This is a genomic window from Rhizobium sp. P1_B8 (genome assembly GCF_056406515.1).
Genome location: NZ_JBFTZZ010000008.1, coordinates 115,344 through 172,875 on the forward strand (window position 1 = coordinate 115,344; position 57,532 = coordinate 172,875).

General features: G+C 61.4%; 50 protein-coding genes (1 of these 50 running past the window's edge). 26 read left to right on the top strand and 24 right to left on the bottom strand.

All coding sequences use genetic code 11. From position 1 onward, the window contains the following. Positions 1–61 precede the first annotated feature (61 nt). Genes AC1D2N_RS12755 through AC1D2N_RS12770 form a run of 4 tightly spaced genes read left to right on the top strand, consistent with a single transcriptional unit; the run spans position 62 to position 4,477 of the window. Complete coding sequence (locus tag AC1D2N_RS12755) at positions 62–976, top strand: ABC transporter permease (RefSeq protein WP_018245649.1); 915 nt, start codon at positions 62–64, stop codon at positions 974–976. A gap of 3 nt (positions 977–979) precedes the next feature. Beyond that, a complete protein-coding gene (locus tag AC1D2N_RS12760) occupies positions 980–1,906 on the top strand; it encodes an ABC transporter permease (protein ID WP_018245650.1) in 927 nt (308 codons plus the stop codon). Further along, on the top strand, positions 1,899–3,533 hold the full coding sequence (locus AC1D2N_RS12765; protein WP_018245651.1) for an ABC transporter ATP-binding protein: 1,635 nt from the start codon (positions 1,899–1,901) through the stop codon (positions 3,531–3,533). The genes AC1D2N_RS12760 and AC1D2N_RS12765 overlap by 8 nt, the downstream gene beginning before the upstream one ends. Next, on the top strand, positions 3,530–4,477 hold the full coding sequence (locus AC1D2N_RS12770; RefSeq protein ID WP_018245652.1) for a 2-hydroxyacid dehydrogenase: 948 nt from the start codon (positions 3,530–3,532) through the stop codon (positions 4,475–4,477). Before AC1D2N_RS12765 ends, AC1D2N_RS12770 begins: the two co-directional genes overlap by 4 nt. A gap of 27 nt (positions 4,478–4,504) precedes the next feature. Here the strand turns inward: AC1D2N_RS12770 and AC1D2N_RS12775 are convergent, their stop codons facing one another. Then, positions 4,505–5,224 carry a GntR family transcriptional regulator gene (locus tag AC1D2N_RS12775; RefSeq protein WP_018245653.1) on the bottom strand — a complete coding sequence of 240 codons (720 nt, stop codon included), beginning with the start codon at positions 5,222–5,224 and terminating at the stop codon, positions 4,505–4,507. Positions 5,225–5,367: 143 nt separating this feature from the next. Between AC1D2N_RS12775 and araD the strand changes: the two genes are divergently transcribed. From araD to AC1D2N_RS12840, 13 genes are all read left to right on the top strand, one after another. Further along, complete coding sequence (gene araD, locus AC1D2N_RS12780; protein ID WP_018245654.1) at positions 5,368–7,104, top strand: L-arabinonate dehydratase; 1,737 nt, start codon at positions 5,368–5,370, stop codon at positions 7,102–7,104. A 9-nt stretch (positions 7,105–7,113) separates the two neighbouring features. After that, positions 7,114–8,304 carry an L-talarate/galactarate dehydratase gene (locus AC1D2N_RS12785; RefSeq protein WP_018245655.1) on the top strand — a complete coding sequence of 397 codons (1,191 nt, stop codon included), beginning with the start codon at positions 7,114–7,116 and terminating at the stop codon, positions 8,302–8,304. A 22-nt stretch (positions 8,305–8,326) separates the two neighbouring features. After that, the gene (locus AC1D2N_RS12790; RefSeq protein WP_018245656.1) at positions 8,327–9,037 is read left to right on the top strand and encodes a ribonuclease activity regulator RraA; all 711 of its coding nucleotides are present in this window, start codon (positions 8,327–8,329) and stop codon (positions 9,035–9,037) included. Between the two features lie 179 nt (positions 9,038–9,216). Further along, positions 9,217–10,734 carry an aldehyde dehydrogenase (NADP(+)) gene (locus tag AC1D2N_RS12795; protein WP_018245657.1) on the top strand — a complete coding sequence of 506 codons (1,518 nt, stop codon included), beginning with the start codon at positions 9,217–9,219 and terminating at the stop codon, positions 10,732–10,734. A 17-nt stretch (positions 10,735–10,751) separates the two neighbouring features. Beyond that, positions 10,752–11,657, top strand: a complete 906-nt coding sequence (locus tag AC1D2N_RS12800) for a 5-dehydro-4-deoxyglucarate dehydratase (protein ID WP_018245658.1) — start codon at positions 10,752–10,754, stop codon at positions 11,655–11,657. Positions 11,658–11,843: 186 nt separating this feature from the next. After that, positions 11,844–13,364: an ABC transporter substrate-binding protein gene (locus AC1D2N_RS12805; protein ID WP_018245659.1), complete on the top strand. Its 1,521-nt coding sequence runs from the start codon at positions 11,844–11,846 to the stop codon at positions 13,362–13,364. A gap of 77 nt (positions 13,365–13,441) precedes the next feature. Continuing rightward, on the top strand, positions 13,442–14,503 hold the full coding sequence (locus AC1D2N_RS12810) for an Ldh family oxidoreductase (RefSeq protein WP_018245660.1): 1,062 nt from the start codon (positions 13,442–13,444) through the stop codon (positions 14,501–14,503). An 82-nt stretch (positions 14,504–14,585) separates the two neighbouring features. Continuing rightward, positions 14,586–15,314 (top strand): FadR/GntR family transcriptional regulator, encoded by a 729-nt coding sequence (locus tag AC1D2N_RS12815; RefSeq protein ID WP_018245661.1) that lies wholly within the window; start codon positions 14,586–14,588, stop codon positions 15,312–15,314. A gap of 21 nt (positions 15,315–15,335) precedes the next feature. Next, positions 15,336–16,322: a D-erythronate dehydrogenase gene (denD, locus tag AC1D2N_RS12820; protein WP_018245662.1), complete on the top strand. Its 987-nt coding sequence runs from the start codon at positions 15,336–15,338 to the stop codon at positions 16,320–16,322. Positions 16,323–16,489: 167 nt separating this feature from the next. Further along, positions 16,490–17,557, top strand: coding sequence for an ABC transporter ATP-binding protein (locus AC1D2N_RS12825; protein ID WP_018245663.1), 1,068 nt, complete (start codon positions 16,490–16,492; stop codon positions 17,555–17,557). 148 nt (positions 17,558–17,705) lie between these two features. Continuing rightward, positions 17,706–19,010, top strand: a complete 1,305-nt coding sequence (locus tag AC1D2N_RS12830; protein ID WP_018245664.1) for an ABC transporter substrate-binding protein — start codon at positions 17,706–17,708, stop codon at positions 19,008–19,010. Between the two features lie 84 nt (positions 19,011–19,094). Beyond that, positions 19,095–20,027, top strand: coding sequence for a carbohydrate ABC transporter permease (locus AC1D2N_RS12835; protein WP_003550789.1), 933 nt, complete (start codon positions 19,095–19,097; stop codon positions 20,025–20,027). A 40-nt stretch (positions 20,028–20,067) separates the two neighbouring features. Beyond that, positions 20,068–20,967, top strand: coding sequence for a carbohydrate ABC transporter permease (locus tag AC1D2N_RS12840; RefSeq protein WP_477981382.1), 900 nt, complete (start codon positions 20,068–20,070; stop codon positions 20,965–20,967). Between the two features lie 72 nt (positions 20,968–21,039). Here the strand turns inward: AC1D2N_RS12840 and AC1D2N_RS12845 are convergent, their stop codons facing one another. The 12 genes from AC1D2N_RS12845 to AC1D2N_RS12900 all read right to left on the bottom strand — a co-directional run bounded on the left by AC1D2N_RS12845 (position 21,040) and on the right by AC1D2N_RS12900 (position 31,384). Continuing rightward, a complete protein-coding gene (locus AC1D2N_RS12845) occupies positions 21,040–21,435 on the bottom strand; it encodes a hypothetical protein (protein ID WP_032981510.1) in 396 nt (131 codons plus the stop codon). Between the two features lie 225 nt (positions 21,436–21,660). Then, on the bottom strand, positions 21,661–21,894 hold the full coding sequence (locus AC1D2N_RS12850; protein WP_018245667.1) for a BrnA antitoxin family protein: 234 nt from the start codon (positions 21,892–21,894) through the stop codon (positions 21,661–21,663). Positions 21,895–22,135: 241 nt separating this feature from the next. After that, on the bottom strand, positions 22,136–23,194 hold the full coding sequence (gene ligD, locus AC1D2N_RS12855; protein ID WP_477981392.1) for a non-homologous end-joining DNA ligase: 1,059 nt from the start codon (positions 23,192–23,194) through the stop codon (positions 22,136–22,138). A 279-nt stretch (positions 23,195–23,473) separates the two neighbouring features. After that, a complete protein-coding gene (gene derI, locus AC1D2N_RS12860; RefSeq protein ID WP_003562478.1) occupies positions 23,474–23,929 on the bottom strand; it encodes a D-erythrulose-4-phosphate isomerase in 456 nt (151 codons plus the stop codon). A gap of 11 nt (positions 23,930–23,940) precedes the next feature. Then, positions 23,941–24,711 carry a triose-phosphate isomerase gene (locus tag AC1D2N_RS12865; protein ID WP_018245669.1) on the bottom strand — a complete coding sequence of 257 codons (771 nt, stop codon included), beginning with the start codon at positions 24,709–24,711 and terminating at the stop codon, positions 23,941–23,943. After that, positions 24,708–25,484: a DeoR/GlpR family DNA-binding transcription regulator gene (locus AC1D2N_RS12870; protein ID WP_018245670.1), complete on the bottom strand. Its 777-nt coding sequence runs from the start codon at positions 25,482–25,484 to the stop codon at positions 24,708–24,710. The genes AC1D2N_RS12865 and AC1D2N_RS12870 overlap by 4 nt, the downstream gene beginning before the upstream one ends. A 99-nt stretch (positions 25,485–25,583) precedes the next feature. After that, on the bottom strand, positions 25,584–26,519 hold the full coding sequence (locus tag AC1D2N_RS12875) for a sugar-binding transcriptional regulator (protein WP_018245671.1): 936 nt from the start codon (positions 26,517–26,519) through the stop codon (positions 25,584–25,586). A 70-nt stretch (positions 26,520–26,589) separates the two neighbouring features. Next, positions 26,590–27,522: a TIM barrel protein gene (locus tag AC1D2N_RS12880; protein WP_018245672.1), complete on the bottom strand. Its 933-nt coding sequence runs from the start codon at positions 27,520–27,522 to the stop codon at positions 26,590–26,592. Positions 27,523–27,533: 11 nt separating this feature from the next. Continuing rightward, a complete protein-coding gene (locus AC1D2N_RS12885) occupies positions 27,534–29,045 on the bottom strand; it encodes a glycerol-3-phosphate dehydrogenase (protein WP_026188698.1) in 1,512 nt (503 codons plus the stop codon). A gap of 32 nt (positions 29,046–29,077) precedes the next feature. Beyond that, a complete protein-coding gene (locus AC1D2N_RS12890) occupies positions 29,078–30,652 on the bottom strand; it encodes an FGGY-family carbohydrate kinase (protein WP_018444791.1) in 1,575 nt (524 codons plus the stop codon). Then, complete coding sequence (locus tag AC1D2N_RS12895) at positions 30,649–30,996, bottom strand: hypothetical protein (RefSeq protein ID WP_162769107.1); 348 nt, start codon at positions 30,994–30,996, stop codon at positions 30,649–30,651. The genes AC1D2N_RS12890 and AC1D2N_RS12895 overlap by 4 nt, the downstream gene beginning before the upstream one ends. A gap of 184 nt (positions 30,997–31,180) precedes the next feature. Continuing rightward, on the bottom strand, positions 31,181–31,384 hold the full coding sequence (locus AC1D2N_RS12900) for a hypothetical protein (protein ID WP_245268274.1): 204 nt from the start codon (positions 31,382–31,384) through the stop codon (positions 31,181–31,183). A 49-nt stretch (positions 31,385–31,433) separates the two neighbouring features. Between AC1D2N_RS12900 and AC1D2N_RS12905 the strand changes: the two genes are divergently transcribed. The 7 genes from AC1D2N_RS12905 (at position 31,434) to AC1D2N_RS12935 (ending at position 40,111) form a co-directional block, all read left to right on the top strand. After that, positions 31,434–32,090, top strand: a complete 657-nt coding sequence (locus tag AC1D2N_RS12905; protein ID WP_026188699.1) for a DUF2291 domain-containing protein — start codon at positions 31,434–31,436, stop codon at positions 32,088–32,090. Beyond that, positions 32,087–33,631, top strand: a complete 1,545-nt coding sequence (locus AC1D2N_RS12910) for a sugar ABC transporter ATP-binding protein (protein WP_018245677.1) — start codon at positions 32,087–32,089, stop codon at positions 33,629–33,631. Before AC1D2N_RS12905 ends, AC1D2N_RS12910 begins: the two co-directional genes overlap by 4 nt. Before the next feature lie 22 nt (positions 33,632–33,653). Next, on the top strand, positions 33,654–34,706 hold the full coding sequence (locus AC1D2N_RS12915; protein ID WP_018245678.1) for an ABC transporter permease: 1,053 nt from the start codon (positions 33,654–33,656) through the stop codon (positions 34,704–34,706). 111 nt (positions 34,707–34,817) lie between these two features. Further along, a complete protein-coding gene (locus tag AC1D2N_RS12920) occupies positions 34,818–35,765 on the top strand; it encodes a D-ribose ABC transporter substrate-binding protein (protein ID WP_003550839.1) in 948 nt (315 codons plus the stop codon). A 150-nt stretch (positions 35,766–35,915) separates the two neighbouring features. Next, on the top strand, positions 35,916–36,758 hold the full coding sequence (locus AC1D2N_RS12925; RefSeq protein ID WP_018245679.1) for a DeoR/GlpR family DNA-binding transcription regulator: 843 nt from the start codon (positions 35,916–35,918) through the stop codon (positions 36,756–36,758). Between the two features lie 37 nt (positions 36,759–36,795). Further along, positions 36,796–38,325, top strand: coding sequence for an FGGY-family carbohydrate kinase (locus tag AC1D2N_RS12930; protein ID WP_018245680.1), 1,530 nt, complete (start codon positions 36,796–36,798; stop codon positions 38,323–38,325). A gap of 43 nt (positions 38,326–38,368) precedes the next feature. Continuing rightward, complete coding sequence (locus tag AC1D2N_RS12935; RefSeq protein WP_026188700.1) at positions 38,369–40,111, top strand: glycerol-3-phosphate dehydrogenase/oxidase; 1,743 nt, start codon at positions 38,369–38,371, stop codon at positions 40,109–40,111. A gap of 7 nt (positions 40,112–40,118) precedes the next feature. Here AC1D2N_RS12935 and fba read toward each other — a convergent pair whose 3' ends face one another. The 6 genes from fba to AC1D2N_RS12965 form a co-directional block, all read right to left on the bottom strand. Beyond that, positions 40,119–41,183 (bottom strand): class II fructose-bisphosphate aldolase, encoded by a 1,065-nt coding sequence (fba, locus tag AC1D2N_RS12940; protein WP_018245682.1) that lies wholly within the window; start codon positions 41,181–41,183, stop codon positions 40,119–40,121. A gap of 348 nt (positions 41,184–41,531) precedes the next feature. Further along, a complete protein-coding gene (locus tag AC1D2N_RS12945) occupies positions 41,532–42,380 on the bottom strand; it encodes a sugar phosphate isomerase/epimerase family protein (RefSeq protein WP_026188701.1) in 849 nt (282 codons plus the stop codon). Positions 42,381–42,391: 11 nt separating this feature from the next. Beyond that, positions 42,392–43,378, bottom strand: a complete 987-nt coding sequence (locus AC1D2N_RS12950; RefSeq protein ID WP_018245684.1) for an ABC transporter permease — start codon at positions 43,376–43,378, stop codon at positions 42,392–42,394. Continuing rightward, complete coding sequence (locus tag AC1D2N_RS12955; protein ID WP_018245685.1) at positions 43,378–44,406, bottom strand: ABC transporter permease; 1,029 nt, start codon at positions 44,404–44,406, stop codon at positions 43,378–43,380. Before AC1D2N_RS12955 ends, AC1D2N_RS12950 begins: the two co-directional genes overlap by 1 nt. After that, positions 44,399–45,913, bottom strand: coding sequence for a sugar ABC transporter ATP-binding protein (locus AC1D2N_RS12960; RefSeq protein WP_018245686.1), 1,515 nt, complete (start codon positions 45,911–45,913; stop codon positions 44,399–44,401). The genes AC1D2N_RS12955 and AC1D2N_RS12960 overlap by 8 nt, the downstream gene beginning before the upstream one ends. 125 nt (positions 45,914–46,038) lie before the next feature. Continuing rightward, entirely contained in the window at positions 46,039–47,022 is a 984-nt protein-coding gene (locus tag AC1D2N_RS12965; RefSeq protein ID WP_018245687.1) for an autoinducer 2 ABC transporter substrate-binding protein, read from the bottom strand. A 245-nt stretch (positions 47,023–47,267) separates the two neighbouring features. On the opposite strand from AC1D2N_RS12965, the gene AC1D2N_RS12970 reads away from it, so the two are divergent. Then, a complete protein-coding gene (locus tag AC1D2N_RS12970; protein WP_018245688.1) occupies positions 47,268–48,326 on the top strand; it encodes a LacI family DNA-binding transcriptional regulator in 1,059 nt (352 codons plus the stop codon). 63 nt (positions 48,327–48,389) lie between these two features. Here the strand turns inward: AC1D2N_RS12970 and AC1D2N_RS12975 are convergent, their stop codons facing one another. Continuing rightward, a complete protein-coding gene (locus tag AC1D2N_RS12975; protein ID WP_018245689.1) occupies positions 48,390–49,931 on the bottom strand; it encodes a cation:proton antiporter in 1,542 nt (513 codons plus the stop codon). Positions 49,932–50,031: 100 nt separating this feature from the next. On the opposite strand from AC1D2N_RS12975, the gene AC1D2N_RS12980 reads away from it, so the two are divergent. After that, positions 50,032–51,261 (top strand): flavin monoamine oxidase family protein, encoded by a 1,230-nt coding sequence (locus tag AC1D2N_RS12980; protein WP_018245690.1) that lies wholly within the window; start codon positions 50,032–50,034, stop codon positions 51,259–51,261. A 146-nt stretch (positions 51,262–51,407) separates the two neighbouring features. Here the strand turns inward: AC1D2N_RS12980 and AC1D2N_RS12985 are convergent, their stop codons facing one another. From AC1D2N_RS12985 to AC1D2N_RS13000, 4 genes are all read right to left on the bottom strand, one after another. Then, positions 51,408–54,158 (bottom strand): LuxR C-terminal-related transcriptional regulator, encoded by a 2,751-nt coding sequence (locus AC1D2N_RS12985; protein WP_032981317.1) that lies wholly within the window; start codon positions 54,156–54,158, stop codon positions 51,408–51,410. A gap of 72 nt (positions 54,159–54,230) precedes the next feature. Next, a complete protein-coding gene (locus tag AC1D2N_RS12990; protein ID WP_018245692.1) occupies positions 54,231–55,319 on the bottom strand; it encodes a DUF917 domain-containing protein in 1,089 nt (362 codons plus the stop codon). A 4-nt stretch (positions 55,320–55,323) separates the two neighbouring features. Then, a complete protein-coding gene (locus tag AC1D2N_RS12995) occupies positions 55,324–56,412 on the bottom strand; it encodes a DUF917 domain-containing protein (RefSeq protein ID WP_018245693.1) in 1,089 nt (362 codons plus the stop codon). A gap of 7 nt (positions 56,413–56,419) precedes the next feature. After that, positions 56,420–57,532 carry the 3' portion of a hydantoinase/oxoprolinase N-terminal domain-containing protein gene (locus tag AC1D2N_RS13000; protein WP_026188702.1) on the bottom strand. 429 nt of this gene lie beyond the right edge of the window, so 1,113 of the gene's 1,542 nt are visible here — the last part of the coding sequence; its start codon lies off the right edge, out of view; it ends in the stop codon at positions 56,420–56,422.

Here is a 57,532-nt window from a genome sequence, read left to right on the forward strand (position 1 = left end):
GCTTCGGCACAGACGAAGACGAGACATCACGGCCCCTATGGGTTCACTCGGGAGGAGTGGTATGAAGAGTTTCATCGGCAAACGCGCGATCGCCAGTGGCGTATCGCTCGTGGTGCTTATCGTCATCGTGTTCTTCCTCTCCCGGCTGACGGGCGATCCCACCGACCTCTATCTGCCGATCGACGCGACCACGGAAATGCGCCAGCAATTCCGTGAGATGAACGGTTTCAACGATCCGTTGATCATGCAGTTCGGTCGTTATGTCTCGGATCTTGCACAAGGTAATTTCGGTCAGTCGCTGCGACAGGCCCGTCCTGCCATGGATGTCGTGCTGGAGGCCTTCGTCTGGACCTTCTGGCTGGCTGTCATCACCATGGTGCTGGTCACGATCGCCGCGATCGTCATTGGGTCACTTGCGGCGTTTCGCGTCGGCGGCATCTTCGACCGTCTTGCCACCTTCTTCTCGTTGATCGGCGCTGCGGCGCCGGATTTCTGGCTGGCCATCGTGGCGATCGTCATTTTCGCCGTCAAACTGCATGTCCTGCCGACATCAGGAACGGGAACTATCTGGCACTGGATCCTGCCGGTCAGCGTCCTGTTCATCCGGCCCTTCGGCCTGATCCTGCAGGTGGTCCGCGGCTCGATGATCAGTGTTCTGTCTTCCGCCTATGTGAAGACGGCCCGCGCCAAGGGGGTCCGCTCGAACTCAATCATCTTCATTCACGGACTGCGCAACGCCATGCTGCCGGTGATCACAGTCATCGGCGACCAGGCGGCCGCCATCTTGAACGGTGCGGTTGTCGTCGAGACGGTGTTTGGCTTTCCCGGCATCGGCAAACTGATGATCGATTCCATCCTGCTTCGCGATTTCGCCGTCGTGCTGGCCGTCATCATGGTCTCGGCGCTGGCGATCTTCATCATGAACCTGTTGATCGATATCGCCTATGCGCTGCTCGATCCGCGTATCCGGTATTGAGCGATGACAATGACCGACACACAAATCCTCGCCGAGAAAAAAACAAGCGGCCCGATCGGGCGTTGGCTGACGATGCTGTGGGCGGACAAGCTCGCTTTCTTCGCGGCCCTGTTCCTTTTGATCGTTCTGCTCTGTGCGCTGTTTGGCCCGTTGCTGCTGGAGGCCATCGCCACCAAGCAGAACCTGCGGGGCCGAAATGCGCCGCCGTTCGATATCACCCGCGGATTGCTTTATGTCCTCGGCGCCGATGCGCTGGGCAGGCCGCTTCTTGCCCGTGTCATCGTGGCGGCGCAAAACACCATCCTGGTTGCCGCCGCAGCCGTGCTTGCCTCATCTGTCGTCGGTACGGCGCTCGGTCTGGTCGCAGGTTACAGCCGCTCTTCCGCGGCTCAATGGATCATGCGCCTCGGCGACGTCATCATGTCCTTTCCGTCACTGCTTCTGGCGGTGATCGTGCTCTACATGCTCGAGCCCTCGGTCACCAATATCGTCCTCGTCCTGGCGATCACCCGCATTCCCATCTATCTGCGCACCACGCGTGCCGAGGTGCTGGAAGTGCGCGAGCGGATGTTCGTGCAGGCGGCGAAGGTCATGGGAGCATCGTATTGGCGCATTGTCTTCCATCACATCCTGCCAGTGATCTTCCCCACGCTGGTGACTATCGCGACGCTGGATTTCGCCTTCGTCATGCTGGCGGAATCCTCCCTGTCATTCCTGGGGATCGGCATTCAGGCGCCGGAGATCACCTGGGGTCTCATGGTTGCGCAAGGACGACCCTATCTCACCAATGCCTGGTGGCTTTCCTTCTGGCCGGGTCTTGCAATCATCCTGACGACGCTGTCGCTGAACCTTCTGTCGAATTGGCTGCGCATCGCACTCGATCCGACGCAACGCTGGCGCCTTGAAATGAGGGGCAGGAAAAATGGCTGAACATCTTTTGGAAGTGCGTGACCTCTCGGTCGAGTTCCACACCGTCAGCGGGACCGTCAAGGCGGTGCAGGATGTCAGCTGGCATCTCGATCGCGGTGAGACGCTGGCGATCCTCGGGGAAAGCGGTTCGGGCAAGTCCGTGTCGGCCTCGGCGATCATGAACCTGATCGACATGCCACCCGGCAAGATCACCAGCGGCACGATCCTCCTCAACGGGCGCGACATGCTGGAAATGACGCCTGAGGAGCGGCGCTCGATCAACGGCGCCAAGATCGCCATGATCTTTCAGGACCCGCTCGCCCATCTCAACCCGGTCTATCCGGTCGGCTGGCAAATCACCGAGATGATGACGACGCATGGTCAGTCGGCGGAGCGTGCCGGTGCAAGGGCGCTCGAATTGATCGGGCGCGTCGGCATAACCGACCCGCAAGCGGCGATGCGAAAATATCCGTTCCAGTTCTCCGGCGGACAGCGGCAGCGCCTGATGATCGCCATGGCAATCGCCTGCAAGCCCGATATCCTGATCGCGGATGAACCCACCACCGCGCTTGATGTTACGGTGCAGGCGCAGGTGCTCGAACTTCTGCAGGAATTGCAGCAGGAAACCGGCATGGGCCTGTTGCTGATCACCCACGATTTGGGCGTCGTTGCCGAGATCGCCGACCGGGTCGTGGTGATGAATTCCGGCTGCGTCGTCGAAACCGGCAATGCGGCCGAAGTCTATCGCAATCCTCAGAACGCTTATACGAAGAAACTGATAGCCGCAGCACCCGGGAAAGGTGCGATGGCGCAAGAGCGTGACCGGCAGGGCGAACCGCTGCTGCGCGCCATCGGCTTGAAAAAGAGTTTTGGCGCATTCCAGGCGCTGAAGGGCGTGGACTTCGTCATCATGCCCGGCGAGACGGTTGCCGTTGTCGGTGAGAGCGGATCCGGTAAGTCAACTCTTGCCCGGGCGATCGTTCGCCTCGATGATCCGCAGGAGGGCCAGGTCGTCTACCGCGGCAACGATCTGCTTGCGATGACCCCTCGAGAAATATTCGGGCTGCGTCGCGATTTGCAGATGGTCTTCCAGGACCCGACCCAGTCACTGAACCCGCGGATGAGCGTGTTCCGGTTGATTTCGGAGGCCTGGGTCATTCACCCGGATATCCTGCCGAAAGCAAGATGGAAGGAGAAAGTGGCCGAGTTGCTGGTCAAGGTTGGCCTGAAACCGGATATGGCCGATCGGTATCCACACCAGTTTTCCGGCGGCCAGCGCCAGCGCATCGCGATTGCCCGGGCGCTGGCGATGGAGCCGAAACTGATCATCTGCGACGAGGCGGTTTCGGCGCTCGACGTGTCGATCCAGGCGCAGGTGATTGCCTTGCTTGAGGGCCTGCGTCGCGAATTCGGCCTGTCCTACCTCTTCATCGCACACGACCTGCCGGTGGTTCGTGATTTCGCCGATCGTGTCATCGTCATGAAGGCCGGCGAGATTGTCGAGGAGGGTCCGGTGGAACAGATCTTCAACGCGCCCTCCCACCCCTACACGCAGGCGCTTCTTGCCGCGAGCCTCGATCCCGATCCGGAGGTTCAGGCCAGCCGACGCGCCGCCCGCCACATACAGGAAGGACTCGTTTCCGCATGAAGCCCGATGTCATCGTCGCCTATCCGCTCCGGCCCCATCAGATGGCGATGCTGGAAGAGACCTACACGCTGCACCGGCTGGATCTTGTCAAAGGCGAAGAGCGGGATGCTCTCCTGCGGAAAGCCGGCCCGATCTCTTCCGCGCTGGTCTGCAACGGCCATGTGACAATCGACGAAGCCCTGCTTTCGAAATTGCCGGCATTAAGGCTCGCCGCCTGTTCCTCGGCTGGCTACGACCAGATGGATGTCGAGGCGATGACACGGCGCGGCATCAAGCTCACCAACACATCCGAGGTGCTGTGCGACGACGTTGCCGACATGGCACTGCTTCTGATGCTGGCGGCACGCCGGCGCCTGCCGGAAGGCGATCGCTATGTGCGCTCCGGCGACTGGGCGCATAAGGGCATGATGCCGCTGACGACATCGACCTCGGGCAAGAAGGCCGGGATCGTCGGCCTCGGCCGCATAGGGATGGCGATTGCCAAGCGATGCGAAGCTGTCGGGCTGATGGTCGGCTATTATGGGAGGACGAAGAAGGCCGGCAACGATTTTGCCTATTTCGACGCGCCGGTAAAACTGGCCGACTGGGCCGATATCCTGATCGTCGCAACCCCCGGCGGCCCCTCGACCGAAGGACTGATATCGGCGGACGTGCTCAATGCGCTCGGACCGACTGGCAGCTTCATCAACATTGCCCGGGGCACCGTGGTCGACGAGCCAGCCTTGATCAAGGCCTTGCAGGAAAAGCGGATCGCGTCGGCCGGCATCGATGTCTACCTCAACGAACCCAATCCCGATCCGCGCTTTGCAGCGCTCGACAACGTTGTGCTCTATCCCCACCATGCCAGCGGTACCGAGGAAACGCGCGACAGGATGGCGCAATTGACGGTCGACAACCTTGCCGCCTTTTTCGCAGGCAGGCCGCTGCTGACGCCGGTCAATTGACGCCGGCAAAACCCGCGGCGCGGCAGATCACACGAAATAGTCCGGGAACTCCTTCCGCATGTCTTCCACTTTTGCGACGGTGCGGCTGAGATGCTCGCGGATCGCATCGACCGCGCCCTGTTCGTCGCGAGCGGCGATCGCATCGATGATGGCGTGGTGCCCATCGAGAATGCTCGCGATCTTGCCCTTTTCGGGCAGATGCAGACGACGAATGCGCTCGAGATGGCCGGACCGCTCACGTATCAATTGGTGGAGGCTGCTGCGCTTGGCGCCTGCGAACAACGTCTGGTGAAAGAGTTCGTCGAGCTCCTGGAAGATCGCGATCTGATCGGCGTCGTCAGCGACTGCCGACTGCATCTTGATGATCGACCGGGCGCGCGTGATGACGCTCGGATCTGGATCCGGATCGGTTGCGAGGCGGCGGCAAACCTCCGTTTCCAGCGCCACGCGAAGGAAATGTGCCTCGTAAATTTGCAGGACGTCGATCCTGGTCACCACAGTGCGGGATTGCGGGTAAATACGAACCAGACCCTCCTGTTTGAGAAGCTGCAATGCGTCCCTGATGGGAGTCTGGCTGACTTCATAAGTCTCCGTAAGCTCGGTGCGCGACAACGTGGTGTCTGGCGGTAGCTGAATGGTGATGATGCGCTTTCGCAGATCATCATAGACCCGCTGGACCGTGCTGCCGGCCACGACCGGAAAACCGGGTGCAGTCAGGCCGAATGTGGAGGCGAACTGGGAATTCATGGTGAGGCATCCTTTTCAGTCCATTCATAGCTTTGCACGACCTAATGCACAAGAACGCAAACTTTCCATTGATATATATGTCAAACTAAAATATCAGTTGGTGAAAGCGCTGAGGTAAACAAGCGAAAAGGTGGGAGAGAGCCGTGACCGCAAGGAAAACCTACGAGCAATTGCGGTCGGCCCGATGGATGCTGCCGGATGATCAGCGCTCGTTCGGCCACCGGTCCCGGACCATGCAGATGGGTTACGCACCGGAGGACTGGCAGGGAAAACCGATCATTGCCGTGATCAACACCTGGTCCGATGCCCAGCCGTGCCACATGCATTTCCGTGAACGCGCCGAATGGGTGAAGCGCGGAATTCTTCAGTCGGGTGGGTTCCCCATGGAACTGCCTGCTCTTTCCCTTTCCGAAAACTTCGTCAAGCCGACGACGATGCTCTACCGCAATATGCTGGCGATGGAGACCGAGGAGCTGCTGCGCAGCCATCCTGTCGATGGCGCCGTTCTGATGGGTGGCTGCGACAAGACGACACCCGGCCTTGTCATGGGCGCAGTCAGCATGGGCATTCCCTTCATTTATCTGCCCGCCGGCCCAATGCTTCGCGGCAACTATGCCGGCAAGACGCTGGGCTCCGGCACCGACGGCTTCAAATACTGGGATGAGCGGCGCGCCGGCACAATCACCCAGGAGGAGTGGCAGGGCATCGAAGGCGGAATCGCCCGCAGCTATGGCCATTGCATGACCATGGGCACGGCGTCGACGATGACGGCGATCGCAGAGGCTATGGGGTTGACGCTGCCGGGCGCATCCTCGATCCCGGCAGCCGACGCCAACCACCAGCGCATGTCGGCGGCCTGTGGCCGCCGCATCGTCGATATGGTGTGGGAGGATCTGACGCCGGATCAGATCATCACTCCGGCGGCCGTCGACAATGCCGTCACGGTTGCTATGGCGACCGGCTGCTCCACCAATGCCATCATTCACCTGATCGCCATGGCGCGGCGCGCCGGCGTCCCGTTGGAGCTCGACGATCTCGATCGCATCGGTCGCACGACGCCGGTTCTCGCCAACATCCGGCCTTCTGGTTCGACCTACCTGATGGAGGATTTCTTTTATGCGGGTGGCCTGCGCGCCTTGATGAAGCAGCTTGGCGACAGGCTGGATCCAACCGCGATTACCGTGACGGGAAAACCCTTGGTGGATGGTCTCGACCAGGTGAAGATCTACAATGACGACGTTATCCGGCCATTGTCGAACCCGGTCTATCACGAAGGTTCGCTGGCCGTGCTCAAGGGGAACCTGTGTCCCGACGGCGCAGTTATCAAACCAGCGGCCTGCGACCCGAAATTCCATCGCCATTGCGGCCCGGCGCTGGTCGCCGACAGTTATGCGGAGATGAAGAAGATCATCGATGATCCCGACTATCCGCTGACGCCGGACACGGTTCTCGTTCTACGCAATGCCGGCCCGCAGGGTGGACCGGGCATGCCGGAATGGGGCATGATCCCGATGCCGAAGGCGCTGTTGAAGCTCGGCCTGCGCGACATGGTACGCATCTCGGACGCCCGCATGTCCGGAACCAGTTTTGGCGCCTGCGTGCTGCATGTCGCACCGGAATCTTATGTTGGCGGGCCTCTGGCACTGCTGAAAACGGGGGACATGGTCGAGCTCGATATTCCGGCACGCAGTCTGAATATGCTGGTTTCCGAAGAAGAAATGACAGCGCGGCGGGTCGCCTGGGTGGCGCCGACGCGGCATTACGAGCGCGGTTACGGCTTTATGTTCTCCAGCCATATCGAGCAGGCAGACAAAGGCTGCGACTTTGATTTCCTGACGACGGAATTCGGCGGCAAGACGCCGGAACCGGCTATCAACTGAGGCACCACGATGTTTGATCCCAATCGACGCACGATCCCCGCACAGCCGCCCAAGGCTGGCTTCGCTGCCGGTCCGTCCAAGCTGGACGCTATCCGATCGGTCACCCTGTCGCTCGTTTACCTGCCGTTGGCGCGGCCGATCAGCGATGCCAAGGTTTTGACGGGCCGGCAGAAGCCGCTGACCCAGGTGGCTTTTCTGTTTTGCGAGATCGTCTCCGAGGTTGGCCATAGTGGGCTTGGTTTCAGTTATTCGAAGCGGGCAGGCGGACCTGCCCTTTATGCACATGCCTGCGAGCTTGCCGACAACTTGATTGGCGAAGACCCCAACGATACCGCGCGCATCTGGGACAAGCTCTGCTGGGCCGGGGCCTCGGTCGGCCGCTCCGGCATTGCAACCCAGGCAATCGCCGCCATCGACATCTGCCTCTGGGACCTGAAGGCGAAACGCGCCGGCCTGCCGCTTGCAAAACTGCTTGGCGCCCATCGCGACAGTGTTGCCTGCTACAACACTTCCGGTGGCTTCCTGTCATCAAGCGTCGAGGAAATCCGCGATGCCATCGACCGTTCGATCGCCGCCGGTATCGGCGGCATCAAGATCAAGGTCGGACAGCCGGACCCGATGATCGACCTTCGCCGGCTTGATGCCGTGACCAGCCATATCGATGGCCGTGTTCCGCTGATGGTCGATGCAAATCAGCAATGGGACCGCACGACGGCCTTGCGCTTCGGCCGGATGGTGGAGCCGCTCAATCTTGAATGGATCGAAGAGCCGCTCGATGCCTATGATGCCGAGGGCCATGCGGCACTGGCACGCGAACTCGCCACGCCGATCGCCACCGGCGAAATGCTGGCAAGCGCCGACGAGCACATGACGCTGATCCGGGCCGATGCCGTCGACTTCATTCAGCCGGATGCGCCGCGGGTGGGCGGCATCACGCCCTTTTTGCGCATCTGCACGCACGCCGAGGCGAAACGTATGCGCCTGGCGCCGCATTTCGCCATGGAAATCCATCTGCACCTGGCCGCCGCCTATGCGCATGAGCCGTGGGTAGAGCATTTCGATTGGCTGGCGCCACTGTTTAACGAACAACTCGATATCAAGGACGGTCGGATGATCGTGCCGGCCCGTCCGGGGCTTGGTTGCAGCCTGACGGGCAAAACCCGTGACTGGACCGTGGAAACCCGCGGCTTCGGCGTCTGAACGAGAACGAGGAGAAGGAAATATGAACCCCGCAACCCGTGAAAAACTGATGGGTGTCTCCGTCGCGACGCTTTGTTCGGCGCTGTTCAAGCGCGGCCTGAGAAACCAGACGGTCCAGGATGTTCGGCCGGTGCAGCCGAAGGGCCGCAATATGGTGGGACCGGCCTTCACGCTGCGTTACATGCCGGCGCGCGAAGACCGCAACGCGATGAACGTCTTTCGGAACCCGAAACATCCGCAACGGCTTGCCATCGAGACTTGCCCGGAAGGCTCTGTTCTGGTGATGGACAGCCGCAAGGATCCGCGCGCAGCCTCTGCCGGCGACATCCTGATTACCCGCCTGATGATGCGCGGCGGCGCCGGCGTCGTCACCGATGGCGGCTTCCGGGACGCCATGACGATCGGCGGCCTTGATATTCCCGCCTATCACAATCGTCCCTCCAGCCCGACGAACCTCACGCTCCACGAGGCAATCGACATTAATGTGCCGATAGGCTGTGGGGATGTTGCGGTCTTCCCGGGCGACATCATGGTTGGCGACGACGACAGTGTGATCGTCATCCCTGCCGAGATCGCCGACGAGATCGCCGATGAAGCGGTCGAGATGACCGCTTACGAGGATTTCGTCACCGAGCGCGTCAAGCAAGGCCACACGATCATTGGCCTCTACCCGGCCACCGACGAAAGCAATCTGACGCTCTTTGCCGAATGGCGGAAGGTGAATGGCCGCTAGAGCATGATGCCGAAAGGTGTGAGCGGTTTTCGGACGACATCATGCTCTAACTCTTTAATTTAGAACAGGATTCACGTTTTAGGCCGACTTGGCCTAAAATCATCCAGTTCTAAGGCGGCGCATCTTGAACAACACTTCACGCATCAGGACGGAGCGAGGCTCCGCCGAGGAGAATAACAATGAGCTGGACCCCTTCAGGCAGGCATTTCATCGCCGGCGAGTGGATCGCCGGAACGACGACATTTCGCTCCGAGCCGGCGCATGGGCAGGCACATGACTTTGCTGTTGGCACAACGGAACTGGTCGACCGCGCCTGCCGCGCTGCCGAAGCTGCTTTTGCAGCATTTTCGGCAACGACACGCGAGGAACGCGCCATCTTCCTTGAGGCAATCGCCGAGGAGATCGACAAGCGCGGCGAGGCCGTCACCCTCATCGGAACGCAGGAAACCGGGCTTCCAGAGGGCCGGCTCAACGGCGAACGCGCTCGCACCACCGGCCAACTCAGACTGTTTGCCGACCATATCCGCAAGGGCGCGCATCTTGACGCCCGCGTCGATGCGGCCCAACCCGATCGGCAACCGGCGCCGCGGCCCGAGATCCGTCTGGTACAACGGCCGATCGGGCCGGTCGCCGTATTCGGCGCCTCGAATTTTCCGCTTGCATTCTCGACGGCCGGCGGTGATACGGCGGCCGCGCTTGCGGCGGGCTGCCCGGTCGTGGTGAAGGGACATTCAGCCCATCCCGGCACAGGTGAGATCATTGCCGAAGCGATTGCAGCCGCGATCGAGCGCACTGGAATGGCGGCCGGCGTCTTCAGCCTGATCCAGGGGGGCCGCCGTGATGTCGGAACGGCTCTGGTGACGCATCCGGCCATCAAAGCCGTTGGCTTTACCGGCTCGCTTGCCGGCGGTCGTGCGCTCTTCGACCTTTGCGCCCAGCGCCCTGAGCCGATCCCCTTTTTCGGGGAACTCGGCAGCGTTAATCCGATGTTCCTGCTGCCGGCCGCTACCGCTGCCCGGGCGGAGGCAATCGGTTCTGGCTGGGCCGGTTCACTGACGCTTGGTGCCGGCCAGTTCTGCACCAACCCTGGTATCGCCGTCGTCGTCGACGGGCCGGAGGCGGACAAGTTCACCCGTGCTGCCAAGTCGGCTCTTGAAAAGGTGGCACCGCAGACGATGCTGACCAAAGGCATCGCCACCGCCTATCACGAAGGTGTCGACCGGATGCGGGCAAGCAATGCGGTCGCGCCGGTTCTCACCGCAGAGAATGCCGGCCGCGACGCAGCGCCGAACCTGTTCGAGACCAACGGCTCGGCCTGGCTTGCCGATCACTCGCTCAGCGAAGAGGTGTTCGGCCCTCTCGGCCTTGTCGTGCGCGTCGGCTCGCCTGAAGAGATGGTCGCCCTTGCCGAAAGCTTTCAGGGACAGCTGACCGCGACGATCCACATGGACGACGCCGATCTTGACCTTGCCCGCGACCTGCTGCCGATCCTTGAAAGGAAGGCGGGCAGATTGCTGGTCAATGGCTTCCCAACCGGCGTCGAGGTTGTCGATTCCATGGTGCATGGCGGACCCTATCCGGCCTCGACCAATTTCGGCGCGACCAGCGTCGGGACCATGTCGATCCGCAGGTTTCTGCGCCCCGTCGCCTATCAGAATTTCCCCGCCGACCTATTGCCGCAAGACCTGCGCAACTGAAACCGAGGAGTATAAAATTGATCGCCCCGACGGAACTTCGCGAGATCATTCGCAACGGCCTGCTGTCCTTTCCCGTCACCCCTTTCGATGCCGAGGACCGGTTTGCCCCCAGGCCGTTTTCAGCGCATCTGGAATGGTTGTCATCCTACCCCGTTGCCGGCCTGATCGTTGCCGGCGGCACCGGTGAGCTGTTCTCGCTGACGCCAGGCGAAGTGGTTGAGGTGGTAAAGGCCGCCCGCGCCGTGTCCGGCGATGCGCCTGTTATTGCCGGATGCGGCTACGGCACGCGCATTGCCTGCGACATGGCTCGCGAGATCGAGGCAGCAGGTGGCGACGGCATTCTTCTGCTGCCGCATTACCTGACCGAGGCGCCGGCAGATGGCATTGCCGCGCGTGTACGAGCCGTTTGCAAGGCCACCAATATGGGCGTTATCGTCTATAATCGTGGCCAGGCGCGGGTTTCAGCCGAGCAGCTTGCTCAGCTTGCCGACGAATGCCCAAATCTGATCGGCTTCAAGGACGGTACCGGCGACATCGATACGGTGCGCCGTGTCACGATCGCGCTCGGGGACCGGCTTTCCTATATTGGCGGCATGCCGACACATGAACTGTTTGCCCAGGCCTATCGCGGAGCCGGCATGCCGACCTATTCCTCGGCGGTCTTCAATTTCGTGCCTGAAACGGCACTGAAATTTCACAAGGCATTCCTTGCCGGTGACGACGCGGCCTGTGAGCAGATGCTGCGCGATTTCTATTATCCCTTTGCCCGTATCCGCGATCGCAAGGCCGGTTATGCGGTTTCCGCGGTCAAGGCAGGCGTGCGTTTGCGCGGCTTCGAGGCGGGACCGGTGCGGGCGCCGCTGACGGATCTTACCGATGAGGAAGTCGAGATGATGCGCGAACTGATTGCTTCGGCAAGGTAAAATTTCGCATCCCAGCCACGGTTGAAGGCTCCGCGCTTCGGAGCGTCAGGGTTGAAGGCCGTCATTAACTAGTATATTAGTGCACTTGTGCTTTTGCGAAACTACTGAGGAGATAGATGCCGGGGCACCGGAAACGGGACGCAGTTCACTGTGAGGAGCGCCAAAGGCGCATGGGAGGAGAACGATATGAAGTTGCATTTGTTAGCTGCCTGCTTTTCAACAACGGTGCTCGCGCTGAGCACTGGCTCGGCTCACGCTGAGGATGCCAAGAGCAACGTCACTGTTGTGCTTGCCGAAACCGTCGATGTCGTCGAGCCCTGCATGGCAGCGCGCCAGGACGTCGGCCGGGTCATTTCTGAAAACGTCAACGAGATGCTGGTGGAATTCGACTACGTCAATGGCGGCCTCAAACCCCGCCTGGCGACGGAATGGTCGAAGATCGACGACGACACCTGGGAGTTCAAGCTGCGCCCGAATGTCAAATGGCACGATGGCAAGCCGTTCACCGCCAAAGATGTCCAGTTCACCATCGAGCGCAACAAGAACAAGAAGCTCAGCTGTGAGACCGGCGGCAAATATTTCGGCGGCACGGAGTTCAGCTTCGAGACGCCGGATGCCAACACGATCCGCATTACGACAAAGCCGGCGCAACCCATTCTTCCGCTTCTGATGACGGTGATGGGTGTGGAATCGGCCGAGGCGACACCAGCCGACGAATTCACCCGCAAGCCGATTGGCACCGGACCCTATACCTTCGACAAATGGGATATCGGCCAGTCGATCGTGCTGAAGCGCAATCCGGAATATTGGGGCGAGAAGCCGCAGGTTGAACAGGCGACCTATCTGTTCCGCTCCGACAGCGCCGTTGCTGCGGCCATGGTCGATGCCGGCGAAGCCGATATCGTTCCGGCCGTATCCGTACAGGATGCCACCAACAAGGAAACCGATTTCGCCTATCCGAATTCCGAAACGACATCGCTGCGCATCGATACGCGCGCAGCACCCCTTAACGATCGGCGCATCCGCGAAGCGATGAACCTCGCTATCGATCGTCAGGCGATGCTCGGAACGCTGTTTCCCGAACAGGCGAAGATAGCGACGCAGCTCGTCGTACCCACAACGATCGGCTACAATCCCGATATCCCCGCCTGGCCCTATGATTCCGAAAAAGCGAAAGCACTGGTCGAAGCGGCGAAAGCTGACGGCGTTCCGGTCGATCGCGAGATCCGCATCATCGGTCGCAACGGGCAATATCCAAACGCCACCGAAGCGATGGAAGCGATGATGGCAATGCTTCAGGAAGTCGGCTTGAATGTGAAGCTCGACATGTATGATGTTTCCGTGTGGAACGGCTACTTCGTTGCACCCTTTGTCGCCGATTCCGGACCGACGCTGACCCAGTCGCAGCACGATAATGCGACCGGCGATCCGGTCTTCACTGCATTCGTGAAATACGCGACCGACGGCTCCCACTCCATGGTCCGGGATCCCGCTGTCGACGCGCTGATCGCCAAGGCGACGTCTGCCACCGGCGACGAACGCACAAAGCTCTGGAAGGAGCTGTTCGCCAAAGTGAACACCGAGATCATCGCGGACATCCCGATGTTTCACATGGTGGGGTTCACCCGCGTCTCGCCGCGTCTCGACTTCAAGCCGACGATCGCGACGAATTCCGAACTGCAGCTGTCGCAGATCCGCTTCAAGTAAGCCGGTTCGCAGAATTTAGGCACGGGTCGCCCGAAAATAGCGGCCCGTGCTTTCCATGACATGACGGAGGGATAGCTATGCCCCTGATTGACCGCATTGCCCTGACCCAATTCGCCGAGCAGATATTGACCCGTGCGGGCATGGAGCCCGACAAGGCCGAAACGACTGCCGCCGTCCTGGTGGAGGGCGACATGATCGGCCACGAAACGCATGGTGTCAGCCTTCTGAACTGGTATGTCGAGGCGTTGGAAGACGGTTCGCTGGCGAAGTCGGGCAGCTATGAGGTGGTCAATGACCGCGGCGCGGCCTTTGTTTGGGACGGCAAATCCTTGCCTGGCGCATGGCTGCTGACCAAGGCGATCGACCAGGTCTGCGAACGCGTCGGCGATTATGGCGTCGTTACCGCCGCGATCCGCAACTGCCACCATACCTGCGCTCTTTCAGCCTTCATGCGGCAGGTGACCGAACGGGGCCTCATCGTGCAGCTGTCGGTGTCGCATCCCGCTGCAAGCCGCGTTGCGCCCTATGGCGGCACGAAGCCGCTCCTGACGCCCAACCCGATGGCTGCCGGTTTCCCGACATCCGCGGATCCGATCCTGATCGACGTCTCGGCCTCGATCACCACCACGACCATGACGCAAAACCTGGCCAAGGCCGGCAAGAAATTTCCGGAGGCTTGGGCCTTCACCGCCGCAGGCGAGCCGACCGATGATCCGCGCGAGGTGACCGAACGTGGTGGGACGATGATGCCTCTCGGCGGTCAGTTGAAGGGCCACAAGGGCTTTGGGCTCGGGCTGATCGTCGAATTGCTGGGGCAGGGGCTTTCAGGCAAGGGACGGGCGAACGCGCCGGCCGGTGTGTTTTCGCAAAGCGCCTTCCTTCAGGTCATTGACCCCGCCTTTTTCGCCGGGCTGGATGCCTTCACGGCGCAGTCTGACTTTCTCGCCTCTGCCTGTCGCAGCAATCCTCCGGCGCCCTGGAACAATGGCCCCGTTCGCATGCCGGGCGACAGTGCAGCAGGAAAGCGCCGCTTGGCGTTGGAACAGGGCGTGCCGGTCGGCGATGCACCTTGGCAGAAGCTTTGTAAACATGCCGAAATTCTCGGCTTGCCTATTCCCGACGTTACCGCATGCCCATGAAGCGTTGACAACCCTGGTCAGCTCAGGTCTACTGGTCCACTAACCGGACCAGTAGACCTGAGCGCGGGGGAGGGCAAAGGCAATGGATGTTCGAGCAATGCTCGAAGACGACGTTGCAGCGCTCGGTGGAGCGCCGAAGAAGTCGATGAAAGACTTCGTCGTCCAGAAGATTGCGACCTTCATTGCCACCGGCATCCTTAAAGTGGGCGATCCGCTGCCCAGCGAACGTGAACTCGCCTCCGCACTCTCGGTCAGCCGCGAGACCGTCCGGGGCGCGATCCTTATCCTTTCCACCCACGGCATTCTCTCGGTTGTGCACGGAACACGCACGGTGGTGGCATCAGAAGACGTCGGCGAACTGGCTGTCCAGGCTGCGCGGTATCGCGACATCGCGGCCTACAGTCTCGACAATGTTCATGAGGCGCGTCTTCTTATCGAAGCACAGGTCGTCAGGGCTGCCACGCTCAAGATGGAGCCTTCAACCCTTGATTATCTCCACAAGTCGATCGCAGCACAGGAAGCCGCCTGTGACGATCCTGTTCGTTTTTTGATATGTGACCGGGAATTTCACACCGCTATCTACCGCTCCAGCGGCAACGCGGTGCTGGCTGATATGGCCGCCGACCTCTATTCCTATCTTCTGAGCCACCGAAGGCGCGTTGTATCGCAGCCTGGCAGTATCGCCACCAGCATCGCCGATCACCAGATGATCCTCTCCGGCTTGGAGACGCGGGATCCGGATGCCGCAGCCGCTGCCTTCGCGGTCCACGAAACCCGTATTTATACGACGACCAAGCTGCTCTTTTCGTAGCTCGCAGGGAGGCGAAACACGATGCATATTCTCATTATCGGGGCGGGAGGAATGATCGGCCGGAAGCTTGCTGCCACACTGGGGCGCAGCGGCTCGCTCGGCGGCCATGCGATCACGCGCATGACGCTCGTCGATGTCACGGCGCCGCCGGTACCCGCCGGCGTCTCCGGGTCGGTGGAAGCACTGGCTGCCGACATTTCCGAAAGCGGTGCGGCGGAAGCCCTCGCGGCTCGCCGGGCCGATGTGATCTTCCATCTCGCCGCCATCGTTTCCGGCGAAGCCGAGCGCAATTTCGACCTCGGCTATCGGGTCAATCTCGATGGCACGCGAGCGCTGTTGGAAGCGATCCGTCGGGAAGGAACCCGCCAAGCCTATGTTCCCCGGTTCGTTTTCTCCTCATCGATCGCGGTCTATGGCTCGCCGTTTCCCGATCCCATTCCCGACGATTACGTGCTCGCACCTCTCACCAGCTACGGAGTCCAGAAGGCGATATCCGAGCTTCTGCTTGCCGACTATTCGCGGCGCGGCTTCATTGACGGCGTCGGAATTCGGTTGCCGACCATCGTCATCCGGCCTGGCGCACCGAATGCTGCCGCATCGGGCTTCTTTTCTGGAATCCTTCGTGAACCGCTCGCGGGCCAGCGGGCTGTTCTTCCGGTCGAAGAGACCGTCAAACACTGGCTGGCGAGCCCGCGTTCTGCCGTCAAATTCCTGATCCATGCTGCGACCCTCGACACATCGGCGCTGGGTGTTCGGCGCACGCTCACCATGCCGGGCGTTGCCGCCACCGTTGCCGACCAGATTGCCGCCTTGAGCCGCGCTGCTGGTCCCCAGGCGGCGGACTTGATTGATCGTCGCCGCGACGAGGTCATTGAAAAGATCGTTGACGGATGGCCGAAGTCCTTTGCGCCGGAACGCGCGACGCAACTGGGTTTCGTCGCCGAAACCACCGTCGACGAGTTGATTGAGGTCTACCTCGACGAAGACGCTCCGGGTGCGTCCGGATGAGATCAAACTGGGCTAACGCCGTTGCATGGGAGGAAAATCCCGACCGGGCAGGCCCACAGATGCGGGATTGAAGCGGCCGAGGGCCTAGAGGAGATGACGGCCGCGGCCAAGATATACGAAAATACAAATAGATAGCATGTAGCGCTCGATTTCTGGGAGGAGTGAGTATGGCAGGCGTTCAATTCGCGGATGTGCGGAAATCATTTGGGGCATTTCCGGTCATCAAAGGCGTGGATATCGACATTGCCGACGGGGAGTTCGTGATCCTGGTCGGCCCGTCGGGTTGTGGCAAATCCACTCTTCTGCGGATGCTGGCGGGACTTGAAAACATTTCCGGCGGTGAGATCAAGATCGGCGGGCGTGTCGTCAACACGCTGCCGCCCAAGGACCGCGACATCGCCATGGTGTTCCAGAACTATGCGCTCTATCCGCATATGACGGTGCAGCAGAACATGGGCTTCTCGCTAATGCTGAACAAGGCGCCGAAGGCGGAAGCCGAAAAGCGGGTGAAATATGCGGCCGGCATCCTGGGTCTCGACAAATTGCTCGACCGTTATCCGCGCCAGCTTTCCGGCGGCCAGCGCCAGCGTGTCGCCATGGGGCGGGCGATCGTGCGTGATCCGGAAGTCTTCCTGTTCGACGAACCGCTATCCAACCTCGATGCGAAGCTGCGCGTCGCCATGCGCGCCGAGATCAAGGAACTGCACCAGCGGCTGAAAACGACGACGGTCTACGTCACCCACGACCAGATCGAGGCCATGACCATGGCCGACAAGATCGTCGTCATGCATGACGGCGTCGTCGAGCAGATCGGCACGCCGCTCGAACTCTACGACAAACCCGCCAATCTCTTTGTTGGCGGTTTCATCGGCTCACCGGCGATGAACATGATCAAGGGCAGGCTCGACCCCGAAAACCCGACAAGTTTCAAGGCGCCTGACGGCACGGCGCTCCCAGTTTCCAATCCGCCGGCCGACGCCATGGGCCGCGACCTCGTCTACGGGCTTCGCCCGGAATACATCCTGCTCGATGCCAATGGCCTGGCCGGTGAAATCGTGGTGATCGAGCCGACCGGCTATGAGACGCATCTCATCCTCAGGCTCGGCGGCAGCGATCTCAGCTGTGTCTTCCGCGAACGCGTCAGCGCGCGACCAGGCGAGACCCTGCGCGTTGCGATCGACGCCGCACATGTTCATCTTTTCGATGCCGAGAGCGGCCGGAGATTGACCGACTGACGCCGTCCGGCGGCTGCGCGGGGGCGGAGGAGCCCCCGTCACCCGCCGGTCGGCTGCACCCTGGTCCAGGGATGCAAGGACCGTCGTTCACCAAGCGGGAGGTGAATGGCGGAGAGTTCGCCCCCGCTGTTTGAAGAGGAGGAATATCATGAGGATTAAGAGACGTGACTTTCTTGCCGCCTCGGCTGCCGTCGCCGGCGCCGCCGGCCTGGGCATTCGGCCATCCCTAGCGCAGGCCGAACCGACCTATACGCCAGAAAGCGGCGCCAGCCTTCGCCTGCTGCGCTGGACACCCTTCGTCAAGGGCGACGAGGAGGCCTGGCTTGCCAACACCAAGAAATTCACCGAAGCGACCGGCGTCGAGGTACGCATCGACAAGGAAAGCTGGGAAGATATCCGCCCGAAGGCGGCCGTTGCGGCCAATGTCGGCTCCGGCCCGGACCTCATCATGTGCTGGTTCGATGACGCCCACCAATATCCCGACAAGCTGGTCGACTTGACCGAGCTCGCCAACTATCTCGGCAACAAGTATGGCGGCTGGTATGACGGTGTGAAGGGCTATGCCGCGCGCGGCGACACCTTCATCGCCATGCCGCTGACCGCAATCGGCAATGCTGTGGTCTATCGCGACACTCACGTCAAGGCGGCCGGTTTCAGCGAGTTCCCGAAAGACACCGCAGGCTTCCTCGAGCTTTGCAAGGCGATGAAAGCCAAGGGCACGCCGGCCGGCTTCCCGCACGGCAAGGCCGTCGGCGACGGCAACAACTACGCCCATTGGCTGCTTTGGAGCCACAACGGCATGATGGTCGACGAAAGCGGCAAGGTGACGATCAACAGCCCGGAAACGCTGGCATCAATCAACTATGCCAAGGAGCTCTACGCGACCTTCATTCCGGGCACGGAAAGCTGGCAGGACGTCAACAACAACCGCGCCTTCCTCGCTGGCCAGGTCTCGCTGATCGCCAACGGCGTCTCGGTCTATTACACCGCCAAGAACGACCCGAAGCTCGCCGAGATCGCCAAGGACATCCGCACGACGAACTTCCCGATCGGTCCTGTCGGCAAGAGCGTCGAGCTTTGCCAGACGAGTTCGCTTCTTCTCTTCAAGCACACCAAATATCCGGAAGCGGCGAAGGCCTACATCAAGTTCATGATGGAAGCCGACCAGATGAATGCCTGGATCCAGGGCTCAAGCGCCTATTGCTGCCAGCCGCTCAAGGCTTTCGCCAAGAACCCGATCTGGACATCCGACCCGATCCACGCGCCTTATGCGCGCGCCTCGGAAAAGTTGCGTCCGAACGGCTATGCCGGCCCACTCGGTTATGCCTCGGCAGCGACCATGGCCGACTACGTTCTGGTCGACATGTATGCGGCGGCCGTCACCGGCCAGATGTCGCCCGAAGATGCGATGAAGGAAGCTGAACGCCGGGCAAACCGCTACTATCGCGTCTGAGCCACGCCTCAAAGCAAGCGGTGTGCCGGCCCTCGGCATGCCGCAAGTCCTCTGCGAGTTCAAACGCAATCTGGGAGATAGGCAATGTCGATGGTGAATTCGGAGGACAGGCGTGGGCCGATCTCTTCGCTCCTGCAGAACAACAATGTGCTCGGCTTCCTGTTCATGCTGCCGGCGGCCGTGTTCCTCGTCTGCTTTCTCACCTATCCGCTGGGGCTCGGCGTCTGGCTCGGCTTCACCGATACAAGGATCGGCCGCGACGGCATCTTCATCGGGCTGGAGAACTACCAGTTCCTGATGGACGACAGCGTCTTCTGGCTATCGGTCTTCAACACCATTCTCTATACCTCCGTCGCCTCGGTGCTGAAATTCGCGCTCGGCCTCTGGCTGGCGATGCTGCTCAACCAGCACCTGCCGTTCAAATCCTTCTTCCGGGCAATCGTGCTGCTTCCCTGGGTCGTGCCGACGGTGCTTTCGGCGCTGGCCTTCTGGTGGATCTATGATTCCCAATTTTCGATCATCTCCTGGTCGCTGATGCAGCTGGGGCTGATCAGCGGACCGATCAACTTCCTTGGCGATCCGATCAATGCGCGCATATCCGTCATCGTCGCCAATGTCTGGCGCGGCATTCCGTTCGTGGCGATCTCGCTGCTTGCCGGCCTGCAGACGATACCGGCGTCGCTGCAGGAGGCTGCTTCGCTCGACGGCGCCACGAGCTGGCAGCGTTTTCGCTATGTAACGTTGCCGATGCTGACGCCGATCATCGCCGTCGTGATGACCTTCTCGGTGCTCTTCACCTTTACGGATTTCCAGCTGATCTACGTGCTGACCAAGGGGGGACCCGTCAACGCGACGCATCTGATGGCGACGCTCTCCTTCCAGCGCGGCATTCCGGGCGGTCAGCTGGGCGAGGGTGCGGCCATCGCCGTCGCCATGGTGCCCTTCCTGCTCGGCGCGATCATGTTCAGCTTCTTCGGCCTGCAACGGCGCAAATGGCAGCAGGGCGGCCAGGATTAGGGCCACGGCTAGGGCCAAATTGGGGTTAGGGAGAGTGATGATGTCGATAAATTCAAACGCCGCCGATCAGGTCGTGACCGACAATGCCGAAGGCATGAGCTATCTGAACCGGCTGCCGCGGCGGATCGTTATGCTCTACCTGCCGATGGCCGTCTTCGTCTTCGTGCTGCTCTTCCCGTTCTACTGGATGGCGATCACCGCAGTGAAGCCGAACGAGCAGCTGACCGACTATAGCAATTACAGCCCCTTCTGGGTGGTCGGGCCAACGCTCGATCATATCAAATATCTGTTCTTCGAGACGTCCTATCCGGGCTGGCTGTGGAACACGATGCTGGTGGCGGTCTGCTCCACCTTTCTCTCGCTGGTAGCCTCGGTCTTCGGCGCCTATGCCATCGAGCGTGTGCGCTTCACCGGCTCGCGTTCAGTCGGCCTGGTGATCTTCCTTGCCTATCTCGTGCCGCCGTCGATCCTCTTCATCCCGCTTGCCTTCATTGTTTTCAAGCTCGGGATCTACGACTCGCGGCTGGCGCTGATCTTCACCTACCCGACCTTCCTCATTCCCTTCTGCACCTGGCTGCTGATGGGCTATTTTCGGTCGATCCCATTCGAGCTGGAGGAAAGCGCACTGGTGGATGGCGCCAATAGATGGCAGATTCTCACCAAGATTATCCTGCCGCTCGCGGTGCCAGGGCTGATCTCAGCCGGCATCTTCGCCTTCACGCTGTCCTGGAACGAATTCATCTATGCGCTGACTTTCATCCAGTCGTCGGAAAACAAAACCATTCCGGTCGGGGTGCTGACCGAATTGGTGCRCGGCGATGTCTTCGAATGGGGAGCACTGATGGCAGGTGCGCTGTTCGGCTCGCTCCCGGTGGTCATCCTCTACTCGTTCTTCGTGGACTACTACGTCTCATCGATGACCGGGGCGGTGAAGGAGTGAGAGCCTAGCGCGGGCACGCCCGGTAGGAACGATAGGCGTGTCCGCAGCTTAAATGGATCAGTGGCGTTCCCATCATGTATCGAAACCTCGTCTTGCCGAGATCGAATAATTGTAAATTGCCGCGTAACTCGTCGATACGAGCAGCGGAAATGCGATGGTCTTGAGTATTTCCGGTGTACCGGTCGCCGCATGGATCGCCACGAGAATGCTGGCTGAGCCGAGACAAGCAATGAGAGGCGGCGCCCAAAATCGTACCGATCCGACGAAGCGCTTTGAAAGCCAGTCGATCACAGATTTCAGGCAAAGTGTCAGGCAGGCGGATATCGCACCCTGCACAAGGCCGGCATAGAGCGGCAATGGCATGGCGTGCGCGCGATTGGCGAAAACCGCCCAGCTGCCCATTGCCAAAAAGGCGAAGAGAACATGGACAACGCCGCTGCGGAGAAGCCGGTGCAGTCCATTCGGCATCACAGCGACCACCCGTAGCGATGGATGGGCGCGGAGAAGACGAGGAAATCCAGCCTGTCGATCAACACGATCACCTTGCGAGCGCTCTAATGCCTGGCATGCGGAGTGCCTATCCGCGGCTCGAACAGTTGCCTAGGATTGGCGGCGAATTGCCTTAAAGCAATACATTAGGATAGATGAAGCCGGCCATGCATCGGCCGGCGGCGCGGCTCGGGTGCAACAGGGTCAGACCCTGTTCTTCATCGCGGCCCGCAATACATCATTGATCCGATCCTGCCAGCCAGGGCCATTTTCCTGGAAAAAGGCCAGCACATCGCTGTCGATCTTCAGCGAAACCAGCTCCTTGGTATTCGGCAACGCCGGCCGCTCGACAGCTTGTTCCAGCTTCTTCTTCGCGGGTTTGAACAGCGCTTCGGCGGCATCCATTGGATTGACAGGTCGGCGGGGCGGATTTGTCATCGTTGTCACTTTCTATTGCCTGTCGGAGCGACATATGAGCGGCATACGTGATGTCGGCTGCTTCGTCGACTATTTATCTTGTCTTACGAAACGGCGATTTAGCCGACCGGCTCGATCGCCAGCGTGCCGGCGGCAGAGACCGGTCGGCGACTTCGCAGAGACGACCGGATCCGTCGGCGATGATAGGCAGCGGTTAGGGTCGAATTCCCGCTCAAAGGGGAAAGCTGATAATCGTTTGTCCTCAACGGCCCAAGATGCCTTTCATGTCGAAAACAGCGGCATTGTCCTGAACCTCGCGCAGCCCCTTGTAGGAGGCATGGCGGAGATTGCCATCATCCGTCCAGCCGCGAAACTCGATTTCAGCGATCAGCGTTGGCTGCACGAAGACGAGGCGTTTGCCCTTCAGGGGAATGACCGGCCGGCTCGTCTTCAATCGGTCGAGCGTCTTTTTCAGCTCTTCAGCATCCCTGGCACTGAAACCTGTCCCGACCGACCCCAGGTAAACCCAGTCGAAGCCTTGTCTGCCGGCCAGCAGCAGACTGCCGATGCCACCACGGGCGGATGCCGACTGCTCATAGCCGACGATCATGAAGCTCTCGCTCTGGACGCATTTTATTTTCAGCCAGTCGCCCGTGCAGCCACTGCGGTAGGGGCGGTCGCGATGCTTGGCAACGATGCCTTCCAGATGACGATGGCAGGCGTGCTCGAGAAGGTCTTCGGCTGGCAGTTCTAGCTCTTCGGAAATGCGGATCGCCTGATCGCCGCCTTCCGGTATAAGGTCTTCAAGCAGGTGCCGGCGTACGTCAAGCTCGGTGCTAGTGAGATCGTGCCCGTCGAGATAGAGAAGGTCGAAGGCGACGAGGATCGACTCGGTTGACACCCGCTTGCCGCCCCGCCCGCCGAGCGAACGCTGCAGGGCGCCAAAATCCGACCGGCCCTGATCATCGAGCACAACCGCTTCGCCATCGAGGATGGCAGTGGTTACCCCAAGCTCTTTTGCTGCCGCGACAATAATGGGGAAACGGTGGGTCCAGTCATGCCCGCCGCGGGTGATCACCCGGACGCCCTTCGGCTCGATGTGGATTGCCAAGCGGTAGCCGTCCCACTTCACCTCGTAGAGCCAGTCCGGCCCCACAGGCACGGTCGGCTTCAGCAGCGCGAGGCAAGGCTCGACGCGCAGCGGCATTGGATCGAACGGCAGACTGGGTTGGTCAGGATCGCGCTTGCGGATCGGACGAGAGTGCAGCTTCGACTGTGACTCGCCAAGCAAGGGCAGTATTGGGCGGCGCGGGTGCTTCATGATCAGGTCTAACACCTCCCCGGGTGCCCTGCTCGGCTTTTTCATCTGCTTCTTCTTCGCGTCGATGGCAACAACGCGACTCAACCAAATCACGCGGCTGATTGTTCCGAGTCGAAACGAATCTCGATTCAAGGACTTAACGCGTCGATGCCTCCCGTATTCCAAGTCCCGAAATCGCTGCCGGATCTGGATTGGCCGAGCAATCGTCGCGTTGGTCGTCCCGGTAAGGCCTCAGTGACATCGAACGCGCTCCGGCCCGGCAATCACCCTCAGCATTCTTCAACGGGCGCTGTACTTCGCGTCGAGATCATCCATGGCCTTGACGTTACCGGCAGAGCGGCCGTTCTCGTCGAAGGTCTGGGCAAGAAACGCATCGGCGATCGACTTTGCCAGCTCGGTTCCGATGACGCGGGCTCCCATGGTGATGATCTGCGCATTGTTGGAAAGTGCTGCACGCTCGGCAGAATAGGTGTCGTGCGTCAGGGCGGCGCGGATACCCGGAACCTTGTTGGCCGAGATGCAGACGCCGATGCCGGTGCCGCAAACGAGGATCGCCTTGTCGTAGGTGCCGTCGATGACGCCTGAGGCGACGCGGTCCGAGAGGTTGGCGTAGAAAGGATCGGCACCGGCGCTCGTGCGCGAGACTTCGTACACGTCGAAACGGTCCTTCAGATGGTCGGCCAGAACCTTGGCGAGGCCTTCGCCGGCGCTGTCTCCTGCAATGGCAAGCTTCATTGTCTTTCTCCTCAGAGTTTGGCGGCGCATCTGGCCAGAATGTCGAGGTAGCCTTCGACATTCCAGGCCGAACGGCCGATGAAGAGCCCGTCGATATGCGGGCTCGAGATCAGTTCTTCGCAGTTCTGCGGGTTGACCGACCCGCCATAAAGGCAGGGGATCTTCCGGCCGAGCACAGCTTCGGCAACGGCGATGATTTCAGACTGGCGGGCATCCGCATAATCTGCGCTCGCCGGGATGCCCTTCTCGCCGATCGCCCAGACCGGCTCGTAGGCCAGCAGGATTTCGGCAGCCTTTTGGGCGCCCGAAAGTTTCGAAAGCGCGCCGCGCACCTGGACCGCGAGGATGTCGGCAGCCTTTCCGCTTTCGCGGTCGGAAAGCGTCTCGCCAATGCAGATCAGCGGGATGAGACCGTGGCGAACGGCCGCTTCGGTCTTCAGACCCACAGTCTCGTCGGTCTCTCCAAAATGTTCGCGCCGCTCGGAATGGCCGAGCTCGACGAGATCGAGATTGCAGTCCTTCAGCATCACCGGCGAGACTTCGCCGGTCCAGGCGCCCTGGTCGGCCCAATGCATGTTCTGAGCGCCGACCTTCACCGAGGTCTTGGCAAGCATCGCCTTGACCTCGCGCACCGCCGTGAAAGACGGAATGACGAAGCGCTGGATACGCGGGTCGCGCGCGGCATCGGCAGCTTCTAGACCGCGGGCGAAATGCTCGGCTTCAGCAAGCGTCTTGTTCATCTTCCAGCTGGTGCCAATCCAGAAGTGCGGCTTTTCGGTCATGTCGGATCCTGCGTTGATGCAATGGTGAGCGTAATGCCCGCCTGCTCAAATTCCTCCAGGACAGCAGCATCCGGTGCGCTGTCGGTGATAATCGCGTCGAAATCGGCCAGATCCGCCATGACATGCAGGGCGGTGTGGCCGATGCGCTGATGATTGACCAGAAGACAGGTCCTGGTCGATGACGCGATCATCGCCCGCTTGGCGCGCACGACGTTGTCATCCATGTGATAGGCGAGCCTGCCACTGACGGCAGGCGTTGAAATGAAGGCAATGTCGGCCCTCAGCCGCGACAGTGCCTCCTCGGTGACGACGCCGAGATAGGCGTTGAATTTCGCCGAATAGATGCCGCCAAGTGCGATCAGGGTGATGCCGGTTTCGCCTTTCAGCCGCTCCATGATCGCCGCATTGTTGGTGATCAACGTCAGCGGCCGCTTCTGCAGCAGCATTTCGCCGAGAACGGCCGCCATCGAGCCGTCGTTTACCATCACCGTCATCCCCGGCTCGACCAGCTCCAGCGCGGTCTCAGCCATTGCCAGCTTGGCCTCGTTGCCCTGGCGCTCGCGAATGCGGAAGTCGCTTTCAAACTGCGTTCCGGCATCAATGGTCGCGCCGCCGCGAACCTTGCGCAGGACGCCCGCCTGCTCGAGATCGTCGAGATCGCGATGGATCGTCATTTTTGACACGGTGAAGCGATCGGCAAGGTCGTCGAGATCGACGGTCTTGTTTTCGACGAGCAGGTTGACGATCAACTGCTGCCGCTCTTCCCGCCTCATCCTGCTCTCCACCCTCGTTTGATGTTAAGATAACAGAATATACGTGATTATCAACATAAATCATGTGATTTTGCGATAAAATGTTGTTGCCTTCGATCGCTACTTCAATAAAGCCTGCGCGGTTCGCTCGTCGGTGATCAGCCCGAAAAGACGGCGGCTATTCAGAATTGCCCGGATCGCCGCCACTTTCGCCTGTCCGCCCGCCAGCGCCACAAGCCGCTCTTTCTTGGTCTTGGGGAAAGACGCAGAGAGCGTGCGCGCCGTCAGCGCGGTATCGAGGATGTGGCCATCGGCGTCGAAAAAATGTCCGAGGATTTCGCCGACGCCGCCTGCCGCGGCAATGTCGTCAATTTCACCGGGTTCAACCATGCCGGACAAAACAAGCTGCGCCTCGGCATCGACAGTTCCCAGGCCGACGAGCTTCAGGTCGGCGTTATTAGCAAGGTCGAAGACCTCCTTGACGGCACGCTGCGCCTTCAGCACTTCACGGTCCTCGCCGGTATTGGCGAAAAAGGGAACCGGCATGACATAGGCATGGGCGCCGGTCTTTTCGGCGATGCGATGCATCACGTCATAGGGATTGGCGCCGTAGTTTCGTGTCAGGCCGCCAAGCAACGAGACGAAACGCAGGTTCTTCGCGCTCACCCTCGGCATATATTGGACGGCGGCGGAAAGCGTGCGGCCATGACCAAGGCCGATCACCGTATTGTCGCCGCGCTCAATCTCGCGCTTGAGATAGCCGGCGCCGGCATGGCCGAGTGCGCGGAGCGGCAAGCCTTCCTCGCCGAGATCGGGTGCGACCTCGCAATATTGAAGCCCGAAGCGTTCCGAAAGCCGCATTTCCAGCTCGACGCATTCGACAATATCCCCGTCGATGGTAACTTTGACGACGCCATCGGCGACCGCTCTGGCGATCAGGCGATGGGCCTTTACCGACGGCACGCCGAGGCGGCGTGCGACGTCGGACTGCGTCAGGCCACCGGCATAGTGAAGCCAGGCAGCACGCACGGCAAGGGTATCATCGGCGTCCGTCATCACGGCTCCTTTTCGAAGGTCATGCGGCGATTCCGCCGTATCGCAGTGCTGCCTTTTAAAGATCTCCGCCTCAGATGTTCAAGTCAGCGACGCCGGTGTCGATGTGCGGCGCCCAGAAGGCGACACTTTCGGCGATCTGCGGGATGACCTGGCGATCGTTCGGCTCGCGTTCCTTGAAGGAGAGTTCCAGGCAGATTTCATTGTCCTTCGCCCCACCTTCGGCCAGCGCCTGCAGCAGAGGTGCCGGCTGTATGCGGCCCTTGGCGTTGAATTCGGCGGTGAAGGGCCGGTGCCCGCCCTTGTCCATCAAGCTCTGTTTGATGTGGATGATCGGCGATACCAGCGGGACGGCCCGCGCCCAGGCGTAGGGGTCATAGTCGTCGGGATTGGCGGAGGTGATGTCGCCATGATCGATATCCGCCATCATCCACATCGGGATGGCCATTCCGGCGGATGTCAGCCGCTCCTGCAGTGACAGGCAGGCGCCGATCGTCTCGCCGAACTCGCGGCCGATGCTCATCGGCTCCCAGAACATGTAGGCGAGGCCTGCGACGCGCGCATGCTCGGCGACATCGGCCCAACAGTCGATCGCGATCTTGATCAGTTCCTCGCGTCTGGCCGGATCGTCGAAGTCCTTATAGGTGAAGATCGCAAATTGCGTGCCGACCGAGTGGCCGCCGAGATCGGCGGTGATGTCGGCAAAGGTCTTGAACCATTCGATGTAGTAGCGGCGCACATCGGCATCCGGATGTCCGAAATGGTTGAGGCGCCCATAGGGGCCTGTCATGCCCGAGGTGACCCGTACGCCGGTGCGCGTCAGCGCAGCGCTCATCGTGCGCGTCAGGCGGCGGATCACCGGCGCCTGCCAGCTCGGATTGATGAACTCGTGGGTCAGTTGGAGGTCGCGGATCCGCAAATCATGCGCAACCGTGTCGATGAGATCATCTGGGTCGGCGAAGCGGTTCACCAGCGGATTGGTATTGAGCGAAAGGGTCAGCGGCATGGCGGCATCCTTCAGGCGGCAGCAAGGCGGGTTGACGCAAACCACTCGCCAAAGGCCACGCGCTCCGCTTCGTTCAGATGGAGATAGTGTTTGGTGCGGCGATAGAGGATGTCCTCGGCCGTTTCGGCCCATTCCGTGGCGACGAGATAGCGGGCCTCGGCCTCATAGAGCTGTCCACCGAAATGCCGCCCGAGCCCTTCCATGCCTGTCGCGCCGGCAACCACATTCCTGGCGCGGGCGCCATAGAGACGGCCGTAGTGATGCACGAGCTTGCGCGGCATCCAGGGATAGATATCGCGCAGGCTGTTGGCAAAGCTCTCGTAGTCGGCATTCGGAATTTCGCCGCCCGGCAGCGGCGCTTTCTCCGTCCAGTCGCCTCCCATGTTCGGGAAGATGTGCTTCAGCCGCTGCATGCCGCGCTCGGCGAGTTCGCGGAATGTGGTGATCTTGCCGCCGAAGACGTTGAGCAGCGGAGCGCCGCCGGTCTCGTCGAGATCGAAGACATAGTCGCGGGTAACGGCCGACGGGTTGCCCTTGCCGTCGTCAAACAGCGGGCGCACGCCGGAGAAGCTGTGCAGCACATCGTGGCGGCGCAGCTTTTCCTTGAAGTAGCGATTGACCGCCTTGAGCAGATACTCGATCTCCGTCTCGTCGGCGGAAACATCCTCGGCCCGGCCTTCGTAAGCGATATCGGTCGTCCCGATCAGCGCCTTGTCGCCCTCGTAGGGATTGATGAAAATGACGCGTTTGTCGTGGTTCTGCACCAGATAGGCATTGGCACCTGCCCAGAACTTCGGCACGATGATGTGGCTGCCCTTGACGAGGCGGACGTTGCGGCCGGAGTTCGAGCCGGCGACGCGATTGATGATGTCCATCACCCAGGGGCCGGCGCAGTTCACCAGACATTTGGCACGGAAGGTTCGCGTCTCTCCCGTGGAGTTGCTTTTCGTGACCACGGTCCAACCGCCATTCTCGCGACGGGCCGACACGGCCGGCGAGCGGGTCAGCACCAGAGCGCCGTTTTCTGCTGCGCTCAACGCATTCAAGGTCACGAGGCGGGCGTCGTCGACCCAGCAATCGGAATATTCAAAGCCGCGCGTGTATTGATCGAGGATCGGCGTGCCTTCCGGGTCGCGGAGCAGGTTGAGCGTGCGGGTCCCGGGCAGCTTCTTGCGGCCGCCGAGATGATCATAGAGGAAGAGGCCGAGCCGCACGAGCCATGCGGGGCGATCCTCTGGGCTGTGCGGCAGGACGAAGCGCATCGGCCAGATGATATGCGGCGCGGCATTGAGCAGCACTTCACGCTCGATCAGCGCCTCACGCACCAGACGGAATTCGTAATATTCGAGGTAACGCAGACCGCCATGCACCAGCTTGCCCGAACGCGACGAAGTTCCCTGTGCCAGGTCGTCCTTTTCGCACAGCACGACCTTCAGGCCGCGGCCCGCAGCATCGCGTGCTATCCCCGCGCCGTTGATGCCGCCGCCGATGACGAAGAGATCCAGGAGTTCGGGTTCGGTCATGTCATGCTCCTTCGATGCCTGCTGCATCAGAATTACGCGCCCACCGGCGACGTCGTTGCGGCTTCGGCAAGCTTGTCCCAGGCGGGCGCCATTGCCTGGCGCACATCGGTATAGGCGGAAAAGAGCCGGTCGAACCGGTGGGCCTCGTTGGCATCCGGTGTCTCCGGATCGCCGAGCAGCGGCGTCACCCAGTCGGCTATGCAATCGTCCATGCTGGAATAGACGCCGACAGCCACCGCGGCCATCATCGCCACGCCGGCCGCCCCCGTCTCCTCGCGGCGCGACTGGCGGATCGGTGCGTTAACGGCGGCCGAGAGTGAACGGCGAAGGGCGAGGGAGCGTGTGGCCCCGCCCGTGAGCCGCAGCTCTTCGGGCATCGTGCCCATCGCGGCGTAGCAGTCGCGGGTGGCAAGCCCCAACCCTTCGACCACGCTGCGCAGCAGATCGGGGAAGCCGTGACGCATCGAAAGCCCGGTGAAGCCCGCGCGCGCATTGGCGTTGACGAAAGGCCCACGTTCGCCCGCTTCGGAAATATAGGGATGGTAAAGCACCGCCCCCGGTCGGCTTTCTGCAAACCAGCCGTCGATGCGCGCAATAAGGTCTGCATGCGAAGCAGGCTTACCTGCCTCGGCCATGAGATAGGCGGCGACCTCAAGGATCCAGTCGATGTTGATCGTGGCGCCCATATTCGTCTGGACCTGAGTGACGATGCCGGGGATGGGAAGGGCGATCACATAGCCGGTACCCTCACGATTGAGCTGAACGTCGGCAACGGACTTGGCGCGCAAGTGCACACCGGTCGAGCCGATCGTCGAGCAGGCGGCGTTGCGAGCGTCGCTGCGCACGCCTGCACCGAGCGCCGTCATCACCATGTCGACATAGCCGAGGCAGACCGGCGTTCCAGCAAGAAGCCCGCAGGCCTTCGCCGCCCCCGATGTCAGCGGGTGGCTGATCTCGCTGCCGTCGATGATTTCGGGCAGGAGCCCGCGCCTGTGGTCAAGGCCGAGCGCATCGATCACCACGGCATCATACTGGCGCGTTCTGAAATTGCCGAAGGTGAAACTCGCCTCCGATGGATCGGTCGCCCGCACGCCCGTGAGGTTGAGATAGAGCCAGTCCTTGCAGTGCAGCGCCGCCTCCGCCCGATCGAGAAGATCCGGCGTGAAGCGGTCCATATGGGCAAGTTGCGCGCCCTGTTGGCAAGTGTTGAGACCGGTGCCTGTCGCTTCGAAGCGGGCACGGTTCTGCGTTCCGCCGGCAAGCGACGTGACCGTCGGCGCGGCGCGCGCGTCGAGCCACAGCCAGGCATCGGCGACCGGCATATTGCCGTGGCCGACGAGCCAGGTGCCGTCGCCCTGTCCGGTAACGGCGATGGCTGCGGTGCATGATGCAAGATCAGCGACTTTTTCGCCTAGGCCCCGCAACGCGCTGGCGCAATCGAGCCAGGTCTGATCCAGCGACTGCGTTGCCGAGCCATTGTCTCCGGTGGTGTATCTGTTGCGAACGGAGGCTGTGGCAATCTGGCGCCCGGACAGATCGAAGGCGACAGCCTTGATGACCGAGGTGCCGGCATCTATGCCAATGATGATCGTCTGGGTCGATGTCATCGCAGGCCTATCTCGCCACCATCGCAAGCACCGCCGCAGGAAATACGCGCATCAAATTCATCTGAAGTCCTCCCGACCCTAAACTCATCTGGGATGATGCATCCGGCTGCCAACGTCGGCCCTTCCACGGGCAACGGCAAGCGCGCCGCCTTTGGCAGATCCCAGATCTGGCGCGCAGCCGAAACCTCCCTAGCTTCACTCGAAAAGATAACATAAAGATACCATAATGCCAGTAAGATTTTTCTAGCGATGTAATTTTTTTCAACTAAAATAGAAGAGCAAGGAGCTTGCTTCCGCGCCGCCGAGCTGTTGGCGTGCAGCATCGAAAACGGTAATGCGCGCAATGCCTGATCTGTACAATTATGCATGAAAAACAGAGAGATGCCGCCATAATTCGGTAGAATGACAAGTGTGAAGGCGTGTCATTTTTTGCTGCACCGCAGCGCGATGAACAAGATGTGAGGTCGTGCATTTCAGTCGAGTTGGCGTGAAAGTGCCGTTGACAGTTTATAAAATATATAACATCATTTACGGCATAAGTAACATACTTCTATCACGGAAGTGCGCTTCCTGATGGAGAATTTGCAGGCCCAGGCGGTTGGAGGAGACATCTGCCGGTCTTGTTGAGGAGGCTTCCAATGCGAATTTTCGTCCAGAGTTGCGCTCTTGCGGGTGGCCCGCCGGTTTCTGTTCCGGTGCGACGCAGTGCTTCAGCGCGCCTGCGATCATCATCGCGCTAGCCCTCCCCATCTTGCCATTCCAAGCCAAAGGCCGTCCGGACATGAGTACCTCGCCCGATCATGCAGCATCAAAGCCGAGCAGCGGCAATCGCGGGCTCCTTGTCAGCGCGGCGTTGGCGGTCATCGTCGTTGCAGCGATCGCGTTCGATACGACGGTCGTCAAGATCGGTTCCGAAAACGATGTCCGCCAGCAGGCGTTCTCTCCGGAAACCTTCGGCGCTGAGCAGTTCCCGAAAATCAAGGCAAATGTCGAGGAGCGGGCCGCTGCGGCCGCCGATCTCGCGGCCGCCATTGCCGCCGACAAGAAGGCGGCGGCCGAGAAATACGGCACTGCGACGAGCACCGGACCGGTCATTCCCGTCACGCTGACCGGCGTTTTCGGCGCCCGCAAGTCGAACACCAACGAAATGAAGATCGATGGGTTGCCTCCCGAGACGGTGGTCCGTGTCCAGACCGGCCCTGCGGTCAACGGCACGGACCTCCGCGACGCAACCGGCACCATCGAATTCGGCCAGTTTACCAACCAGATCCAGTATCAGGATGCCGGATCGGCCATCAATAACGAGATGAAGAAGGCGGTTTTTGCGGGCATGGATCCTGACGCCCTGGACGGAAAGCAGGCGACCGTCGTCGGCGTCTTCAAGCTCATCAACCCGAAGAACTGGCTCGTCACGCCGGTGAAGGTCGAGCTCAAATGAGCCAGCCGCAACGTAGCAACGGGGCGAAAGGCGAGGTCGTCCTCGCAGCGCGCAACATCGCAAAATCCTACGGCAGCGTTCACGCCCTCAAGGGAGTGAACTTCGACATTCATCGCGGCCAGGTCACAACGCTGTTCGGAGAGAACGGCGCGGGCAAGTCGACGTTGATGAAGATCCTTTCGGGTGTCGCGCAGCCAAGCTCCGGCGAGATCATTCTCGACGGCTCGCCGATCAGCTTTAGCTCGTCGACCCATGCGCGCGAGTGCGGGATCTCCATCATCCATCAGGAGCTCAGCCTCGCCCCCAATCTCAGTGTCCGTGACAATATTTTCATGGGCCGGGAGATCATCAAGGGTGGTGTCGTCGACTTCGCTGAAGAGGAGCGTCAGACCCGGGCGCTCATGGAAGAGCTCGAGGAAGACATCGATCCGCAGACGCGCGTCGAGGATCTTCGCCTCGGCCAGCAGCAGATCGTCGAAATTGCGCGGGCACTCTCCATCAATTCGCGCATCCTGATCATGGACGAGCCGACCTCGGCGCTGAGCGCGACGGAGGTGGAAGTGCTCTTCAAAGTCATCCACGACCTGACGAGCCGCGGCGTGTCGATCGTCTACATCTCGCATCATCTGGAAGAGGCGCTACAGATCACCAATCACGCCGTCGTTCTGCGCGACGGAAACATGACCGCCTATGCCGAGCGCAAGGATATCGATCTCGAATGGATCGTCCGCAACATGGTCGGCGAGAATTTCGACCTTGGCAGCCCGCCGCAAGGTCATCCGTTCGGAAACGTCTCGCTTTCCATCGAAAACCTCAGTGTCCCCGGCCCCTCCGGCGCTGCCTATAATGCGGTCGATCGTCTGTCTCTCAAGGTGCGTGCCGGTGAGATCGTCTGCATCTACGGGCTGATGGGCGCCGGGCGCACGGAACTGCTCGAATGCATTGCCGGACGTCTGCGCGCAAGTGGCGGACAGGTTCTGCTCGAAGGACAGGACGTCAGTGGGCTCAGCATCGCCGGGCGCATTGCCAGCGGTCTCGTGCTTGTGCCGGAAGATCGCCAGCGCGACGGCCTCGTCCAGACGATGACGGTCGGCTCCAATCTGTCGCTTGCGAGTATCCGCGCCTTCACCAAAGGGCTTTTCACCTCCGGCCATCGGGAGCGCGATCTCGTCAATGACGCGATCCGGCGGGTGCATGTGAAAACCGATGGCGGTTCAGCTTCGATCGGCTCGCTCTCCGGCGGCAACCAACAGAAGGTCGTCATCGGCAAGATGCTGGCAACCCAGCCAAAGGTCATCCTGCTCGATGAGCCAAGCCGCGGCATCGACATCGGCGCCAAGGCGGAAGTTTTCAAGTTGCTCGCGGAGCGCGCCAAGCAGGGATTGGCGGTCATCTATTCGACGTCCGAAGTCAATGAATGCCTGAGTATCGCGCACCGCATCATCGTCATGCATCGCGGCAGGATATCGGCCGAGTTCGGCTCGGATGTCACCAAGGAAAAGATCATGGCCGCCTCCGGCGAAGCCGTGGTCGCGCACTAGCCTGGATTATGGAGCACTGATTATGTCAGTCACGAACGTCACCGAAAAGAAATCAGTTTCCAGCGGGCAGAAGCGCAATACCAATATCGTGCGTCTCATCCTGGAAGGCCGGGCCTTCTTCGCGCTGATCGTCATCATCGCGGTCTTTTCGTTCCTGTCGCCCTATTACTTCACGCTGAACAACTTCCTGATCATGGCGTCGCATGTCGCGATCTTCGGCATTCTGGCGATCGGCATGCTGCTCGTCATCCTGAATGGCGGCATCGATCTGTCGGTCGGCTCGACACTCGGGCTTGCAGGCTGCATCGCCGGTTTCCTGATGCAGGGGGTCACGCTCACCTATCTCGGCGTCATCCTCTATCCGCCGGTCTGGGCCGTCGTCGTCATCACATGTGCGCTCGGTGCGCTGGTCGGTGCGGTCAACGGCGTGCTGATCGCTTATCTCAAGGTGCCGGCCTTCGTCGCCTCGCTGGGCGTGCTCTACGTGGCCCGCGGTATCGCGCTCCTGATGACCAACGGCCTGACCTACAACAATCTCGGCGGCCGTCCGGAACTCGGCAATACCGGCTTCGACTGGCTGGGCTTCAACCGGCTCGCAGGCATTCCGATCGGGGTCATCGTGCTTGCGGTTCTCGCCATCGTTTGCGGCATCGTGCTGAGCCGCACTGCCTTCGGCCGCTGGCTCTACGCCTCAGGTGGTAACGAGCGTGCCGCCGACCTCTCCGGCGTCCCGGTCAAGCGCGTGAAGATCATCGTCTATGTGCTTTCGGGCGTCTGTGCAGCGATCGCCGGCCTGGTCCTCTCTTCGCAGTTGACCTCTGCTGGTCCGACGGCAGGCACAACCTACGAACTGACGGCGATCGCAGCCGTGGTCATCGGCGGCGCGGCGCTGACCGGCGGCCGCGGTACGGTTCGCGGCACCATGCTCGGCGCCTTCGTTATCGGCTTCCTTTCGGACGGCCTCGTGATCATCGGCGTCTCGGCCTACTGGCAGACGGTATTCACCGGCGCGGTGATCGTTCTCGCCGTCCTCATGAACAGCATCCAATACGGCCGCCGGGTCAAATCGTCCTGACGGCTGAGACCGAAACTTATCCACGACGGCAGGCTGGAGTCCACGAAGCCGATTGGGGAAAGCACTGCCGGATCCCCGGCAATAACTGAACTCACAAATGGGAGAGAGACTATGTTTAAGAAAGGCATGCGCATACTTCTGGCCGCCGCGGCAGTAGCACCGCTTCTTGCAAGCTCCGCTTGGGCAGCGGGCATGATGACGATCATCGTCAACGATCCGTCGAATCCCTATTGGCTGACGGAAGGCAATGTCGCCAAGGCAACCGCCGAAAAGCTGGGCTACACGGCCTCGGTCAACGCCCACAAGGGTGACACCAATACCGAAAGCAACCTGATCGATACGGCGATCACCAACAAGTCGGTGGCGATCATCCTCGACCCGGCAAACGCCGACGGTTCCGTCGGTGCGGTCAAGAAGGCCGTTGCTGCCGGCATCCCGGTCATCCTCGTCAACGCCGAGATCAACCAGGAAGGCCTAGCCAAGGCGCAGCTTGTTTCCAACAACGCACAGGGTGCCGCCCTCGGCGCGCAGCAATGGGTCGAAGCGATCGGCGACAAGGGCAACTATGCCGAACTCTTCGGCGCGCCGTCCGACAACAACGCGGCAACGCGTTCGAATGGCTACGAGACTGTCCTTTCGCAGTATCCGGATCTGAAGAAGGTCGCCAAGGAAGTTGCCAACTGGGACCGCACCCAGGGCCACAACAAGATGCAGTCCATGCTGCAGGCCAACCCGGATATCGTCGGCGTCATCTCGGGCAATGACGAAATGGCGCTCGGCGCGATCGCCGCACTCAAGGAAGCCGGCAAGCTCGCCAATGTGAAGGTCGGCGGCTTCGACGGTTCTCCGGATGCAGTTGCTGCCATCAAGGCGGGCGAACTCCAATACACCGTCCTCCAGCCGGTTGCCGTCTTCTCCGAAGAAGCCGTCAAGCAGGCAGACAACCTGATCAAGACGGGTAACACGGGTGCCAAGAGCGAAAAGCAGCTCTTCGATTGCCTGTTGATCACCAAGGACAACATCGACAAGTACACCGGCCCGTTCGTTCTGGCGCAGTAAACGGTAAAAGGGCGCTCGCAAGAGCGCCCTCATTTTCATGCTGGAAGCGATGGCCTGCGGTCCAACCGCCGGTTGCGTTTCGCCTTTTTGCCTTGGCGCGGCAATCACTGTACGAAGCTGGGATCCATAGTTCAGCGACAGGGGTGACCCGTGACACAGAAGACCAGCCGGGACGACCATCTGTTGGACCAGCTCACCAGCGACAGCAGGCAGACGCGCCAGATCGCGCGCCGCCGCATGATTGCAGAGGCCGTGATGGGTGAAGGCTCGATGCGGATTGAAGACCTGACCGACCGCTTTGGGATCAGCCTGATGACGGCTCACCGCGATGTCGATGAGCTCGTCAGCCGCGGCCTCTTCAGGAAGACGCGCGGCATCGTCACGGCGGCGGCGACCAATCTCATCGAATCCAGCGACGTCTATCGCTCCAACCGCCAGTCGGTGGAAAAGAAGCTGATCGCCGAGGCGGCAATGCAATTCGTCGAACCGGGACAGGCGATCTTTTTCGATGACTCGACCACGGTACTTCAGATGGCGGCGCACCTGCCTTCGAAGGTGCCGGTCACCGCAATTACCAATTCCCTGACATTGATGAATGCGCTGACGGGCCTGCACGACGTCACGCTGCTCGCCCTCGGCGGCCAATATTACAATTGGTGCAATGCCTTCATGGGTCGCATAACCATCAACGAGATCAAGGCACTCAGGGCAGATGTCGCGTTCATCTCGATGTCGGCGATCAGCGATGGCACGGTGCTGCACCAGTCCCCTGAAACAGTCGATACCAAGCGCGCCATGTTCGACTGTTCCGTAAAACGCATCCTGCTTGCCGATCATACAAAGTTCGAACGGCGTGCACTCCACAGTTTCGCAGCACTGGATGAGTTCGACGTCGTTATCGTCGACGACAAGACCCAGCCGGTGCACATCGACCGCATGCGGTCCAGAGATATCAACGTGGTCATTGCCAAGGGCGCCGGAGGGCGCTCCTGACGGCACGGGCCGGTTGTCCCTCGTGAGGTAAACGGGAATGCCGACACTGCTCGGGATCGATAGTGGTTTGACAGTCACCAAGGCGGTCATCTTCGATGTCGACGGCACGCCGCTTGCAGCCGCCCGGCGCCGGGTGACGCAGTTCATTCCGAAGGCCCGCCATATCGAGCGCGACATGGATGAATTGTGGAACGCGACGGCCGATGCCATCCGCGAAGCGATTTCACTCAGCGGGCGGCCGGCAAGCGACATAGCGGGCATTGCCGCTACCGCGCACGGAGACGGCATCTACCTGCTCGATCACGCCCGGAAGCCGCTCGGCCGGGCCATTCTCTCGCTGGACAGCCGGGCAGGGGCGATCGTCGACCCGTGGACGAAAAGCGACGTCGCCGACCTGGCGATCGAACTGACGGGGCAGATCCCGCACGTCTCCGCGCCATCGGCATTGCTTGCCTGGATCCGCGAAATCGAGACTGAGCGCTATAAGCGCATCGGCCATTTCTTCAGCTGCAAGGACTGGCTGCGGTTCTGCCTGACCGGGACCATCGGTACGGACCGCACCGAAGCCAGCACCTCCTTCACCAATGTCAAGACGCAGAACTACAGTGAGGACGCCCTGCGGCTGTTTGGATTGCAGGATCTCGTCCACGCCTTGCCACCAGCCTCGCGCTCTGACCAGATCGTCGGACGCGTGACCCGTGAAGCCGCGCAACTGACGGGCCTCGCCGAAGGAACGCCTGTCGTTGCCGGTCTGCACGACGTCACGGCCTCGGCGCTCGGGGCAGGGGGTTATGCCAAGGGCGTTGTCGCGGTCATTGCTGGGACCTATTCGATCAACGAGACGCTTTCGTCGGAACCGCGTGTCGACCGGCGCTGGTTCTGCCGCAACGGGATTGCACCCGGCATCTGGAACAGCATGTCGATCTCCCCGGCATCGACAGCGAACTACGACTGGTTTCTCGACACGCTCTGCGCTGCCGAACGGAAGAATGGCGAGGTGCAAGGCAACTCGATCCACGCCCTGCTGGCGCCCGAGATCGAGGCCGCCTTCGAGCGCCCCTCGACCGCGCTCTTCCATCCCTATCTGTTCGGCTCGCCCTATGGCGCGGCGGCCAGCGCCGGCTTCTTCGGGCTCGGTGGATGGCACGACCGCGGCGACATGCTGCGCGCCGTGCTTGAGGGCATCGCTTTCAATCATCGCATTCATGTCGACGCGCTTCGCGACGGCTTTGCCTTCGATCAGGCGCGGCTCGCCGGGGGCATCTCGCGCAACCCTGCCGTCGTGCAGATGTTTGCCGATGTGCTTGGCATGCCGGTCACGGTAACCGAGACGGATGAGGCGGCCGCCTGGGGTGCTGCGCTTTGTGCCGGGTCGGGTGCTGGGGTCTTCGCCGATCCGCAGAGCGATCCGCGCGACACGGCCGCCATCGCAAAGACTTGCCGGCCGGATGCGGCGCGCAGCGCGGATTATGAAAAGCGTTACCAGGTGTTCCGCGACATTGCCGACGCGATGATCCCCCTTTGGCCTAGGATTGCCGCGCTTGCGCCGGAACAATCGGCAAACTGAAAAGACAAATGCCTGCTGCGGCGGGCAATTTAGGACGACGAGCATGACCCCCGATTTGCAGCAGCGCTTCTCGAATCCCGGCGAGAACGATATCGACGTTTTGATCATCGGGGCGGGCATCAACGGCGCCGGCCTGTTCCGCGACCTCTCGCTACAGGGTGTCAATTGCCTGATCGTCGACAAGGCCGACTTTGGTTCCGGCACGAGCGCCGCACCATCGCGGCTCATTCACGGCGGCCTGAAATATCTTGAAACGGGTGAGTTCGGACTGGTTGCGCAATCGACGCTTGAGCGCAACCTCCTGCTCAAGAACGCGCCGCATTGCGTCGAGCCACTGCCGACCTTCATTCCGGTCTTTTCCTGGACCCGCGGTATCTGGGCAGCGATCAGAACGCTCTTCGGGTCGAAGACGGCGCCACGCAGCCGTGGAGCCGTGCTCATCAAGATCGGGCTTCGGCTCTATGACTTTTTCGGTTCACGCGACCAGGTCATGCCGCGCCACCGGCTGATCTTGAAGAAACAGGCGCGCAAGGAAATGCCGCATGTAACCCCCGCCATCGTCGCCGGCGGCATCTATTACGATGCCAAGATCAGCAGGCCGGAGCGACTCGTCTATGAGCTCGTGAGCGATGGTCTCGATGCGAACGCGCGGAGCCTCGCGGCAAATTTCGCGACACTGGCTGCCGTTTCAGAGGGGCATTTGACCTTCCGGCAGCCCGATGGTCGCGATGTCACCGTTGCTCCCAAACTGGTCGTCAATGCGGCAGGTCCCTGGATCGATCACGTCAACACTTTACTCGGTGCCCCATCGCACCTGATCGGCGGCACCAAGGGTTCCCATATCCTGCTTGACCATCCCGAGCTGGTGCGAAGCCTCAACGGCCACATGATCTATTTCGAGGCCGACGACGGCCGAATCTGCCTGGTCTACGACTATCTCGGGCTGGCACTTGTTGGTTCGACCGACATTCCGGCGGATGATCCGGACAATGTCCGCTGCGAGGAGCCGGAAACCGAGTATTTTCTCGAAAGTGTCCGCTCGCTGCTGCCGACGCTCCGCATCGATCGCGACCAGGTCGTTTACAGCTATAGCGGTATCCGCCCGCTGCCGGCGTCAGATGCGGCAGCACCGGGGCTAATCAGCCGTGATCACTCCGCGCCGGTGAAGGAGCCAGAGAGCGGCAGACCGTTTCCGATCATTTCGCTGGTCGGAGGCAAGTGGACGACGTTCCGTGGCTTTGCGGAAGAGGTCGCCGACACCGTTCTCTCCCGGCTGCAGCGCAGCCGCAGCCAGTCGACACGCTATCTGGCGGTCGGCGGCGGCAAGGCCTTTCCGGCTGATGCCCAGCAACGTAGCGCCTGGATCAGGGATACCGCATCACGCAGCGGCGTTGCCGCCGAGCGTGCCGACGAACTGCTCGCCCGCTACGGCACGACGGCCGCAGCCCTGCTTTCTTCTCCTTCAGGCTATACCGACGAGCAGCGCCTGGCGGGTGCGCCGCGTTACAGTCTCCGCGAGATCGACTGGATCGCCCGGAACGAAATCGTCGTCCACCTGTCGGACATCGTGATGCGTCGTACGACGCTTGCGATCGAGGGCCGGTTGACGCTGGAAGGCCTGCGGGAAATCGCCGGCGTTGCCGGGGCAGCGCTCGATTGGAATGCCGAACGAACGGCAAGCGAAATCCAGGACGTTGTCAGCCAGCTGGGCCGCTTCCACGGCCAAGCACTGACAGGCAAGGTTGCCGCCGAGCCGGAAAAGACACCGCGCCCGGCCTCGGGCTAACCCAGTTTCAGGAGAAAGCCGGATCGAGGGAACCGGACTTGTAACGCTTCGCCATTTCCGAAACGGGGAGGGGCGTGATGCGGCCGGCCATGCCGGCGGTGCCGAACTGTTCGAAGCGTTCCTTGCAGAGCTTGGTCAGCGCCGTCATCGCCGGCTTCAGATATTTGCGCGGATCGAACTCGCTTGGATCTTCCTGCAGCACGCGGCGGATCTGGCCGGTCATCGCCATTCTGCCGTCGGTGTCGATGTTGACCTTGCGCACGCCGTTCTTGATGCCGCGCTGGATTTCCTCGACCGGCACTCCCCATGTCGGTTTCATCTGGCCGCCATACTTGTTGATGATCTCCTGCAGTTCGATCGGGACCGAGGACGAGCCATGCATGACGAGATGTGTGTTCGGAAGCTTGCGGTGAATTTCTTCGATGACGTTCATCGCCAGTACCGAACCGTCCGGCTTGCGGGTGAACTTGTAGGCGCCATGCGATGTGCCCATCGCGATGGCGAGCGCATCGACCTTGGTTTCGCGCACGAACTTCACCGCTTCGTCCGGGTCGGTCAGCAGCTGGTCATGCGAAAGCTTGCCCTCGGCGCCGTGGCCGTCCTCGGCCTCGCCCATGCCGGTCTCGAGAGAACCGAGAACACCGAGTTCGCCTTCCACTGAGATGCCGCCGAAATGCGCCATGTCAGTCACCATCTTGGTGACGCCGACATTATAGGCCCAGTCGGCGGGCGTCTTGGCGTCCGCCTTCAGTGAACCATCCATCATTACCGAGGTGAAGCCCGCCTGGATCGCCGTCATGCAGTTGGAGGGATCGTTGCCGTGATCGAGATGCACGCAGACTGGAATATGCGGATAGATTTCAACGACGGCATCCATCATGTGCTTCAGCATGATGTCATTGGCATAGGCGCGGGCTCCGCGCGACGCCTGCATGATAACCGGCGCCTGGCACGCATCCGCGGCCTCCATGATGGCGAGCGCCTGCTCCATGTTGTTGATGTTGAAAGCGGGAACGCCGTAGCCTTCCTCCGCAGCATGGTCGAGCAGTTGCCTCAGCGTAATGCGTGCCATCCAAGATTCCCCCATATCGATGGTCGATCGAAACGCCGCCATCTCTTTGAAACTAGAGCCCGGGCGCGGGCCGTTCAAGCGCCTTATTTTAACAGGCAAAATGGCATAGGGGGAGGAAAGTAACAAGCATCAATAACAATATCACAAACAGTATGATATTTCTCAAGAGTCATTTCGCATGCACGAGCCGAATGAAATTCGGTGCCTGTGCTGAAGAGACGGGCGTCACGCCCCTTGCCGGCGATGGCAAGAACTCTTCAGCCAGACACCCGTGCGGCCGCTGCGGTTATGGCTTGTCGTTGATGGCAGTCGGCCAACAGGGGAATTCGGAATATCCGGCAAACCGGGTCAGATGAGACCGTATTGTTCCGCCTTATTGCGCAGGAACGGCAGGCCCTTGTCCATGACCTCTTCCATATCGCGTGCAACGGGGCGCCAGACGGCCAGGCCATAGGCGACCTCAGGCGGCATGTTGATGAAGCTTTCCATCGCAAGCCCGCCCTTGAAGCCGATTGCGGCGAGCGCGGCATAGATCGCATCCCACGGGATGTTGCCGTAGCCCGGTGTGCCGCGGTCGCTTTCCGAAAGATGGATGTACTTCAGGTGATCGCGGGCGATCAGGATGCCATTTGCCGCACCCTTTTCCTCGATATTCATGTGGTAGGTGTCGAGGTGAACGAAGATGTTATCCGCGCCGACGCGCTCCACCATCTCGACGGCCTGCTGCGCCGAGTTGATCAGGTGGTTCTCATAGCGGTTCACGGCCTCGACGCCGAGCTGGATGCCGTGCTTCCTAGCATGCTTTGCCGCTACGTCGAGCACCTTGGCGATGTTGTCGTATTCGCCCTGCGTCGGTGGCACGCCGGTGCGCTCGCCGATGCCGCCGAAGATGACGCCGGACAGGGCCTCGGCGTTCATTTCTGCAGTCTTTTCGATCGCAACCTTCAGGTGCTCGATTGCGGCATCCGGGCGGACCGAGGCCCAGGCATGTTCCGGCAGGCCGAGCGAGCAGACGGCGCGCAGCTTATTCTTTTCAAGCAGGGCGCGGGTATGTTTGGCATCGACGGCAGGCGCGTTCAGCAGCGCGATCTCGATGAAATCCATCTTGTAGTGCACGGCTCCGGCAATCGCCTTTTCGGCACCTGCGCGATCCCAGTTCATGGTCCACATGCTGGTGTGAACGCCGAAACCTTCCATGATCGTATCTCCTATTTCACGATTCTGATGAACTTGGCCGAGAACCACCGCAGCACCATCACGACGATGAGCAGGATACCCCAGACGGCAGTGGTGAGGTGCTGGTTGGCGCCGAGCAGGTTGAGCCCCGAAGAGAGAAGCTGCAGCACGATGAGCGCCACGAAGACGGGCAGGACGCGGCCGAAGCCGCCGAAAGGATTGATGCCGCCGAGAAAGCAGGCGAGCACGGTGATCAGCAGATAGGACTCGCCGTGGCCGACGCGCACCGAATTGAAGCGCGCAAGCATGATGATGCCGGCAACCGCAGCCATCACGCCGGAAAGCATATAGACCAGCACCAGAACCTTGCGGGTGTTGATGCCGGAATAGCGGGCAGACTCGATATTGGAGCCGATCATGTAGGTGGAAAAGCCGAGCTTGGAGCGCGAGAGTAGAATGTGGCTGGCGATTACGCAGGCGATCAGGATCAACAAAGGTACCGGGATGCCGAGGATGCTGCCGTGGCCGATCGGAGCGATGAAGGTAGGGAAGCCCGAGATATCGCCGCCGCGCGTCAGGAACTCGCCGAGGCCGCGCAGAAAGATCATCATCGACAGCGAAACGAGGATCGGATGGGCGCGGGTAAAGGCGATGACGAGGCCCATGACCAGGCCGCTGGCGGCACCGACGGCAAGCGCCAGAGCCGAGCCGAGCAGGAAGGCGCCCGGGCCGGCATCGATGCCGCCATTGGCCTGCAGCGTCCAGGCGAGCGTCAGGCCGGCGATGTTGGCGGTGAAGGTGATCGCAAGGTTGAGGCCGCCGGTGAGGATCGGCATCAGCATGGCAAGCGTCAGAACACCCAGCTCGGGAAGCTGAAAGGCGACCGATCCGAAGGTCGCGCCCGTCAGGAAATGCGGCGAGGCGAAACTGAAGACGACAAGCACGGCCGCCAGCGCGGCGAGGGGACCGGCCATGTCGGCCCCGAAGATGGCGTTGAAGCGGGCGGCAAGCGCGTTCATCAGCTCTCTCCCCTGCCTGCAGGCCTGTCACCGGTCGATTTCCGGGTCGCAAACACTGGCACCAGATTGCCGATGCGGGCGCTCGACAAGGTGATCGCAACGAGGATGATCGCGCCGACGATCATCTTGAAGGCGAAGGGCGAGACGCCCATCAGGTTGAGGCCGTTCTGGGTGATCGAGACGAGCAGCACGCCCAGCACGCAACCGAGCACCGAGCCCTTGCCGCCGCCCAGCCGCGCCCCACCGAGCACCACGGCAGCGAGCACATCGAGTTCGCGGCCGTAGAGTGCGTTCGGCACGACCTCCTGCGCATAATGCGCCTGCATGAGCCCGGCGATGCCTGCCATCAACCCAAGCCAGCCGAAGGCGATGAACTGCATGGCGCCGATATTGATGCCGAAGCGGCGCGCGCCTTCCGGATTGTCGCCGAAGGCGTAGAGCTGCCGGCCGGTCGTCGTGCGGGTAATGAAGAACCATGTGGCGAGCGTGCAGACGGCCATGACCACAACCGGCAAGGTGATCTCAGCCCAGCTCCCATCGGCCATTTCGCGCTCGTAGATGATGACGCGGCTCGTCAGCCAGTCGGGCAGATTGTAGATCGACACCCCCTTGGTGAAAAACATCAGCAAGCCGAAATAGACGTTGAAGGTCGCGATCGTCGCGACGATCGAGATGATGCGGAAGCGGTGGATCAGGAAGGCGTTGATCACGCCGAGCACGATGCCGATGCCGGCCGCAATCAGGAAGCCGGATACCCATCCACCCCCGCCGATCCTCTCGAGCGCAAGTGCAGTGACGTATTGCACGATCGAGGCTGCGACCGCGAAGGAGATGTCGATCCCGCCTGATATCAGCACCACGAGCAGGCCAACGGCAAAGATAATGTTGACCGCGCTGATATTGAGCAGGTCGAAGACATTGCCGAGCGTGAAGAAACGGTCGGTCATGAGAGCAAGAACAATGCTCATAGCGATGATGACGGCAAACAGCACGAATTCAGTCGTATGGGACAGGAACAGCTTACGCATAGACCGCCGCCTCCAGGTCTTTCAGCGTAGTCGCGCGCGGATCATGCCAGCCGGCGATGCGGCCCTTTTCCATATGGATGATCCGATCGGCGTTGAAATAGACCTCCGGCACCTCGTCCGAAATCAGGATGATCGCCAGCCCCGCCTCGGCGAGGCGTGCAACGATTTCGAAGATGCCGGCGCGCGCGCCGACATCGACGCCGACCGTGGGCGCATCGAGGATCAGCACCTTTGGATCGGTGGCGAGCCATTTGGCGATCGCGACGCGCTGCTGGTTGCCGCCCGAAAGCGTCGAGATCGCATCGTCCTGCTTGCCGATCCTGACGCCGAGATCGGCGATCCAGCGCGCGACCAGCGAGCGCTTCTTTTCCGGCGAGATGAGCCGGCCGCCTAGGATACGGTTGAGGGAGGCCATGACCAGATTGTCGGCGATGGATTGCGGCTGGTTGAGACCGAGCGAAAGGCGGTCTTCGGAGAGATAGGCGACGCCTGAGGTGATCGCCTCGCGGTTGGAGGCAAAGCGCACCGGCTTTCCCTCCAACACGATCGTTCCGGCGGCGGGCCGGCGCATGCCGAACAGCGTGAGCGCGAGTTCGGTGCGCCCGGAGCCGAGCAGGCCGGTGATTCCGAGGGTCTCGCCACGGCGCAGATCGAAGGAGATGTCCTCGAACTCGCCAGGCCGGGAAAGCTTGCTTACAGAAAGCAGGACCGGGTTGTGCGACAGGTCGCGGGCGCGAACATTCTGGTCGAAGGTGCGCCCGGTCATCAGCTCGGTGATCTTAGACTGGGTCATGCCTTCCACCGGATAGACACCGACCAGCGCACCATCGCGCAGCACCGTGATGCGCGAGGAAATTTCCAGCACTTCCGCAAGGCGATGGCTGACGAAGACCACGGCAACGCCCGAAGCCGACAGCGTGCGCACGATCGCCAGCAGATGATCGGTCTCAGACTGGGTGAGCGAGGCGGTCGGCTCGTCCATGAAGACGATGCGGGCCTCTCCGACCAGCGCGCGGGCGATGGCGACGATCTGACGCTGCGCGATGGCGAAGTCCTTGAGAGGCCTGTCGACGTCGAGGGTAATGCCGAGCCGGGCGAGTGCCTCCTCGGCTGTTCCGCGGATCGCGGCATAATTGACGAAGCGCGGGCGCGAACCGGAAAGGGTCTGGAAGGCGATGTTTTCGGCCACGCTCATTTCCGGAAAGAGCGCGAGGTCCTGCCAGATGATCTGGATGCCGCGGGACTGGGCCATGCCAGGCGTCATGAGGGATATCGTCTCACCGTCGAAGACGATCTCGGCGCCGTCTGCAGGCCGATAGACGCCTGATATCACCTTGATAAGGGTGCTCTTGCCGGAACCATTCTCGCCGGCCAAGCAATGCACCTCGCCGGGCAGGACTTCGAAGGAGACGTTTTTCAGCGCCTTCACACCGCCGAATGTCATGTTGATGCCGCGAAGCGAAAGAAGCGGCTGGGCCTTCACACCATCATCCGTTGCCATGCTCATGCCGGTTGCCTGTCCAGTCGAATGCCATGAAAGGTCAATGGTCCAGCCATGGTCGGATATCGCTCTTTTCCCGAACGCCGGGCCGGTCCGTATCGACCGGCCCGACACCCGGGGAGGGGGCCTCTTCAGAGGCCCATTGCGGCCAGGTCGTCGACCGTATCCTTGTTGATCGGCAGCAGCTGATCGACGATGATGTCGTTACCAACAGGCTTGATCACGCCGAGACCCGGAATGTCATCACCTTCCTTGATGCTCTCGCCCTTGATCAGGCGATCGGCGAGCGTGACGAAGACTTCGCCGGCCTGCTTCGGATTCCACATGAAGCCGCCCGATATCGCGTCGGACTTGATCAGCTTCTGGCCCTGGCCGGGCGAGAACGGGCCGAGCACGAAGATTTTGCCCGTCTTGCGGCGTTCTTCGACAGCGCGCCCCGCGCCGATCGGGCCCTGGCTGCCGAAGGCGAGGAAGCCTTTCAGATCCGGATGGGCAGCGATGAGATCAAGCGCCGTCGAGCGGCTTTTGTCGACATCTTCTGCGACGCCATAACGGTCGCCGACGAGTTTCATGTCCGGATAATTCGCCTTGATATAGGCGATTGCGGCGTCCGCCCAGGCATTGTGCAGCGGAACGGTCAGCGAGCCGACGAAGACGGCATATTCGCCCTTGCCGCCCATCTTTTCGGCGAGCAGCTTGCCATGCGCCTCACCAAAACCGGTCGACGATGCGAGTTCGAAATTCCAGTCGGCGCCCTTCTGCGAGGGCGATTCATGCGTAATGACCTTGATGCCGGCGGCTTGCGCCTTGGTGAGCACGGGCTCGAGCACCTTGGCATCGTTCGGCACCACACCGATGACCTTGACGCCCTGGGCGATCAGGTCTTCGATGGCGCGCACCTGCAGCGCCGGGTCGGCGCTGGTCGGGCCGATCATGAAGGCATCGACGCCGAGTTTCTTGCCCTGTTCCTTGATGCCGGCTTCCATCGCATTGAACCATGGAATGCCGCCGATCTTGACGACAACGCCGACCTTCGGTGCGTCCTGCGCAAACGCGACCACCGCCCCGGCAAGCGACAGCGATGCGGCAATTGCCGCTATGATAAGTCTCCTCATCTTCACTCCTCCTCAAGGTCGCTCATGGCGAACGACGACCACCGGCCGCTTTGCGGCAGGTTGTTCCTGGTTGCTTCTTGGCGAGGGAACACCCTTGCCTCCCATCCCGCCTCCTCCGGCGAACCATTTTTGCGCAATCGATCTTTCTTTTTTGCACAATCGATGGTGCAATGACTATCGATCAAGGTAGGGCTTTCGTCAAGAGGGGTTTGTTTCTAAGGGAACGACAGCGGAAAAGGCGAGATATGGCAGACATCAGCAAGAAGAAGGCGACAATCTACGATCTCTCGATCCTATCGGGTGCGTCGGCTTCTACCGTAAGCGCCGTGCTGAACGGAAGCTGGCGGAAGAGGCGTATCAAGGAGGCGACGGCCCAACTCATTCAGAACCTGGCGAACGAGCACGGATATACGGCAAATCTGCAGGCCCGCGGCCTGCGTTCGTCCCGCTCCGGCCTCGTCGGTCTTCTGCTGCCGGTGCACGACAACCGCTATTTCTCCTCCATGGCGCAATCTTTCGAGGCACAGGTCAGAAGCCGCGGCCAGTGCCCCCTCGTCGTCAGCGCCTGTCGCGATCCGGACGAGGAGCGCCAGGTCGTCGAGACACTGATCTCCTATTCGATCGACGAACTTTTCATCGCCGGCGCAACCGATCCGGATGGCGTACACAAGGTCTGCGAAAAGGCAGGGCTGAAGCACGTCAACATCGATCTGCCGGGCACGCTGGCGCCGTCGGTCATCAGCGACAATTATGAAGGTGCGCGCATGCTGACGCAGGCGATCATCGAACGCGCGCAGGAGGATGGCCCGCTTTCACCTGACGATCTGTACCTGTTCGGCGGCCGCAACGACCACGCCAGCCACGAGCGAATTCGCGGTTTCCGCGACGTAAAGCGCGCACTTCTGGGCGCGGATCCGGATGTCTGCATCCAGCCGACCGGCTATTCCCCGGCCATGACGGCGCGTGCCTTTGAAGCCTTCTACGAAGGCCACGGAAAGCTGCCGCGCACATTTTTCGTCAATTCCTCGATCAATCTCGAAGGGCTGATGCGCTTCCTCGCGCTGCACCCGCATGAGACCTTCGCCGACATCATCGTTGGCTGCTACGACTACGATCCCTTTGGCTCCTTCCTGCCTTTCCCCGTCTTCATGATCCGGCAGGACAGCGAGGCGATGATCACCAAGGGGTTTGCGATCCTTGATGCAGACCGCGGCCCGCCAATCACGCATCTGGTGCGGCCGACCCTCGTCCCACCGCGCACGGCGCTGACCGGCCCACTCGATGCGCTGAAGGATATCGAGTGATGCGTCCCGCCTCATTTGAGAGGCTGGGCTGACGGAGCAGCACTGTGTGATGCCTTATCGGCTCTAGCTTTCTGTGATGCGGCGATCCTCATCCGAGCCGACGGAGAGCTGCTTCCAGTCCAGGTCCTCCTGCAGCTCGAGATATTGCGTCGCGCCGATCTGATCTGTGTCGCGCAATTCCTCGAGGCGCTGGCGCTGGGCGAGAACGGCGGCGATCGTCAGGTCGCGGCGGCGATCGAGCGCCGAAGCCTTGTTTGCCTCGGTTGACGCGGTCCAATGGTCCCTACAGATCGTCCGGATCGCTTCGGCCTCAGTGCCGTCTTCCTTCTCAAGCCGCTGAAAGGCGGCTTCGGCGAGCGATCTTCGGGCCACCTTGAGTTCATCACGGACTTCTGCCTGCCGACCGAGTTTCAGGAGATGGATCATTGGAGCCAAGGTCGCCCCTTGAATAACCAGGGTTGCGAGCACCACCGCGAAGGCTGTGAGCACGACCAGGTCTCGCTCGGGAAAGTCGGCGGGGAGCGCGAAGGCCGTCGCCAGCGTAACGAGGCCACGCATACCGGCCCAACCCACCAGGAAGGTCTCCCCGGACGTGAAAGGCGCCAATTCATGGCCGCTTCGGTGACGAGAAGCGACGACGGCGTGAAGCAGGAAAGCCATCGCCATGCGCGCCAGGATCACGCCGACCACCACGATGACGGCAAATCCCATCGCCCGCTGCAGCTCTTCAGCCGACATCGCCTCAAGGATGCGGCGCGCCTGCAGGCCCATCAGCAGGAAAGCCACCACGTTCAGCAGGAAGACGACGGTCGTCCAGACGGCGAAGGAATGTACCCGCATCCGCGGTGAATCCCTGACCGAAGAGAGCGTGGCGAGCGTCATTGCGCTCGCCACTGTGGCAAGGACAGCCGACAGATGCAGATGTTCGGCGATCAGCCAGGTCGAAAAAGCGTAGACGAATTGAAGCAGGGTCCCGCCGACCGTGTTCTCGGTTATCGGCCGAAGCCGCGAGACAAAAAAGCCGAAGACGATGCCGAACAGGATCCCTCCAGGTGCGGCGATCCCCACCTGAAGTGCCGTCCCGACATCCAGCCCACCACGCGCCTGGACAGTCAGCGCAGCGCCGAAAAGCAGCAGTGCGGTCGCGTCGTTGAACAGGCTTTCTCCCTTGAGCAGGGCATCCACACGGCGGGCGACGGGCAAATTGGAAAGGACTGCCGTGGCGGCCGCGGCATCGGGCGGCGAAACAATTGCGCCAAGTGTAACCGCGACCGCAATCGGAAGCCCGACGGTCAGCATGCTGATCGACACGACCACGCCTGTCGTGACGAGAACGGCGACGACCGCATAGAAGAACAGCGGCAGCAGCATGCGCCGCGCCGCCCCCACCGGGAAGTCATAGGCCGAATCGACAAGGACGGGCGCAATGAACAGGGCGAGCGCCGTCGGAGGATCGATCGGAATCGTCGGCGCCCCTGGCAACATCGCCACGGCGACGCCGGCGGCAGCCAGAATGCCGGGGTAGGGCAGGCGCATGCGACGCGTGACCTGCAGCAGCAGGATGGCAACCGCCAGCAATGCAACAAGTGTTTCGAAGAACGTCATGTCAGCATACTAGCAGGCTTTCGGGCACATTGAAGCGGGTGCAACCCCGATGTAAAGCTTGTGTCGTATCAAGCTGATGACGCAGCGGCGGAGGGCGACGATGGACTACGAGGTTGCGATTGTCGGGGCTGGCGCAGCCGGCATTGCAGCAGCAAAAAGCCTGGCCGATGCCGGGCGCTCGGTCATCATTCTGGAGGCCAGCAACCGCGTAGGCGGACGAGCCTGGACAATCGAACTGGCCGGAATGCCGCTGGATATGGGTTGCGGCTGGCTGCACTCTGCCGAGCGCAATCCTCTCGTCGCCATCGGCCGTGAGGCCGGGTTCAATATCGAGCGCGGACCGACGGCGTGGCAAAGCCAGTGGCGCGATCTCGGCTTCACGCAGGATGAGCGCGCGGCGGCGGCGGCCGAATGGAACGCGCTTGAGGAGCGGATGCGGGCAAATCCCCCCGCCAGCGACAGGGCGTCGGACGCACTGGAGCCCGGCGGCAAATGGAACGCCTACTGCCAGTCCCTCAGCGGATATATGAACGGCGCACCGCTCGATCGGCTGTCAGTCGCTGACTTTCTTGCCTATGACAATGCGGCAACCGATGCCAATTGGCGGGTGCATGAAGGCTATGGAAGTCTGATCAGCGCCGCCGTTCCGAACGTCGCCTTGCGCCTTTTGACCCCCGTTCGGCGTGTGGCATTGACCGGGAGCGGCATTCAGCTGGAGACCGACCGCGGCCCGGTCACATCAAGTGCCGCGATCATCACGTCATCGACCGCCGTTCTGGCCCGCGGAGCCATTATCTTCGACCCGGAGGCCGACGATCACCTCCATGCCGCAAGTCAGCTGCCGCTTGGCCTCGCAGACAAGCTGTTTTTGGAACTCCATGGCAATCATGGTCTGGAGCCGGAAACCCATCTGCTCGGCGACCCGCAAAATGCCGAAACCGGCAGCTATTATATCCGACCGCTCGGCCGGCCGATCATCGAAGGCTTCTTTGGCGGAAACGGCGCTGTCGTCATTGAACGCGCGGGTTTGGTGGAGGCATTTGCCTTCGCACTCGACCAGCTGTCATCGCTGCTCGGCAGTAACATTCGCCGCCATCTGCGGCCCCTCACGGCCTCTTCCTGGTGTCGGACCGATTGGATAGGCGGCTCCTACAGCCATGCACTGCCCGGCCATGCGGGCGCACGCGCAGTCCTGGCGCGCCCGGTCGGCGACCGGCTGTTTTTCGCCGGCGAGGCGACGCACCAGTCCGACTTTTCGACCGCGCATGGCGCATGGGAAAGCGGGTTGCGGGCCGCCGACCAGGCTGCGGCTGTTCTAACACGCTCATGATAAAGCAGGGTGCATCTTATGACCCTCAACGCACCGATACCCCTGGCCGACCATTACCAGCTGGCAGAATTTCATGATTGCCCGGTTCGGATTGTCTTATGTGAACTATAGATCGTTTATGCTGACAGTGCCGGCATTTCGCCGTGCTATTTAAGGTTCAATTTAGCCGAAACTGCCAGGGCCATTGCCCGGCGACTGACCCCAAGTTTGGAAAACACGTTCTTGAGGTGGAATTTCACCGTCGGCTCGGAAAGCCCGAGCGCGCGGGCGATTTCCTTGTTGCTCTTGCCTTCGTGTAGGCAGAGCAGGACCTGTTGCTCGCGTTGACTGAGAAGACTTTTGCCGCCGGCAAGAGGACCCTTGATCCGGCGGCCGTTATCGGCCGGTTTGCCGAAGACGCTTCTTTCACCCTGGCCAATTATGCGACCGATGAAGTCGACGGCATCGGCACTGAAGACCTTCAGGCCGAAACGACGCACGATCGCCCGCACGACCGTGGAGAATTCGAGCCCCTCGTCCTCGAAAAGCTGGGTTACCTCGTGCGAGCGAGCACGCGCGATCGCAAACTGGAAATATTCGAGCGCCTGGGCATGCCGGCCGTCGTTCCAGGCGGCGACCGTTGCCAGTATTTCCGCCGCCAGCAGGTGATAACCGCTGCCGTTCGCGCGGCTTCGCGCCATCACGGTCTCCAGATTGGCGAGCCCTTCGCCCGGTCGTCCCTGGGCTTTGAGAAGGCGCGCTTGCGCGACAAGGAAATCGCTTTCCTCGCGCCAGGTCCAGAAGTGCCCGAGTTCAGGATCGCGCAACGATGAAACCAGCCGCTCGGCCAAAAGGACCGCTGATTCAATCAGGCCGGCCTTCGAGAAAATATCGACGCGCATGATGTCGGCCGCAATCTTCAGGCGCGGCAGCGCGCGTTCGACGGCGACCTCTTCCGCCTTGTCGATCGCTGCCATTGCCGTATCGAGACCACTCAACCGCAGCCGGCTGCGGGCCAGCAGCGAAAACATCCGGGAATAGATATCGACCCAACCTTCGCCCTGGACCACGGCATTGACCGCCTCGCCAAGGCTCTTCTCGACCAGAGCCATCTCGCCCTGGAGGTAGAGAACATCCGCCGTCGCGACGCGGCAGATCGCTTCGAGATTGATGTCGGTCCACTGCGCGCTTTGGATCAGGTCCTGCGCCTCCCGGCAGAAAGTCAGCGCCGCCGAGAAGTTGCCGGCGAGGGTATTGACCAGCCCCAGATGGATGAGCATGAAGATCTGGGCATAGGCCGTCTTTTCCTCGCGATAATAGGCCAATGCCTTCAAGGCGCTCAGCCGCGCGAGGTCGAGATTGCCGCGCCTGGTATAAGCGATGCACAGATGGTTGTAGATCCAGCCGAGCTCCCAGGTCGATTGCGGCGAAAAACCTGACGCCATTCGTTCGAGATGCAGGATCTGCGCATCGTCGAGATGAAGATCCTCATAAATATCGACCAGCCCGTCGATGTGATCGAGCGTCGATGCCTCGATCGTCAGGAACTCGTCGCCATGCATGGCCCGGCCTTGCTTGATCGCCTCCATCCGCTCACGCGCCGCCTTGATGTGCCCCTTCTTCGCGAGCACCAGCACGTAACACAATGACAGGCTCGGAGATTCGTGGATGACGCCGGCGGGCAGGTCGGCGATCAAATGTTCGAGCACTGTGTGGCCGGCGCGGATGAAGAGATTGACGCCGCCGGCCTGTCGGATCGTCTGCGCGGCGAGCGAAAAATTGCCGGCGCGCGCCGCATGCGAAACGGCTCTTTCCAGGAACCCGCGCTCGGCAAACCAGATCGCCGCGATGGAGTGAAGCGTTGCCTCGTCGGTCTGGGGATCACCGGCAAGCTCGGTCGTCAGGCACTTCCGCACGATCGGATGAAGCCTATACCAGGCCGCACCCATCTGGCTCTTTTCGATCAGCGGGCTCATATCCTCGAGCAGCCGAAGGTCATCTGCCTGCAGATCGGTGCCGGAGAGATGGCTTGCCAGCTCCAGCGGGAATTCCTCCAGGATCGACGTGACGCATAGCGTTCGGCGAAGCGCCGGCGACAGCGGACGCAGGATCGCTTCGTCGATATGGCGGAAGAGATCGGGATGTTCGCCGGCCAGCAGCCTGTTGCGCTCGTCTATACCGCCGCTCTCCATCACGCCGAGCGCGATCTGCGTCAAGGCCGGCCATCCACGGGTAGCGCGTACAAAGTTTGCGACGTCGCCAGTGTTGATGTTACGTGGAAACAGGCTGCGGATCTCGTTACGGCTGAAGGCGAGGTCGACGGCGTTAATCTCTGTTACGAGCCCGCGCACCCTGAGCCGGGCGAGCGGCAGCTGCAGCTTCTGCTGCGACGCGCAGACAATCCTCAGATTGTCGGGGGCACCTAAGAAAAATCCGTCGAGGAAAGCCTGCACATCGGGTGAGGAAGCAATATCGAGCTCGTCGATGAACAGGATTGCGCCGCTTTCCCGGTCGGCGACGATGTCGAACAGTTCCCTCAGAGAGGCGGGAGGCCGTGGGGTGTGGATGCCGAGTGCCAGGCAAAGATCAGCTAGCAGTTCGGCAGGTCGGCCATGCGAGGGGCCGAGCGTGATCCAGCCGCAATGACCGACGCCGCCATCGAATAGCGACTGAAAATAATCGGAGCCGGAAGTAACCGCCTCATATCCCGCCTTGAGCAGCGCCGTCTTGCCGAAGCCAGATGGTGCATGGACGACGACGATCTGGCGCGCCAGACCGTCGCGGATCTTAGAAAGGGGAAAGGGACGGTCGATGGCCGTGAACAGCATGCGCGGCGGGCGAAACCGGGAACCTAGCGTCTTCGGTTCACGCCCGCCGGGGCGGGTTGCAGTTTTGCCTTCGGAACGACTGTGATGCATCCAAAAACGCCTCGCTCATTCGACCATCCTGACTTGCGAGCTTTAAGAAGCATATCCCGTGCCAGCCTAGATCTAACCGGCCTCGAGCGTTGCGTAATTCTGCGTCAGGCCGAAGGCGGCGGGGCCGAAGACGTCCAATGCCTCCGGTGTGCGCATGATCGGCGGCACCTTGACGCCAAGCACGTTGACCCGCTGGCCATAACGCAGGCGTTCGGTGGTTATCGGTTCGGCAGTGTCGGCTTCGAGGATGCAGATGAGATCCGGCACGATCGCCAGCACCCTGCCATCTTCCTCTGCCACCAGATTCTCGTTCTGGATCTGGATGCGCACCGGCCTGCGGTTTGTGTCGAAAGGTTCGATCGTCACGACCCCGACCGACCAGCCGTTCTGCTCGCGCCGCGAGACGTCGACCACCTTTCCCGAGGCCAGAAGGCGCGCGGTCTCGTAATGCGTTCCGGCGAAGAATTCGATCAGGTCGGCGAGCGGATCGCGATGCGCGGCAAGCGCCAGCCGGATGGTACGCCCGATGCCGATGGCAAGCGACATCGTTCCTGGAACGGATACGCGACGGGTCGTGCGGCCATCCATGCCGTAATTGACGATATAGGACTGGCCGCCCATTCGGATCGTCACGCCGCGAGCGAGCCATTCGGCCTTGGCCGCACTTTCCGTCTCGATGATCACGACATTGCCCTGCTCGTCGGCGACCGTCAGCGGTGCGGCAGGCACGCCATAGACGTTGAAGGTCTCCATTTCGAGCTGCGGAAAGGCGCGGCCCATGCCGTCCGCGTCGATAACCGGGAGTCGGCATTCCGCCGCCAGCATGATCGGCACCATCGAGTTGATGCCGCCCGCCTCAAAGGGGATGATCGCTCCCATCGCCTTGCCGACGCGTTTCTCGTAAGCCCTGAGTGCAAGCCCGATCTCTTCGCCGCTCGGCATCTTCTCGATCAGGATCGTCGGCGCCCCCATCGCGCCACAGGCGGCGACCTCGATGCCGTCAGGCACGTCGTCGAGCGCCAGAAGATCGACCGCACCGTGGCGTTCGATCGCCGCCTTCGCCATCAGCTTGCCGATATAGGGATCGCCGCCGCCGCCGGTGCCGAGAAGGGCTGCGCCGACCGCCAGGTCGTCGATATCCTCGTTGGTGATGATTGCCATGTGTTCAGCCGATCTGTTCGATGGAAATGAAGGGTTCCTTCAGCCCGAAGCAGGTGGGGCCGAAGACATCGAGCGCTTCCGGCGTCCGCATGATTTCGGGAACGGAGACGGCAAGCACGGTGACGCGCTGTCCGTAGCGCAGGTTTTCACTGGTGATGGGTTCGGCCGTTTCCGTGTTCATGATGCAGATGAGATCGGGCACGATCGCCTTCACCTTGCCGTCAACGCGGGCGATCAGGTTCTCGTTCTGGATCTCGATCTCCATCGTCGAACCGAAGGGCGGCAGCCCGCCGATCGTAACGCGGCCGATCGAAAATCCGGCCTTGGTCTCGCGCATGACATCGGTGATTTTGCCGCCGAAGATGATGCGCCCGTAGCGGTAGAGCGTCGAAGGCAGAAATCCGAGCAGCGCCTCGATCGGATTCTCGTGCGAGCTTCTGGCGTTGCGCAGGACTTCGCCGATGCGGATGGCGAGGCTCAGCGTGTTCGGAATGGCGGTGCGTTTGACGTCGGCGCCCGACATTGCATATTCGGCGATATAAGCGCAGCCGCCCATGCGGATGGCGACGGCGCGCGAAAGCCATTCCATCTGGCGGTTATCGACCGCCTCGATGATGGCACAATCACCATATTCATCGCTGACGGCCATCGGGCTGCCGGAGACGCCGTAGACGCCGAAGGTTTCCATTTCGAGAAAGGGAAAGGCGCGGCCCATGCCGTCACCGTCGACGACGGGCAGGCCGAGGCGGGCGCCGACGACAAGCGGGATCGTCGAGTTGATGCCGCCGATCTCGATCGGCATGGTCGCCTGCGCCTTGCGGCCGAGATGACGTTCAAGCCGCTGCAGCGAAAACATCGCCTCCTCGCCGCTTGGGATCTTCTCAACCAGCACGGTCGGCGCACCCATCATGGCGGTCGGAATGACCAGCATGTCGTCCGCCAGTTCGCTGGGATCGATGATGTTCACCTCCAGCCCTTCGTCGAGGCATTGCTGCACCATCAGCCGGCCGACATAGGGATCGCCGCCGCCGCCGGTCCCGAGGAATGCCGCGCCGACGGCAAGGTCGCAGAGTTGTTGACTGTTGAGTTTCATAGGGTCCTCATCCGATCACGAGATCGCCGATAGCCTTGACGCGGATGCGTGTCGCACTGCCTGGCAGATAGGCGAGCGGCACTTCCTCGATATCCATGATCTTGACCGTTCCGGCCTCTGCACCCGCCTTGACGGCGCGCTCCTCGGCTTCCTTTTTGGCGCCGCCGAGCACGATGTCGCGGGAGGTACCTTCGAGCGAGAAGATGCGGTCGACCTCGCCGCCGACCTGCGCGATCGCCGCGCCGATGGCATTGGCAACGGAGGCGTTCTCAGGGCGGATGACGCGGGATGCGGAGGGCAGGTCGCGCGAGATCAGGATCGAGCCACCGCCGACCAGGATGACCGGCAGGGGCTCGGCGCTTGTCTTCATCCGGTCGACGGCCTCGTCGGCCATGCGGTGGATGGTATCGAGCGCCGTCTTAATCGTCCTTGCCGGGATATGCGCGACACGCGAACGGTCGCCGATATCCTCGAGGCCGGCCGCGACGATGATGTCGGTCGTCGTCAGGGTATCGCCGCCGAAGATCAGGGCGCGGGAGGTGATTTCGTAGCCGACCGAATCCGGGCCAATGCGGGCACCGTCGTCGCGCACGATCGAGCCGCCGCCGAGACCGATGGCGAGTACATCGGGCATGCGGAAATTGGTTCTGACCCCGCCGATATCGACGGCGACGGCAGATTCACGCGGGAAACCCTGCATTAGCATGCCGACATCCGACGTGGTCCCGCCGATATCGACGACCATCGCCTCCTTCTCGCCGGCAAGCATCGCGGCGCCCCGCATGGAATTGGTCGGGCCGGAGGCGAAGGTCAGCACCGGATAACGCTCGACGTAATCAGGCACCATCAGTGTCCCGTCGTTCTGGCTGATATAGAAGGGCGCATTGATCGCCAGTTCCTTCAGGGCGTTACGGAAGGAGTTGACGACTTTGCGCGACAGGTCGGCGAGCGACGCATTCATCACCGAGGCGTTTTCGCGTTCGAGGAAACCGACCCGGCCGACTTCGTGGCTGAGCGATATCGACAGGCCGGGGATCTCGTTGCCGAGAATCTCGGCGGCCCGCAGCTCCATATCAGGTGTCACCGGCGAAAACACCGAGGTGATCGAGGCTGCCTTGAG

Bases quoted from the DNA above. Each gene is read 5' to 3' on its own strand.
- AC1D2N_RS12810 (WP_018245660.1), top strand. From the start codon at position 13,442: ATGCCCCTGATTGACCGCATTGCCCTGACCCAATTCGCCGAGCAGATA.
- AC1D2N_RS12890 (WP_018444791.1), bottom strand. From the start codon at position 30,652: ATGACATCGACCCAGACGATCATCATTGGCATAGATGCCGGCACCTCG.
- AC1D2N_RS12880 (WP_018245672.1), bottom strand. From the start codon at position 27,522: ATGCCGCTGACCCTTTCGCTCAATACCAATCCGCTGGTGAACCGCTTC.
- ligD (WP_477981392.1), bottom strand. From the start codon at position 23,194: ATGAAGCACCCGCGCCGCCCAATACTGCCCTTGCTTGGCGAGTCACAG.
- AC1D2N_RS12835 (WP_003550789.1), top strand. From the start codon at position 19,095: ATGTCGATGGTGAATTCGGAGGACAGGCGTGGGCCGATCTCTTCGCTC.
- AC1D2N_RS12945 (WP_026188701.1), bottom strand. From the start codon at position 42,380: ATGGAAGGTTTCGGCGTTCACACCAGCATGTGGACCATGAACTGGGAT.
- AC1D2N_RS12965 (WP_018245687.1), bottom strand. From the start codon at position 47,022: ATGAGGAGACTTATCATAGCGGCAATTGCCGCATCGCTGTCGCTTGCC.
- AC1D2N_RS12910 (WP_018245677.1), top strand. From the start codon at position 32,087: ATGAGCCAGCCGCAACGTAGCAACGGGGCGAAAGGCGAGGTCGTCCTC.
- AC1D2N_RS12870 (WP_018245670.1), bottom strand. From the start codon at position 25,484: ATGAGGCGGGAAGAGCGGCAGCAGTTGATCGTCAACCTGCTCGTCGAA.
- AC1D2N_RS12775 (WP_018245653.1), bottom strand. From the start codon at position 5,224: ATGAATTCCCAGTTCGCCTCCACATTCGGCCTGACTGCACCCGGTTTT.
- AC1D2N_RS12825 (WP_018245663.1), top strand. From the start codon at position 16,490: ATGGCAGGCGTTCAATTCGCGGATGTGCGGAAATCATTTGGGGCATTT.
- AC1D2N_RS12905 (WP_026188699.1), top strand. From the start codon at position 31,434: ATGAGTACCTCGCCCGATCATGCAGCATCAAAGCCGAGCAGCGGCAAT.
- AC1D2N_RS12990 (WP_018245692.1), bottom strand. From the start codon at position 55,319: ATGGCAATCATCACCAACGAGGATATCGACGACCTGGCGGTCGGCGCA.
- AC1D2N_RS12900 (WP_245268274.1), bottom strand. From the start codon at position 31,384: ATGATGATCGCAGGCGCGCTGAAGCACTGCGTCGCACCGGAACAGAAA.
- fba (WP_018245682.1), bottom strand. From the start codon at position 41,183: ATGGCACGCATTACGCTGAGGCAACTGCTCGACCATGCTGCGGAGGAA.
- AC1D2N_RS12975 (WP_018245689.1), bottom strand. From the start codon at position 49,931: ATGACGTTCTTCGAAACACTTGTTGCATTGCTGGCGGTTGCCATCCTG.
- AC1D2N_RS12875 (WP_018245671.1), bottom strand. From the start codon at position 26,519: ATGACGGACGCCGATGATACCCTTGCCGTGCGTGCTGCCTGGCTTCAC.
- AC1D2N_RS12815 (WP_018245661.1), top strand. From the start codon at position 14,586: ATGGATGTTCGAGCAATGCTCGAAGACGACGTTGCAGCGCTCGGTGGA.
- AC1D2N_RS12985 (WP_032981317.1), bottom strand. From the start codon at position 54,158: ATGCATCACAGTCGTTCCGAAGGCAAAACTGCAACCCGCCCCGGCGGG.
- AC1D2N_RS12885 (WP_026188698.1), bottom strand. From the start codon at position 29,045: ATGACCGAACCCGAACTCCTGGATCTCTTCGTCATCGGCGGCGGCATC.
- AC1D2N_RS12850 (WP_018245667.1), bottom strand. From the start codon at position 21,894: ATGACAAATCCGCCCCGCCGACCTGTCAATCCAATGGATGCCGCCGAA.
- AC1D2N_RS12765 (WP_018245651.1), top strand. From the start codon at position 1,899: ATGGCTGAACATCTTTTGGAAGTGCGTGACCTCTCGGTCGAGTTCCAC.
- AC1D2N_RS12785 (WP_018245655.1), top strand. From the start codon at position 7,114: ATGTTTGATCCCAATCGACGCACGATCCCCGCACAGCCGCCCAAGGCT.
- AC1D2N_RS12995 (WP_018245693.1), bottom strand. From the start codon at position 56,412: ATGAAACTCAACAGTCAACAACTCTGCGACCTTGCCGTCGGCGCGGCA.
- AC1D2N_RS12830 (WP_018245664.1), top strand. From the start codon at position 17,706: ATGAGGATTAAGAGACGTGACTTTCTTGCCGCCTCGGCTGCCGTCGCC.
- derI (WP_003562478.1), bottom strand. From the start codon at position 23,929: ATGAAGCTTGCCATTGCAGGAGACAGCGCCGGCGAAGGCCTCGCCAAG.
- AC1D2N_RS12760 (WP_018245650.1), top strand. From the start codon at position 980: ATGACAATGACCGACACACAAATCCTCGCCGAGAAAAAAACAAGCGGC.
- AC1D2N_RS12930 (WP_018245680.1), top strand. From the start codon at position 36,796: ATGCCGACACTGCTCGGGATCGATAGTGGTTTGACAGTCACCAAGGCG.
- AC1D2N_RS12920 (WP_003550839.1), top strand. From the start codon at position 34,818: ATGTTTAAGAAAGGCATGCGCATACTTCTGGCCGCCGCGGCAGTAGCA.
- AC1D2N_RS12865 (WP_018245669.1), bottom strand. From the start codon at position 24,711: ATGACCGAAAAGCCGCACTTCTGGATTGGCACCAGCTGGAAGATGAAC.
- AC1D2N_RS12960 (WP_018245686.1), bottom strand. From the start codon at position 45,913: ATGAGCATGGCAACGGATGATGGTGTGAAGGCCCAGCCGCTTCTTTCG.
- AC1D2N_RS12950 (WP_018245684.1), bottom strand. From the start codon at position 43,378: ATGAACGCGCTTGCCGCCCGCTTCAACGCCATCTTCGGGGCCGACATG.
- AC1D2N_RS12770 (WP_018245652.1), top strand. From the start codon at position 3,530: ATGAAGCCCGATGTCATCGTCGCCTATCCGCTCCGGCCCCATCAGATG.
- AC1D2N_RS12955 (WP_018245685.1), bottom strand. From the start codon at position 44,406: ATGCGTAAGCTGTTCCTGTCCCATACGACTGAATTCGTGCTGTTTGCC.
- AC1D2N_RS12915 (WP_018245678.1), top strand. From the start codon at position 33,654: ATGTCAGTCACGAACGTCACCGAAAAGAAATCAGTTTCCAGCGGGCAG.
- AC1D2N_RS12970 (WP_018245688.1), top strand. From the start codon at position 47,268: ATGGCAGACATCAGCAAGAAGAAGGCGACAATCTACGATCTCTCGATC.
- AC1D2N_RS12980 (WP_018245690.1), top strand. From the start codon at position 50,032: ATGGACTACGAGGTTGCGATTGTCGGGGCTGGCGCAGCCGGCATTGCA.
- AC1D2N_RS12790 (WP_018245656.1), top strand. From the start codon at position 8,327: ATGAACCCCGCAACCCGTGAAAAACTGATGGGTGTCTCCGTCGCGACG.
- AC1D2N_RS12845 (WP_032981510.1), bottom strand. From the start codon at position 21,435: ATGCCGAATGGACTGCACCGGCTTCTCCGCAGCGGCGTTGTCCATGTT.
- denD (WP_018245662.1), top strand. From the start codon at position 15,336: ATGCATATTCTCATTATCGGGGCGGGAGGAATGATCGGCCGGAAGCTT.
- AC1D2N_RS12755 (WP_018245649.1), top strand. From the start codon at position 62: ATGAAGAGTTTCATCGGCAAACGCGCGATCGCCAGTGGCGTATCGCTC.
- AC1D2N_RS12935 (WP_026188700.1), top strand. From the start codon at position 38,369: ATGACCCCCGATTTGCAGCAGCGCTTCTCGAATCCCGGCGAGAACGAT.
- AC1D2N_RS12805 (WP_018245659.1), top strand. From the start codon at position 11,844: ATGAAGTTGCATTTGTTAGCTGCCTGCTTTTCAACAACGGTGCTCGCG.
- AC1D2N_RS12795 (WP_018245657.1), top strand. From the start codon at position 9,217: ATGAGCTGGACCCCTTCAGGCAGGCATTTCATCGCCGGCGAGTGGATC.